Source organism: Pseudomonas parafulva (assembly GCF_000800255.1).
In the GTDB taxonomy this organism is placed as follows: domain Bacteria; phylum Pseudomonadota; class Gammaproteobacteria; order Pseudomonadales; family Pseudomonadaceae; genus Aquipseudomonas; species Aquipseudomonas boreofloridensis.
In genome coordinates, this window is the sequence record NZ_CP009747.1 from 1538356 (window position 1) to 1593755 (window position 55400).

The 55400-nt window shown below is 64.9% G+C and carries 53 protein-coding genes and 2 pseudogenes (2 of these 55 only partly in view); 23 read left to right on the plus strand and 32 right to left on the minus strand.

What is annotated here, in order from left to right; genetic code table 11:
• Together madL and madM are read left to right on the plus strand one after the other, a co-directional pair.
• Nucleotides 1-47, plus strand: partial view of a malonate transporter subunit MadL gene (gene madL / locus NJ69_RS06790; RefSeq protein ID WP_039577401.1) — the final stretch only. It extends 370 nt beyond the left edge of the window; only the last 47 of its 417 coding nucleotides appear in the window; its start codon lies off the left edge, out of view; it ends in the stop codon at nt 45-47.
• Between the two features lies 1 nt (nt 48).
• A pseudogene (gene madM, locus NJ69_RS06795) lies at nt 49-810 on the plus strand (malonate transporter subunit MadM); the annotation flags it as partial.
• 729 nt (nt 811-1539) lie between these two features.
• Here madM and lpxO read toward each other — a convergent pair.
• Together lpxO and NJ69_RS22865 are read right to left on the minus strand one after the other, a co-directional pair.
• A complete protein-coding gene (gene lpxO, locus NJ69_RS06800) occupies nt 1540-2439 on the minus strand; it encodes a lipid A hydroxylase LpxO (RefSeq protein WP_029614357.1) in 900 nt (299 codons plus the stop codon).
• A gap of 168 nt (nt 2440-2607) precedes the next feature.
• Nucleotides 2608-2793, minus strand: coding sequence for a hypothetical protein (locus NJ69_RS22865; RefSeq protein ID WP_240327032.1), 186 nt, complete (start codon nt 2791-2793; stop codon nt 2608-2610).
• On the opposite strand from NJ69_RS22865, the gene thpR reads away from it, so the two are divergent.
• Entirely contained in the window at nt 2704-3192 is a 489-nt protein-coding gene (gene thpR, locus NJ69_RS06805) for an RNA 2',3'-cyclic phosphodiesterase (RefSeq protein ID WP_240327007.1), read from the plus strand. The two genes, NJ69_RS22865 and thpR, sit on opposite strands and share 90 nt — an antisense overlap.
• On the opposite strand, the gene NJ69_RS06810 is transcribed toward thpR, so the two are convergent.
• The gene (locus NJ69_RS06810) at nt 3153-3779 is read right to left on the minus strand and encodes an NAD(P)H-dependent oxidoreductase (RefSeq protein WP_029614358.1); all 627 of its coding nucleotides are present in this window, start codon (nt 3777-3779) and stop codon (nt 3153-3155) included. The two genes, thpR and NJ69_RS06810, sit on opposite strands and share 40 nt — an antisense overlap.
• Nucleotides 3780-3867: 88 nt before the next feature.
• Between NJ69_RS06810 and NJ69_RS06815 the strand changes: the two genes are divergently transcribed.
• Nucleotides 3868-4467: a TetR/AcrR family transcriptional regulator gene (locus NJ69_RS06815; protein ID WP_039577405.1), complete on the plus strand. Its 600-nt coding sequence runs from the start codon at nt 3868-3870 to the stop codon at nt 4465-4467.
• 9 nt (nt 4468-4476) lie between these two features.
• On the opposite strand, the gene NJ69_RS06820 is transcribed toward NJ69_RS06815, so the two are convergent.
• Nucleotides 4477-5382, minus strand: a complete 906-nt coding sequence (locus NJ69_RS06820; RefSeq protein WP_039577408.1) for an AraC family transcriptional regulator — start codon at nt 5380-5382, stop codon at nt 4477-4479.
• Nucleotides 5383-5562: 180 nt separating this feature from the next.
• Between NJ69_RS06820 and NJ69_RS06825 the strand changes: the two genes are divergently transcribed.
• Both NJ69_RS06825 and NJ69_RS06830 read left to right on the plus strand, forming a co-directional pair.
• Complete coding sequence (locus NJ69_RS06825; RefSeq protein ID WP_039577411.1) at nt 5563-6615, plus strand: NAD(P)-dependent alcohol dehydrogenase; 1053 nt, start codon at nt 5563-5565, stop codon at nt 6613-6615.
• A gap of 202 nt (nt 6616-6817) precedes the next feature.
• Entirely contained in the window at nt 6818-8044 is a 1227-nt protein-coding gene (locus tag NJ69_RS06830; RefSeq protein WP_039577413.1) for a sugar transporter, read from the plus strand.
• Here the strand turns inward: NJ69_RS06830 and NJ69_RS06835 are convergent.
• The gene (locus NJ69_RS06835) at nt 8027-8617 is read right to left on the minus strand and encodes a LysE family translocator (RefSeq protein ID WP_039577416.1); all 591 of its coding nucleotides are present in this window, start codon (nt 8615-8617) and stop codon (nt 8027-8029) included. The genes NJ69_RS06830 and NJ69_RS06835 overlap by 18 nt on opposite strands.
• Nucleotides 8618-8665: 48 nt before the next feature.
• The gene (locus NJ69_RS06840) at nt 8666-9496 is read right to left on the minus strand and encodes an AraC family transcriptional regulator (RefSeq protein WP_039577419.1); all 831 of its coding nucleotides are present in this window, start codon (nt 9494-9496) and stop codon (nt 8666-8668) included.
• Between the two features lie 204 nt (nt 9497-9700).
• On the opposite strand from NJ69_RS06840, the gene NJ69_RS06845 reads away from it, so the two are divergent.
• Complete coding sequence (locus tag NJ69_RS06845; protein ID WP_080754726.1) at nt 9701-10501, plus strand: glycoside hydrolase family 16 protein; 801 nt, start codon at nt 9701-9703, stop codon at nt 10499-10501.
• On the opposite strand, the gene NJ69_RS06850 is transcribed toward NJ69_RS06845, so the two are convergent.
• Entirely contained in the window at nt 10483-11397 is a 915-nt protein-coding gene (locus NJ69_RS06850; RefSeq protein WP_039577423.1) for a LysR family transcriptional regulator, read from the minus strand. The genes NJ69_RS06845 and NJ69_RS06850 overlap by 19 nt on opposite strands.
• 102 nt (nt 11398-11499) lie before the next feature.
• Between NJ69_RS06850 and NJ69_RS06855 the strand changes: the two genes are divergently transcribed.
• On the plus strand, nt 11500-12150 hold the full coding sequence (locus NJ69_RS06855; RefSeq protein ID WP_039577426.1) for an oxygen-insensitive NAD(P)H-dependent nitroreductase NfsB: 651 nt from the start codon (nt 11500-11502) through the stop codon (nt 12148-12150).
• Between the two features lie 45 nt (nt 12151-12195).
• On the opposite strand, the gene NJ69_RS06860 is transcribed toward NJ69_RS06855, so the two are convergent.
• From NJ69_RS06860 to NJ69_RS06875, 4 genes are all read right to left on the minus strand, one after another.
• A complete protein-coding gene (locus tag NJ69_RS06860) occupies nt 12196-12741 on the minus strand; it encodes a cupin domain-containing protein (RefSeq protein ID WP_039577429.1) in 546 nt (181 codons plus the stop codon).
• Nucleotides 12742-12829: 88 nt separating this feature from the next.
• The gene (locus NJ69_RS06865) at nt 12830-14044 is read right to left on the minus strand and encodes an MFS transporter (protein ID WP_039577431.1); all 1215 of its coding nucleotides are present in this window, start codon (nt 14042-14044) and stop codon (nt 12830-12832) included.
• Between the two features lie 76 nt (nt 14045-14120).
• Nucleotides 14121-14654 carry a cytochrome b gene (locus tag NJ69_RS06870; protein ID WP_039577434.1) on the minus strand — a complete coding sequence of 178 codons (534 nt, stop codon included), beginning with the start codon at nt 14652-14654 and terminating at the stop codon, nt 14121-14123.
• The gene (locus NJ69_RS06875) at nt 14651-15697 is read right to left on the minus strand and encodes a catalase family peroxidase (protein WP_039577436.1); all 1047 of its coding nucleotides are present in this window, start codon (nt 15695-15697) and stop codon (nt 14651-14653) included. The genes NJ69_RS06870 and NJ69_RS06875 overlap by 4 nt, the downstream gene beginning before the upstream one ends.
• Nucleotides 15698-15826: 129 nt before the next feature.
• Between NJ69_RS06875 and NJ69_RS06880 the strand changes: the two genes are divergently transcribed.
• The 3 genes from NJ69_RS06880 to NJ69_RS06890 are packed head-to-tail and all read left to right on the plus strand — an operon-like array spanning nt 15827 to nt 17565.
• Nucleotides 15827-16348 (plus strand): sigma-70 family RNA polymerase sigma factor, encoded by a 522-nt coding sequence (locus NJ69_RS06880; protein ID WP_039577439.1) that lies wholly within the window; start codon nt 15827-15829, stop codon nt 16346-16348.
• Nucleotides 16345-17097: an anti-sigma factor family protein gene (locus NJ69_RS06885; RefSeq protein WP_039577441.1), complete on the plus strand. Its 753-nt coding sequence runs from the start codon at nt 16345-16347 to the stop codon at nt 17095-17097. Before NJ69_RS06880 ends, NJ69_RS06885 begins: the two co-directional genes overlap by 4 nt.
• A gap of 51 nt (nt 17098-17148) precedes the next feature.
• Nucleotides 17149-17565 carry a hypothetical protein gene (locus NJ69_RS06890; RefSeq protein ID WP_039583146.1) on the plus strand — a complete coding sequence of 139 codons (417 nt, stop codon included), beginning with the start codon at nt 17149-17151 and terminating at the stop codon, nt 17563-17565.
• Nucleotides 17566-17568: 3 nt separating this feature from the next.
• On the opposite strand, the gene NJ69_RS06895 is transcribed toward NJ69_RS06890, so the two are convergent.
• From NJ69_RS06895 to NJ69_RS06905, 3 genes are all read right to left on the minus strand, one after another.
• A complete protein-coding gene (locus NJ69_RS06895) occupies nt 17569-18837 on the minus strand; it encodes a carbohydrate porin (RefSeq protein ID WP_039577444.1) in 1269 nt (422 codons plus the stop codon).
• 107 nt (nt 18838-18944) lie between these two features.
• Nucleotides 18945-21362: a glucose/quinate/shikimate family membrane-bound PQQ-dependent dehydrogenase gene (locus NJ69_RS06900; RefSeq protein WP_039577447.1), complete on the minus strand. Its 2418-nt coding sequence runs from the start codon at nt 21360-21362 to the stop codon at nt 18945-18947.
• Nucleotides 21363-21580: 218 nt separating this feature from the next.
• Nucleotides 21581-22495 carry an AraC family transcriptional regulator gene (locus NJ69_RS06905; RefSeq protein ID WP_039577450.1) on the minus strand — a complete coding sequence of 305 codons (915 nt, stop codon included), beginning with the start codon at nt 22493-22495 and terminating at the stop codon, nt 21581-21583.
• Nucleotides 22496-22596: 101 nt separating this feature from the next.
• Here NJ69_RS06905 and NJ69_RS06910 point away from each other — a divergent pair, with 101 nt between their 5' ends.
• The 5 genes from NJ69_RS06910 to NJ69_RS06930 are packed head-to-tail and all read left to right on the plus strand — an operon-like array spanning nt 22597 to nt 27032.
• Entirely contained in the window at nt 22597-23157 is a 561-nt protein-coding gene (locus NJ69_RS06910) for a carboxymuconolactone decarboxylase family protein (protein ID WP_029614370.1), read from the plus strand.
• 45 nt (nt 23158-23202) lie between these two features.
• Complete coding sequence (locus NJ69_RS06915) at nt 23203-24267, plus strand: acyl-CoA dehydrogenase family protein (RefSeq protein ID WP_039577454.1); 1065 nt, start codon at nt 23203-23205, stop codon at nt 24265-24267.
• Nucleotides 24264-25085 carry an ABC transporter ATP-binding protein gene (locus NJ69_RS06920; RefSeq protein ID WP_029614372.1) on the plus strand — a complete coding sequence of 274 codons (822 nt, stop codon included), beginning with the start codon at nt 24264-24266 and terminating at the stop codon, nt 25083-25085. The genes NJ69_RS06915 and NJ69_RS06920 overlap by 4 nt, the downstream gene beginning before the upstream one ends.
• The gene (locus NJ69_RS06925; protein WP_039577456.1) at nt 25072-26277 is read left to right on the plus strand and encodes an ABC transporter substrate-binding protein; all 1206 of its coding nucleotides are present in this window, start codon (nt 25072-25074) and stop codon (nt 26275-26277) included. Before NJ69_RS06920 ends, NJ69_RS06925 begins: the two co-directional genes overlap by 14 nt.
• On the plus strand, nt 26277-27032 hold the full coding sequence (locus NJ69_RS06930) for an ABC transporter permease (protein ID WP_039577459.1): 756 nt from the start codon (nt 26277-26279) through the stop codon (nt 27030-27032). The genes NJ69_RS06925 and NJ69_RS06930 overlap by 1 nt, the downstream gene beginning before the upstream one ends.
• 3 nt (nt 27033-27035) lie before the next feature.
• Here the strand turns inward: NJ69_RS06930 and NJ69_RS06935 are convergent, their stop codons facing one another.
• Both NJ69_RS06935 and NJ69_RS06940 read right to left on the minus strand, forming a co-directional pair.
• On the minus strand, nt 27036-28301 hold the full coding sequence (locus tag NJ69_RS06935) for a D-amino acid dehydrogenase (RefSeq protein ID WP_039577462.1): 1266 nt from the start codon (nt 28299-28301) through the stop codon (nt 27036-27038).
• 47 nt (nt 28302-28348) lie between these two features.
• On the minus strand, nt 28349-29203 hold the full coding sequence (locus NJ69_RS06940; RefSeq protein WP_052192026.1) for an EcsC family protein: 855 nt from the start codon (nt 29201-29203) through the stop codon (nt 28349-28351).
• Between the two features lie 201 nt (nt 29204-29404).
• Between NJ69_RS06940 and NJ69_RS06945 the strand changes: the two genes are divergently transcribed.
• The 5 genes from NJ69_RS06945 (at nt 29405) to NJ69_RS06965 (ending at nt 39079) form a co-directional block, all read left to right on the plus strand.
• Entirely contained in the window at nt 29405-29626 is a 222-nt protein-coding gene (locus tag NJ69_RS06945; RefSeq protein ID WP_029614377.1) for an MbtH family protein, read from the plus strand.
• A gap of 3 nt (nt 29627-29629) precedes the next feature.
• Nucleotides 29630-30349, plus strand: coding sequence for a thioesterase II family protein (locus NJ69_RS06950; protein ID WP_039577466.1), 720 nt, complete (start codon nt 29630-29632; stop codon nt 30347-30349).
• A gap of 60 nt (nt 30350-30409) precedes the next feature.
• Nucleotides 30410-30961, plus strand: a complete 552-nt coding sequence (locus NJ69_RS06955; protein WP_039577469.1) for a hydrolase — start codon at nt 30410-30412, stop codon at nt 30959-30961.
• Nucleotides 30958-32040 carry a DUF1615 domain-containing protein gene (locus tag NJ69_RS06960; protein WP_304485145.1) on the plus strand — a complete coding sequence of 361 codons (1083 nt, stop codon included), beginning with the start codon at nt 30958-30960 and terminating at the stop codon, nt 32038-32040. The genes NJ69_RS06955 and NJ69_RS06960 overlap by 4 nt, the downstream gene beginning before the upstream one ends.
• 412 nt (nt 32041-32452) lie before the next feature.
• Nucleotides 32453-39079 carry a DUF3320 domain-containing protein gene (locus NJ69_RS06965; RefSeq protein WP_039577471.1) on the plus strand — a complete coding sequence of 2209 codons (6627 nt, stop codon included), beginning with the start codon at nt 32453-32455 and terminating at the stop codon, nt 39077-39079.
• A 144-nt stretch (nt 39080-39223) separates the two neighbouring features.
• Here NJ69_RS06965 and NJ69_RS06970 read toward each other — a convergent pair whose 3' ends face one another.
• The 15 genes and pseudogenes from NJ69_RS06970 to NJ69_RS23130 form a co-directional block, all read right to left on the minus strand.
• Nucleotides 39224-40738 (minus strand): DHA2 family efflux MFS transporter permease subunit, encoded by a 1515-nt coding sequence (locus NJ69_RS06970; RefSeq protein ID WP_039577472.1) that lies wholly within the window; start codon nt 40736-40738, stop codon nt 39224-39226.
• On the minus strand, nt 40728-41870 hold the full coding sequence (locus NJ69_RS06975) for an HlyD family secretion protein (RefSeq protein ID WP_039577474.1): 1143 nt from the start codon (nt 41868-41870) through the stop codon (nt 40728-40730). The genes NJ69_RS06970 and NJ69_RS06975 overlap by 11 nt, the downstream gene beginning before the upstream one ends.
• Nucleotides 41867-43312 (minus strand): efflux transporter outer membrane subunit, encoded by a 1446-nt coding sequence (locus NJ69_RS06980; RefSeq protein WP_080754727.1) that lies wholly within the window; start codon nt 43310-43312, stop codon nt 41867-41869. Before NJ69_RS06980 ends, NJ69_RS06975 begins: the two co-directional genes overlap by 4 nt.
• Before the next feature lie 104 nt (nt 43313-43416).
• Nucleotides 43417-44142 (minus strand): AraC family transcriptional regulator, encoded by a 726-nt coding sequence (locus tag NJ69_RS06985; protein ID WP_039577476.1) that lies wholly within the window; start codon nt 44140-44142, stop codon nt 43417-43419.
• Nucleotides 44143-44287: 145 nt separating this feature from the next.
• Entirely contained in the window at nt 44288-45514 is a 1227-nt protein-coding gene (locus tag NJ69_RS06990; RefSeq protein WP_039577478.1) for an MFS transporter, read from the minus strand.
• Nucleotides 45515-45719: 205 nt separating this feature from the next.
• Nucleotides 45720-47021, minus strand: coding sequence for a transporter (locus NJ69_RS06995; RefSeq protein WP_039577480.1), 1302 nt, complete (start codon nt 47019-47021; stop codon nt 45720-45722).
• A gap of 46 nt (nt 47022-47067) precedes the next feature.
• The gene (locus tag NJ69_RS07000; RefSeq protein ID WP_039577482.1) at nt 47068-47814 is read right to left on the minus strand and encodes a hypothetical protein; all 747 of its coding nucleotides are present in this window, start codon (nt 47812-47814) and stop codon (nt 47068-47070) included.
• 38 nt (nt 47815-47852) lie between these two features.
• The gene (locus NJ69_RS07005) at nt 47853-48533 is read right to left on the minus strand and encodes a C39 family peptidase (RefSeq protein WP_029614381.1); all 681 of its coding nucleotides are present in this window, start codon (nt 48531-48533) and stop codon (nt 47853-47855) included.
• A gap of 60 nt (nt 48534-48593) precedes the next feature.
• Nucleotides 48594-49529, minus strand: a complete 936-nt coding sequence (locus NJ69_RS07010; protein WP_029614382.1) for a hypothetical protein — start codon at nt 49527-49529, stop codon at nt 48594-48596.
• Nucleotides 49530-49580: 51 nt separating this feature from the next.
• A complete protein-coding gene (locus NJ69_RS07015) occupies nt 49581-50162 on the minus strand; it encodes a hypothetical protein (protein WP_039577484.1) in 582 nt (193 codons plus the stop codon).
• A 1-nt stretch (nt 50163) separates the two neighbouring features.
• Entirely contained in the window at nt 50164-50613 is a 450-nt protein-coding gene (locus NJ69_RS07020) for a hypothetical protein (RefSeq protein WP_155290523.1), read from the minus strand.
• Between the two features lie 295 nt (nt 50614-50908).
• Entirely contained in the window at nt 50909-51433 is a 525-nt protein-coding gene (locus NJ69_RS07025; protein WP_039577486.1) for an AAA family ATPase, read from the minus strand.
• Nucleotides 51430-51996: a nicotinamide riboside transporter PnuC gene (gene pnuC / locus NJ69_RS07030; protein WP_039577487.1), complete on the minus strand. Its 567-nt coding sequence runs from the start codon at nt 51994-51996 to the stop codon at nt 51430-51432. Before pnuC ends, NJ69_RS07025 begins: the two co-directional genes overlap by 4 nt.
• Before the next feature lie 160 nt (nt 51997-52156).
• Nucleotides 52157-52891, minus strand: a complete 735-nt coding sequence (locus NJ69_RS23125; protein ID WP_369811563.1) for a methyl-accepting chemotaxis protein — start codon at nt 52889-52891, stop codon at nt 52157-52159.
• 138 nt (nt 52892-53029) lie between these two features.
• Nucleotides 53030-54079, minus strand: a pseudogene (locus tag NJ69_RS23130) (cache domain-containing protein); the annotation flags it as partial.
• Nucleotides 54080-54091: 12 nt separating this feature from the next.
• Between NJ69_RS23130 and NJ69_RS07040 the strand changes: the two are divergent.
• Both NJ69_RS07040 and NJ69_RS07045 read left to right on the plus strand, forming a co-directional pair.
• Nucleotides 54092-54925 carry an undecaprenyl-diphosphate phosphatase gene (locus NJ69_RS07040; RefSeq protein WP_039577491.1) on the plus strand — a complete coding sequence of 278 codons (834 nt, stop codon included), beginning with the start codon at nt 54092-54094 and terminating at the stop codon, nt 54923-54925.
• On the plus strand, nt 54922-55347 hold the full coding sequence (locus NJ69_RS07045) for a DUF1294 domain-containing protein (RefSeq protein ID WP_052192028.1): 426 nt from the start codon (nt 54922-54924) through the stop codon (nt 55345-55347). The genes NJ69_RS07040 and NJ69_RS07045 overlap by 4 nt, the downstream gene beginning before the upstream one ends.
• A gap of 25 nt (nt 55348-55372) precedes the next feature.
• On the opposite strand, the gene NJ69_RS07050 is transcribed toward NJ69_RS07045, so the two are convergent.
• Nucleotides 55373-55400, minus strand: partial view of an MmcQ/YjbR family DNA-binding protein gene (locus tag NJ69_RS07050; RefSeq protein ID WP_039577494.1) — the final stretch only. It continues 335 nt past the right edge of the window; only the last 28 of its 363 coding nucleotides appear in the window; the start codon falls outside the window, past its right edge — the gene reads right to left on this strand; it ends in the stop codon at nt 55373-55375.

Here is a 55400-nt window from a genome sequence, read left to right on the forward strand (position 1 = left end):
TCGAAGCGCCAGTACCTGCGCAGACGGCTGTGGCGGGAGGGCGCTGAGATGTGGTCGATCATTGAGAAAGCGTTGGCGCACAACGACCTGATCACGGCGTTTGCCGTGGTCGGGGCGGTGATGTGGGTGTCGGTCATGCTCTCCAAGTACCTGACGTTTGGCCGGGTGCACGGGTCGGCGATCGCCATCGTCATCGGCCTGGTCCTGGCTTGGGTGGGTGGCACCTTGACCGGCGGGCAGAAGGGCCTGGCCGATCTGACCTTGTTCTCGGGCATTGGCTTGATGGGTGGGGCGATGCTGCGCGATTTCGCCATCGTCGCGACGGCATTCGAGGTCCAGGCGACCGAAGCGCGCAAGGCCGGGGTGATCGGCGCGGTGGCCTTGCTGCTGGGAACGGTGCTGCCGTTCATCGTCGGGGTGGTCGTGGCCTGGAGTTTTGGTTATCGCGACGCCGTGAGCTTGACGACCATTGGCGCGGGGGCGGTGACCTATATCGTCGGGCCGGTGACGGGGGCGGCGTTGGGGGCCAGTTCCGAGGTGATGGCGTTGTCGATTGCCACTGGGTTGATCAAGGCGATTCTGGTCATGGTGTTCACGCCGGTTTCGGCGCGGGTGCTGGCCTTGGATAACCCGCGTTCGGCGATGGTGTTTGGGGGGCTGGCGGGGACGGTTTCGGGGGTGACGGCGGGGTTGGCGGCGACTGATCGGCGGTTGGTGCCCTATGGGGCTTTGACGGCGACCTTTCATACGGGGTTGGGGTGTTTGATGGGGCCTTCGGTTTTGTATTTTTGTGTGCGGGGGTTGTGGGGTGAGGGGTGGGTTTTGGGGTTTTGGGGAGATGTGATTATCCGGATTTTGGGGTGCGGCTGATTCACCTTTTCGCCCTTACGGCGACCCCCTTTTTTTCTTGGAAAAAAGGGGGGCAAAAACCGCTTGCTCCCGCATCCGGCCCCTTCGCTGCGCTGCGGGGTTCCCTCGCGCCGGTGGCACTCCGGGGGTACCGCGCTTAGGGGCCATCCATGGCCCCAAGCGCTTGACGGGCATCCATGCCCGTCAACCCCCTCCATGCCACCTCTGCTCGGCCTCCTGAGGTCGCGATGGGCGGCGTCTGAACTGGCGCGCGCTTAGAAGCAGAGCGGTGGGGCAGATGTTCGGGAGCGCTGCGCGCTCAAATCGCCGTTGCCGTTGCCGTTGCCGTTGCCGTTGCCGTTGCTTTTGATCTTAGTGCGCGGTAGCTCAGCCACCGCCAACCGCGACCTCAGGAGGCCGAGCAGAGGCGTTGCGCAGGGAGGTGACGGGCATGGATGCCCGTCAAGCGCTTGGGGCCAGGACGGCCCCTAAGCGCGGTCCTCCCGGAGCGACGCCGGCGCGAGGGAACCCCTGCGCGCAGCGCAGGGGCCGTATGCGGGAGCAAGCGGTTTTTGCCCCTCTTTTTTCCAAGAAAAAAAGAGGGTCGCCGTAAGGGCGAAAAGGTGACTAAGCATCACCCCAAAATCCGGATAATCACCCAATCACCCAATCACCCAATCCCCCAACAAGTCAAATATAAATAAACACCAAAACCAACCCAGCCACCACCGCCCACTTCTCCAGGTAATACCTCGTCCGATTCCGCTTCTTCAGCGCCTTCCCCCGCTCCCGAATCCTGTAAATCCGAGTAAAGAGCCGGTTGATCCCCCCAGTCTTGTCATTCGCATCATTAGGCGCCGCCGCCGCCGCCATGACATTACGACTGAACCACCGGTTGAACGCTCCTGCCCAGCGATACTTCAGAGGCCGCTCCACATCACAGAACAGAATGATCCGATTCTGTTCGGTGGTATTGGCCGCATAGTGGATATAGGTCTCGTCGAACACCACCGCCTCACCATCGCGCCAGGAATACTTCTCCCCGTCGACGTCGATGTAACAGCCATCGTCGTTAGGCGTTTGCAGCCCCAGGTGATAACGGTACGACCCCGCATAAGGATCGCGATGACGCACCAGCTTGGCCCCAGGGGGCAGGGTGGCGAACATCGCTGCCTTCACCGTGCCGATGCCTTGCAGCAACTCGGTAGTACGCGGGCACAGACTCATCGCCGACGGATGACTTTCGCCATACCACTTCAAGTAAAAGCGCTTCCAGCCCGTCTTGAAGAACGAATTGAAGCCAACATCGTCATAGTTATCGGACTTCTTGATCTCCCCCGCCTGCAGCAGTTGCACCGCCTCTTCACGGATTTCCTGCCAGTGGTCCTTCAACGGTTGCAGTTCCGGGAACGACTCGACCGGCAAATAGGGCTTGGCTGGTAGCTTGGAGAACAGGTAGAGGAAGCTGTTCACCGGCGCCAGGAAGCTGGAGTGATCGCCCAACTGACGGGTCAGCTTGTGACGGACCCGGCCGCGCAAGTGAACATAGGCGATCGAGAGGACGAAGATCAGTACGAGAGCAATTTTCATGGACGGTTACTTGTCGAATAAAAATGGCCATGCGCCATGGCCGTAGCCTGCCAGCATAAACAATCGTGCAGACGGTTTGTACCTATTGTTGCTGCGTGACGTGGCTGCCTGGCACGATTCGCCACTGTCAGCGCAAACGATTCAACCTCGCGCGTTTCTCCCTGTTAGTCAGCCGAAGCGCTTCGAGCCAGGAGGCCAGTTCCAATGATTCAGGATGTCCGGTCGGGGGGCGAGCCCTTCAAACGACTGTTTTTCGCATTCTCCTTGGCTGAGCCGCAACGCCGTGCCATAGCCCAATGGCGGCGTGCGCTCGGACTGCGGGCCGGTAAACCGGTGCCCGTTGAGAACTTCCATGTCACGCTGCTGTTTTTGGGCGATGTACCGGCCGCCCAGGTGCCGGCGCTGTGCGCGGTGGTCGACGGTCTGAAACGCCCGGCAGCGCCTGTGCGTCTACTGCTCGACCGCCTCCACACCTGGCGACGCCCAAGCGTGCTGGTACTCGAGCCGAGTGACACGCCCGTTGCACTGCGCCAATGGGTCTACGCCCTGCACCAGGCATTGCTGCCGCTGGGCATCGCCGACCAAGCCCGCGATTACCGTGCGCACCTGACCCTTTCCCGCGACTACCCAGGCGAGCCGCCCGAAGCAGGCGTCGCGCCCGACTTCCACCTCAATGTCCGCCAGTTCGGCTTGTACGAGTCGCGCAAAGGGCGCTATCTGCCACTGGCCGAATGGCCGCTGAGCGGCGCTTGAGCCCCGAGGTCGAACAGCGAGCGACCCAACTGATGGGCCTGCTGCTGATGCCGCGCGGCCTCGGGGCCTTCACTGTCATCGAGCAGCAGCGAAGTCGAGACCTGCGCGCCGCACCAGTCGAAGATGCCGTGCTCGATTTGCGTGCGCATGGCGCGGTCATAGCCGTGCCGCGCGAACAGGCCCTGATCGGCGCCACCGAGGGCGAGCAGATGCACGTTGAGGTGCCCGAGTCGCTTGGTGGTTCTGCCCTCGGCATCGTAGTCGAAGGCCCAGCCGTTGCTGAACACACGGTCGATCCAGCCCTTGAGCAAGGCCGGAAACGACCACCAGTAGACCGGGTACACCAGTACCAAGGCGTCCGCGCCTTCGATGCGCCGTTGCTCGGCGACCACTGCAGCGCTGGGTGGGCCCAGGCGACGATGTACGGCCAGGTCGGCGGGGGTGAAACGAGGATCGAAGCGTTCGGCGGCGAGATCGGCGATCTCGCTGCTGTGACCTGCGTAGGTCAGGCCCTCGGCGACCTGTCGGGCGAGGGTGTGGGTCAGCGCGTCGGGTTCTGGATGAGCGACGACGATCAGAGCGTGCATGGCAGTATTCCTGAACGGATGAAGAACGAGGGCGAGTGCGGTACACTCGGTAAGTTACGATTGGTAAGTTACTTTTGGTAGGTAATCGATGTCAAGCGAAGAACAGGCTCGCCCACGCAAGCGATTGAGCCGCTCCGAACGCCGACGCCAACTGATAGCCGTGGCGTGGCAGATGGTTCGAGAGGAAGGTACCGACGCCCTGAGTCTGGGGCGACTGGCTGAACTGGCGGGCGTTACGAAACCGGTGGTGTACGACCACTTCGATACCCGAAACGGCTTGCTGGTCGCGCTCTACGAGGAGTACGACACGCGTCAGAGTGCGCTGCTCGACAGGCTGCTGGCCGACTGTGAAGCGACGCTCCAAGCGCGTGCGGCAGTGATTGCCGCCGCTTACGTCGATTGTGTGATGACCCAGGGCCAGGAGATGCCCGGGGTGGTGGCGGCACTCGCCGGCTCACCCGAGCTGGAGGCGCTCAAGCGCGGCTATGAAGATCCTTTTCTGGACAAGTGCCGCCAGGCGTTGGCGCCGTTCGCGCCGACTGGCGATATTGGCGTTGCGGGCCTGCGCCTGCTGGTCGGAGCCGGCGATGCCTTGGCTCAGGCAGCGGCCAGCGCAGAGGTCGAGCCGGGGCTGGCGAAGGAGGAACTGAGTGCGGCGATCAGCGCGATGGTGCTTCGCCAGAAATGACCAGGGTCGTTACACCGGCAGACTCTGATAAGGCAGTTCATCGCCCGGGCTGCGGGCGAACTGGCGCTTGTACTCGCGGCTGAACTGCGAGGTGCTCTGGTAGCCCACCCGATGCGCCACCTGGGCCACGCCCAGGCGCTCGCCGATCAGCATCTGCTGCGCCTTGAGCAGGCGCAGGCGCTTGAGGTACTGCATCGGTGCAAGCTCCGTGCAGCGCTTGAAGTGGTCGTGGAAGGTCGACACGCTCATGTTGGCGCGGCTGGCCAGCGCCTCCACGCTCAAGGGCTCGGCATAATGTTCACGCAGGTAGGCCAGCGCCGAGCCGATGCGGGCGAAATGGCCCTGCTGTTCCACCAGCGCCCTCAGCACGCCCGCCTGGGGACCGCGCAGGGCGGTATAGAGCACTTCGCGCACCCGGGTCGGGCCCAGCACCTTGGCATCCATCGGGTCTTGCAGGCATTCGAGCAGGCGCTCCACGCTGGCGCGCATGGCCGCGTCCAACGCCGCCGAGCTCATCGACTGTGGCGTCTGCACCTGCACTGCCGGATCCGGCGGCAGCGCCATGCTTTGCACCAGTTCGCCAAGCACCGCGCGGTCGATGTCCACCGCCACGCCGAGCATCGGCGCCTGCGCGGTGGCGAAGGTCTCGCACATGAACGGCACCGACAGCGCCTGGATCAGGTAATGCCCTGCGCCGTATTCCAGCGTGCGCGGGCCCAGGCGCGCCAGCTTGCTGCCCTGGGCGAGGATGATCAGGCTTGGCTCGTAGATCTGCGGGCTGCTGGCCACGTAATGGTCCCAGGACAGGACCTGCACCTGCGGCAAGTGGGTGGCAACGAAGCCGGGGCGCGAGGCGAGGGCGCGAATCAGTGCGCACAGGGGCGCATTGGCATCAACGTGGTGGGTCAGGTGCATGGCAAACCGCAGGCAGAGGATCAGACAGTTGGATGATCGCAGATTGACAGTCTAGCGCCAGATCGCGGTGAGCAGGTTCGGAGAATCAGGCACGAATCCCGGAGGATCGACCGTGGTCCGCGCGCTCTGAGGTGCGCAAAATGGCACGCCTGAATCGTTTCAATCTGCGAGGTCCAGAGCATGTACACCGCCATCGGCTACGCCGCCCAATCCTCCACTGCGCCCTTGGCGCCCATGACCTTCCAACGCCGCGCCCTGCGCGCCGACGACGTCGCCATCGACATCCTTTACTGCGGCGTGTGTCACTCCGACCTGCACCAGGCCCGCAACGAGTGGGGTATCGCTGTGTATCCGCTGATGCCGGGTCATGAAATCGTCGGCCGCGTTACGGCGGTGGGCGACAAAGTGGGCAACTACCAAGTCGGCGATCTGGTCGGCGTCGGTTGCATGGTCGACTCCTGCCGTCAGTGCGAAGCGTGCCACAAGGATCTGGAACAGTATTGCCTTGAAGGCCCGACCATGACCTACGCCACGCCCGACCGCGTGGACGGCAGCAACACCATGGGCGGCTACTCCAGCAGCATCGTGGTCAGCGAGCACTTCGTCCTGCGCATGCCACAGGGCCTCGACCTGCCGAGCGCAGCACCGATCCTCTGCGCTGGCATCACCACCTATTCGCCGCTCAAGCACCACGGCGTCGGCCCTGGCCACAAAGTGGGCGTGCTGGGCATGGGCGGTCTGGGCCACATGGGCATCAAGTTCGCCAAGGCCCTGGGCGCTGAAGTCACCGTGTTCACCCGTTCCCAGGCCAAGGCCGAAGAAGCGCGTCGTCAGGGTGCCGACCAGGTGATCGTGTCCACCGACGAGGCGCAGATGCGCGCGGCAGCCGGGCGTTTCGACTTCCTGCTCGACACCATTCCGGTGCAGCATGACCTCAACCCCTACCTGGAAACCCTGAAGTTCGACGGCGTGCACATCCTGGTCGGGCTGATCGAGCCGATCGACCCGCCGGTGCACGCGGCCAACCTGGTGCTCAAGCGCCGCGTGGTCGCAGGTTCCTTGATCGGCGGCATCGCCGAAACCCAGGAAGTGCTGGATTTCTGCGCCGAGCACGGCATTACCTGCGACATCGAGATGCTCGACATCCGCAACATCAACGAAGCCTTCGAGCGCATGCACAAGGGTGACGTGAAGTACCGCTTCGTGATCGACATGGCCACGTTGCACGCCTGATCCGGGCTGTCCGACCGGCCTTCGGCGCTACGCCACTGCCCTGTGTGGCGCCGCAGCAGACTCCTGCGGTTGTGGCGCCTGGCCACGCCGCGTACCATGGCCGTCATTCCCCCTAACAAGAAAAACCGTGCAGCCGCCGCCCTGAACCTCGGGCGGCGCTGTGCGTCCTATCGCTTTGCCTGCGGAGAATGCAGTGGCCTCCATGAATGCACCCCTACCCGAATCCCTACCTGCGCCGGCAGGCGGCGGCAGCTGGCTGAGCGTGATCGCGCTGGCGTTGGCGGCCTTCATCTTCAACACCACCGAGTTCGTTCCGGTGGCACTGCTCAGTGACATCGGCCGTAGCTTCGACATGACCACCGCGCAGGTCGGCTTGATGCTGACCATCTATGCCTGGGTGGTGGCCCTGGCCTCGTTGCCGCTGATGCTGCTCACCCGCAACATCGAACGGCGGCGCCTGCTGCTGCTGGTGTTCCTGGTGTTCATCGTCAGCCACTTGATGTCATGGCTGGCGCAGAGTTTTGCCATGCTGTTGCTGAGCCGCATCGGCATTGCCCTGTCGCATGCCGTGTTCTGGGCCATCACCGCCTCGCTGGCGGTGCGTGTGGCGCCGGCCGGCAAGCAGGCCAAGGCGCTCGGGCTGCTGGCGACCGGTACGACCTTGGCCATGGTGCTGGGCATCCCGCTTGGACGGGTGGTGGGCGAAGCACTGGGGTGGCGCGTGACCTTCCTCAGCATCGCTGGCGTGGCCCTGGCCACCATGCTGTGCCTGATGAAGTCGCTGCCGCTGCTGCCGAGCCAGAACTCCGGCTCGTTGCGCAGCCTACCTGTCCTGTTCCGGCGTCCGGCACTGGTCATCACCTACCTGCTGGTCACCTTGGTGGTCACCGCGCAGTTCACCGCCTACAGCTACATCGAGCCGTTCGCCCTGCACGTGGCGCAGATCAGTGGCGACCACACCACGCTGGTCCTGCTGCTGTTCGGCGGCGCCGGTGTGTTCGGCTCGGTGCTGTTCAGCCGCTACAGCGATCGCTTCCCCCAGGGCTTCCTGCTGGGGTCGATCGGCTGCCTGGCGCTGTGCTTGCTGTTGTTGCTGCCGCTGGCCGGCAGCTTCACGGCGTTCGCCGTGCTCAGCATGTTCTGGGGTGTGGCGATTCTCAGTTTCAGTCTGGCGCTGCAATCGAAGACGCTGAAACTGGCGTCCGATGCCACCGATGTGGCCATGGCGCTGTTCTCCGGGATCTACAACATCGGTATCGGCGGCGGCGCACTGCTGGGCAGCATCGTCAGCAGCCAAGTGGGCGTGGCCTATATCGGCCTGACCGGCGGCGCGGTGGCGTTGATCGGCCTGGTGATCGCGGTGACCAGCGCCCAGCGGTTTCGCCAGGCCTTGGCGGCGCCTACGGCGGCGTCAGGCTCCGCTCAGTAGTGCCGACCACGCCGACACCAGCAGCACGAGCGCCAGCAGCTGGTTGAACCGCCGCCATTGCGGCGCTGCACCCAGCCAGCGGGCGCTGCCAACGCCGAGCAGCGCCCAGGCGCCCATGCAGGGCAGGGCGACCAGCAGAAACACCAGCGCCAATTGCCATACCGGCCACTGCGGTGCGGCGAACACCCCGATCACCGCCACCGCCATCAGCCAGACCTTGGGATTGACCAGTTGCAGCGATGCCGCGCTGCCCGCGCCGAAGCGCCGGGTAGTCGAAGCCCGAACCGGCTCGCCGGCAGCGCGAAACAGCTGCCAGGCCAGCAGACTCAGCCACAGCGCACCGGCCCAACTCATCACCTGCTGCGCCAGTGGATGACGCAGCAGCACCTCACCCAAGCCCAGCCCGACCAGCCAGACGATACCGGCCGCCGCCGCACAGGCCGCGAAGATCGGTGCCAGGCTGGCGCGCAGGCCATGTTGCGCGCCGTGGGCGAGGATCAACAGGTTGGTCGGGCCAGGGCTGATGCTGGCGACCAGGGCGAAGAGCATGAAAGGCAGCAACGAGGGCGACATGAGCGAACTCCAGAAAGACCAGTCGCCAGGGTGCAGGGTGAGGGCGGTTCAGTCTGGAAGGTTTGAGCAGCGTCGGCGGTAGTCGGCCGGGGTCAGCCGGTAGGCGCGGCGGAACCAGCGCCCCAGGTGGCTCTGGTCGGCGAAGCCCAGGGCCATGGCCACGTCGCTGGGCGTGTCGCCTCGGGCCAGCAGGTGCCGGGCGCGGGTCAGGCGCAACTGGATCAGGTAAGCATGCGGGGCCAGGCCGAACGCCGCCTTGAACGCGCGCGTCAGGCGGAAGCGGTCGACACCACAGGCCTGCGCCAGGTCGCTCAGGCCGATGTCGCTGTCCATATGAGCGTGCAGGTAGTCCCGCGCGCGCTGGGCGCTCAGCGGCAACCGTGGGTCGGGGTTGAGCCGCTTGCGCCAGTGCAGGTGGCGCGTCAGGCAGGCCAGTAGATCGTCCAGGGCAGTCTGGCGCACGATGCGCAGTTCCCCGCCGTGCAGCGCCTGAAAGGCGCGGCTGGTCGCCCCGGCCAGGCGCGGGTCGGTGCACAGAGTGTCGGCAAACGAGGGCAGGCACCCGGCCGGTGTGCTGTCGAACAGCGCCTGCACCTGGTTTTCCAGCCAATGGCTGTCCAGGTACAAGGTGCAGTAGGTGAACCCCTCGTGCGTGGGCGCCTCGCCGTCATGCAGATCGCCGGGTTCGAGCAGGAACACCTGTCCCGGTGTGCTGCAGTGGCGCACCCGGCGGCAGTTGAACTGTTGCACGCCCTGTTCGGTGACGCCCACCAGAAAACTGTCGTGCCAGTGCGGGTCGTAGGCATGGCCGGTGAAATGCGCGCGGACCGACTCGATGCCCGTGTCGGTGTCCTGCTTGAGGTCGATCCAGTTGCTCATGGCTGCGGCTGTCCAGAGGCGTGGTGAACGAGCGTAACTCAGCGCCGAGGGTTGTGCTTAGAACGCCTGTGCACTGCCGACCTGTGGGCCTTTGCAGATTTTGTACGGGCTGTCATCTGGTAATTCTGTCAGTTTTCAACGCCTCGGTCCGGTACATAGATTTCCGCTACGGCCTTGCATCTTCAAGGCAGTCAGGGGAATCGCATGAAAAAGCTCGTTTCGCTAGGCGTTGGTGCAGCCTTCGTCCTGCATCTGCACGTTGGATCGGCCCAGGATTATTTCGTCCCACCGGGCGTGTCGCCGACACCGATCTTCGTCGAGGACTTCGAGGGTGTCGAACTGGACGCGCAGCGTTGGAGTCAGCGCGTGCCAGGCCAAAAAGACCAGTGCATCAACGAGCCTTCGGCGGTGACCGTGGACAGCGGCTACTTGACCATCCGCACCTATTCGCTGACACACGCCGACGACGAGGTCCGACACCACTGCGGCATGATCAGCACCCAAGACGAATTCATGGCCACTTACGGCTACTGGGAGGCAGCGGTGAGGTTCAAGCACGCCCCGGGCGTGAGGGTGGCGTTCTCGGTGCAATCGCCAACGATGGGCAGCGTGATCGGTGATGCCGAGAAATCCGGCGTAGAGATGGGTGTCTTCGAGCATCTTTCCGACGTCGAGCAGAGTCAGTACGCGCATGCGCTGCAGTGGGATGGCTACGGCGCCGAACATAAGGCCTGGTCGCACCTCGACCAACTCCCGACCCTGGCAGACGGTGAGTTTCACACCTTCGGCCTGTTGTGGGCCCCGGACCGCTATGAGTTCTACGTCGACGGTCAACTGAGCCAGCGCGTTTCCGCCAACGTGCCTATTTCACGCACCCCGCAGGCTATCAGGTTGAGTTCGGACATTGCGCGAGCCGATGCCCCGCAAGCCGGCTACGGCGACCGGCACACCGCACAGACCGACTTCGACGTCGACTACGTCCGGGTCTATCCGTTGCTGCGCTGATCTGCGTTGCACGGGCGCATCTGCGCGAACCTGTCATAGAGCCACTGGTGCAGCCTCGTCACGGCCGCAGACAACTGCTTGCGGTGGGGGCAGACCAGCACCAGCGGCCGCAGATCCCCCGGAAAGTCCGGCATCAGCACGTCGAGTTCGCCAGCCGCCACATTGGCACTGACATCCAGCCAGGACTTGAAGGCGATGCCTTCGCCGGCCACCGCCCAGCGCCGGACCACGTCGGCATCGTCACAGAACAGCGGCCCACTGACCTGCACGGTCTGCTCGCCCAACTGCCACCGATCGAACACCCGCGACTGCTGCAGGTACAGCAGGCAGTCGTGGCGCTTGAGGTCCTCCGGGGTGTGCGGGCGGCCGCGCCGCGCCAGGTAGGCTGGCGAGGCCACCACGACCCGGCGATTCCACGGTACCAGCGGCAGGGCGATGTAGTTGGCGTCTTCCTCGACGCCGTAGCGGATACCGACATCCACCGGGTCGCGGAAAAAGTCGGCCAGTTCATCGGAGAGAAAGAAGCGCAGGTTCAGGGCTGGGTGCTCGCGGCGAAAGGCGCTGAGCCAGGGCAGCAGCAGGTTGCGCCCGACGTCCGAGGGCGCCGACACCTGCAGCACCCCGCGCAGTTCGCTGTGGTCGCCATGCAGGCTTTCGCGGCCCTGGCGCAGGGTTTCCAGCACGCTGTGCGCGGTCGGCAGGTACAGCTCGCCCTCGGCAGTCAGGCGCAGGCTGCGGGTGGTGCGGGCGAACAGACGCACGTCCAGTTCGCGCTCCAGGCGCTTGATCGCCGCCGCCACCTGGCCAGGCAGCACACCCGCCTCCTGGGCGGCTGCGGTGAAACTGCCGAGCACGCTGGAGCGAATGAACAGATGGAGGTCGTCGAGGCGCAGCATTTTCACTCCAGTGATGAAAGTGTTGCTGCATTCTGCCGGTTTTTCTGGCTGACAGAAAAGATAAGATACACACCATCACTCTCCCAGACTGGAGCCGTACCGATGGATACCGTCACCCTGGCCAAGCGCCGCTACACCACCAAGGCCTATGACGCCAGCCGCATCATCCCCCAGGCCACCCTCGATGCCTTGCTCGAACAACTGCGCCATAGCCCGTCTTCGGTCAACTCACAACCCTGGCACTTCATCGTCGCCGGCAGCGCCGAAGGCAAGACGCGCCTGGCCAAGGCCACTGAGGCGTTTGGCTACAACACCGGGAAGATTCTCAACGCCTCGCACGTGATCGTGTTCGCCACCCGCACCTCGATGAGCGAAGCGCATCTGAACGCCGTGCTGGACCAAGAGGCTGCCGATGGTCGTTTCCGCGATGACCAGGCGCGTGTCGGTCAGGACCAGACCCGCCGTGGCTACGTGAACCTGCACCGCTACGACCTCAAGGACGAGCAGCACTGGATGGAGAAGCAAACCTATCTGGCCCTGGGCACCGCCTTGCTCGGCGCTGCGGCCCATGGTCTGGATGCCACGCCGATCGAGGGCTTCGACAGCAAGGCGCTGGATGCCGAGCTGGGCCTGCGCGAACAAGGCTTCACCAGCGTGGTGCTGCTGGCGCTGGGTTATCACAGCGAAGACGACTTCAACGCCGGCCTGAGCAAGTCGCGCCTGCCGGCCGAGACCGTGTTCACGTACCTCTGATCGACCGCGCCGGGCCCTGTGTGCCAGGGCCCGGCGCCGCGTCGATCAGAAGTTGGCCGGGGTATTGGCGCTGATGATTTCCGCCTCGTCCGGGCCGATGTTCTTGAAGCTGTGGGGCAGGGTGGTGGGAATGTAGTACCCATCGCCGGCGTTGAGCACACTGACCTGGCCATCGACCCACAGCTCGACCGTCCCGCGCGTCACCAACCCGCATTCCTCGCCTTCGGCGTGCACGATCGGTTCGCCCGAATCGGCGCCCGGTGCGTACAGCTCGCGCAACATGCGCATCTGCCGGCCTTCGACGCTGGCGCCCACCAATAGCATGCGCAGACCATTGCGGCCCAGATCGGGCTGTTCACTGCCGCGAAATACATAGCGTTCTTCGCGCGCCGGCTCATCGAAGCTGAAAAACTCGGCGAGGCTCATGGGGATGCCTTCGAGGAGTTTTTTCAGGGAACTGACCGAAGGACTGACGCGGTTCTGTTCGATCTGCGAGATCGTCGAGTTGGTCAGGCCACTGCGGCGGGCCAGCTCGCGCTGGGAGAGGTTGTTGCGTTCACGCACCAGTTTGAGTCGTGTCCCCGTGTCCATAGCCGCCTTGTGAAGTGAGTGATCGGAGGTGTCAAAAATAATGGGCAGCGCATTAGAACACACTCTGATCCGCCGCGCGCTTGGCGCGTCAATCGCTGCGCGCAGCGGGTGCTGGCCAGAGCCCGACCAACAGCAACAACGCCGCCACGGCCAGGAACGGCAGGCGCGGATCGAGGGCGTAGACCAGCGTGCCGGCCAGCGGGCCGATCACCGCGCCCATGCCTTGCGCGGCGCTGATCGAGCCTGCCGTGGCGCCTTGCTCGCTCGGCCCCATGGCGTTGGCTGCTAACGCTGAGAACGCTGGGAAAACGAAGCCCATGCCGCCTGCGGCGATGAAGAAGCAGGCCCACAAGGCTGGCGCGCTGTAGGCCAAGGCGGCTGCCGCAAAGCCCAGGGCGCTGACGCTGGCGCCGACACGAATCATGCGCAGCGGCGGCCACTGCAAACGACGCAGCAGCAATTGCGCGCCGATCAGCGCCACGCCGACCATCGTCAGCGCGATACCGGCGGCCTGGGCGGCATCGGTGCTGTTCAGTTGCAGGCGGTCGAGGGCGAAGAACCCTACGGTGATCTGCGACACGGTCACGCTCAGCATCGCGCTGAAGGCCACCAGCAAGGGGCGACGCAAGCGTGGATCGCCCAGGCGCACCGCACTGGACACGTGGTTGTGCGGCAGCGGCCGAGGCTTGAGCTTGAGCAGCAGGACCACGAAGGCGCAGGCTGGCAGCAGCGACAGGGCGAAGAACGGCAGGCTCAGACTGTAGCGGGCGAGCAGGGCGGCGAGCGCTGGGCCGAGCACCAGGCCGACTGCGTTGGCAGCGCCCAGCAGGGCCATGGCCCGAGCCCGCTGCTGCGGCTCGACATGGTCGGCGATCAAGGCATTGCCGCCCACCGGCAAGGCGGCGTAGAAGGCGCCGATCAAGCCCCGGGCGAGCATCAGCCCGATGAACGCCAGGGTCGCGCCGGGCAGCAGGCGCAGGGCGCTGTCGATGAATAGGCACAGCAACCAGTAGGCCACCGTGAAACCGGCACTGCCCAGCAACAGGATGCGCCGTCGGCCCAGGCGGTCGGCTGCCCGGCCCCAGGGGCGGGCGAGCAGCACCCAGACCACGCCGGACACGGTGACCGCCGCGCCGGCCTGCCAGGTGGCCATGCCCAGCAGGCGGGCAATGGGGCCGATCAGCACGACGAAGGCCATCATCGCCATGGTGCAACCCATGTTCGCCAGCAGCAGCGGTCGAAGGTCGAGCGAGTCCCGTGCGCTGTGCGGTGAAGCGGAGGCGGTATCCTGTGCAGTTGTCATCGGTACAGTCCATTGGCAAGTGAAAAAGTCGGCAATGGTAGTAAGAACGAATTAGCCACGCCGACCGTCACATGCGTCAGTCGCCGCGACGCAAAGGCCCCGGCCACATGCTGCGCATCACCCCGTCGCGGCGCACCAGCGCGTGCATCAGCGCTGCAGCGATATGCACCAGGACGGTGGCGAACAGCAGATAACCGGCCCAGCCATGGGCCTGGCGCAATACGGCATACAGTTGCAGGTCATGCGGTGCGATGGCCGGCAGTTGCAGTGGCCGGGGATAGCCGCCCGCCGAGAGCATCGCCCAGCCCAGCAGCGGCATGGCCAGCATCAGGCCGTACAGCGCCAGGTGCGAGGCCGCCGCAGCGAAACGCTGAAGCGGCGGCAGATCCGCCGGTAAGGGTGGGTGCGGCAGGCTCAGGCGCAGGGCAATACGCAGCACCACCAGCACCAACAGCGCCAGGCCGGTGGCCTTGTGCAGTTCGATCAGCAGCGGGTGGCGGGTGGACAGGTCGCCGACCATGCTCACACCGATGAACAGCATGGCCAGGATCAGCACGGCCATGAGCCAGTGCAACGTGCGCGCCAAGGGGTGAAAGGCAGCGGGTTTCATGGGCGGGCTCCTGCGCCGAGGGTTTCCCGGCTGCGACGGTTGAACGATTCCGAGTAGGCGGCCGAGCGTGCGGCCAGGATCGGGTCGGCGGAGGGCTGAATGCCGTCGGGCAGGATCAGCGGGTCGAAATTCAGGTCGCGGCAGGCACCCTGTTCGGGCGCATCGACCTGGTCGATCACCAAGGTGCCAGCGTCCACGCTGCGCCGTGTCTGCGGCCACTGACTGGCCGGGTCGTCCACCGCATCGCCGGGCTCGGCAAGGGTCAGGCGCAAGGTCCAGCGCAGCGGTGCCTGGCTCAGACGGTGTTGCAGGTCGTGCTGCAGGTAGAGGTTGTCCTCGACCTTTGCCGGCAGTGGGCTGAAGGGCGTCTGCGCGACCATGCGCCAGCGTACGGCCTGGCGCTTGCCCTGAGCATCGACCAGGTAGAACGCGTTGAGGCTGTTGTAGTCGGTGTTGGCGAAGCTGTCGCTCGGTTTGGCGCTGCCGGCCCATTGGCGGAATGCCGCGCTTTCCGGGTGGGCGGCAAAGAACGCCTGGAGCTTGGCCGGGTCCGGCTTACCGGTGCCGGGTGCCGGACCACTGGCCAGCACCAGGTCGTAGAACCCCTGTGGATCGCTGACCGCCAGCACCGGCGGGTTGTTCATGCCGGTTCGCCACACCTGGCCATCATCGCTGCTGAACTGCACCGCCAGGCTGCGCGTCGGCACGCCGGCGTCGGGGCTGTAGGGGTTGGCGCCGCCGATGGCGAAGCGCCCGATCACCGGCACCCGCGCCTGGCTGAACACCCGTGCCGTGGACAGTGCCTGGGCCTGACCGCTGCTTTCGAACCAGCCGCTGACGCACAGGCCTTTGGCGTGGTTCTTGCGATAGCCGGGGTGATGACCGGCTTGGGCTTCAAAGGTGTCGATGATGCGCTGTGGCGTCAGGCCTGGGCGGCCGATCCAGCCGGCGGCATAGGCGAAACCTGCGCCCAGCGCGGCCACCGTGGCGGCGATGGCCGCCAGGCGCAGGGCCTTGGCCGAACCTTGCAGGGGAGTGTTCATGGTGACGTTCCGGGTCAGTGAATGAGCCGGTATGACGCAGGGCGCGAAAATTTATTCCCGCGACGGGAATAGATGCGTTCCAGGCCCGTCTGATCCTTACACTGACAGCCCGCGGGCCCGGAATCCGTTATGCACGACTTGGACGAACGACAATGGCGCGATCTGCTGCAGCGTTTGCGGCGCTTCGCCCTGTGGTTGACCCGCGACAGCGCGGCGGCCGACGATCTGGTCCAGGCCACCGTCGAGCGCGCCCTGGCCCGCAGCGGGCAGCGGCGCGCGGATGAAAACCGCCGGGCCTGGCTGTTCACCATCCTCTATCGGCTGTTTCTCGACGGCAAACGTCGCGAACGTCTGCACGCGCGCTGGCTGGGTTGGTTCGGCCGTGGCGCCCAGGCTGACGAGCCGCTGGGCTACGACACCGAAAGCATCGTACTGGCCCAGGCCGACCTGCAGGCCTTCGCGCGGCTGCCCAGCGAGCAGCGCGCGCTGTTGCTGCTGGTCAGCGTGGAGGGCCTGAGTTACAAGGAAGTCGCCCAGGCCCTGGCCATCCCCATCGGCACGGTGATGTCGCGCCTGTCGCGCGCCCGCGCCGCGTTGCGCGAACTGACCGAGGGCACGCCTGCATCCCCGGCCTTGCGGAGACTCAAATGACCGACCTGATTCCCACCGAGCACGAGTTGCACGCCTATGTCGATGATCGTCTGACACCTGCACGGCGGGTCGAGGTCGAGGCGTGGCTGACGGCCCACCCGGACCAGGCGGCACGCATCGAAGCCTGGCGCCAGGACGCCCGGCGCTTGCGTGCGGCCTTGGCAGGCTTCAGCGACCTGCCGCCCAACCCGCACCTGGAGCTGGCGCCCTTGCGCCAACGCCTGGCTCGGCGCCGCCGTCAGCGTCTGGCCTCGGCGGCGGTGCTGGTGCTGGCGTTGGGGCTGGGTGGGTTCGGCGGATGGCAAGCCCGTGAGTCGACCTTGTTCGCCGGCCTGCTGCCGATGGCTGATGCGGTCCAGGCGCACAAATTGTTCGCCCAGACCGCGCAGTTGGATATCGCCGCCAAGGACCCGGCGCAGTTGCAAGCCTGGCTGGGTCGCCATTTCGCCCGCGTCGGTCAACTGCCGGACCTGAGCAGCTACGGCTTGCAGCCAGTGGGGGCACGGCTGCTGGCCAACGAGGACGGTCCGGCGGCATTGCTGGTGTTCCAGGATGCCGGTGGGCAGCGCATCAGCCTGTTCCTGCGCTCGCCGGGCGCGCACTACGGGCAGATGCCCAGTGGGCAGCGCGTGGATGGCCAGCTCGAAGCGCGGTACTGGTCCCATGGCGCCTACAACTTTGCCTTGGTCAGCGCCGCCGACGACAGTCGCGGCGAGCCTGTGCGTCAGGCGCTCGGCCTGAGCCTTTGAATGCGCGTAGGGGTGGGTGACGCCAGCGCTGAAAGCGCTATGCTTGCCGGCATGTCCAGCACACCACCCCTGCGTCAGCCCTGTCCTCCCGGCGCCTGCGATTGCGGCCGCGAGCAACTGCACGGGCAATCGCCCAAGGCCCAGCGCATCCTCTTGCTGACGCGGCAGGAGGAAAAGCGCCTGCTCGAACGCCTGGAGAATCTCAAGAGTCTCGAAGACCTGCAGCGCTTGCAGACCAAGCTGTACGAGCAGTTGGGCATTCGTGTGCAGGTGGCGCCAGGCTACAACGAAGTGCGCACCATGCGCGGCTTCGTCATCGAGCTGCAGGACCAGCCGGGCCTGTGTCGCAAGACCCGGCAGGCGATTCCCGCCGCTATTCGCCGGGGCCTGGAGCGCAACCCGCAGGTGGCTTACCGCCTGCTCGATGCCCATGACTTGCTCGGCGGTGGCGGGGACAGTCCGGTCTGAGCCTCAGAAGCTCGCCTTGACCTGCAAGCCGACGATCAGCGCGTTATCGATTGCTTTGCCGGAGAAGGCGCCCGGCTCGATGATGTATTGCACATCGGGGCGCAGGTTCAGCCAGGGCGTGGCCTGGTAGCCATAGCTCAACTCGATCAACTGCTCGGCGCTGTCCAGGTCCGGGAAGTCGCGACCGGCCTCGAACGCCGAGGCTTCCAGCACCTCACGGCTGCGCGGGTTGGGCACGGCGCGGCCGTAGCCCAGCGCCAAGGTGTCGCGTGGGCGACCCTCGAAGGGCTTGTACAGCACCACGCCCGCGCCGTACCAGCGGGTGAAGGGCGAGGCCGCCTTGCTCGACGCCGAATACTGCCCGAAGGCATGCAGGCTGCGCCCGGCCGAGGTTGAATCGTTCCACAGAGCCTGGTCGATCAACAGGTAATGGCCACCGCGCCCGGCCACTTCGCGGTCGCTGCCGATGCGCCGCACATTCGAGCTGTCGTAGTAGTAGCCCAGTTTGTATTCGCCCGGCAGTTCGCCCTGGAGCTTGTACACCAGTTCCACCGGTAGCACGGTACCGGTGGTGTGCTTGGGCCCCAGGTGCCAGGCGCGGCTGGAATTGCCATTGCTCTGCGGGTCGACGTTGAACGCGGCCACGCGCAGTTGCCAGGACGGCGAGAAGTCGTACTTCAGGCGTGCCCCCAAGTGCGCGTTGGGGTAGTTGGTCCAGCCGCTGCCGCCGGACATGTTCAGCGGGTGACCGCAGAAACCGGCGTTCATGAAGTTGCACAGGATGCCGCTGTCCAGGCCGCCCAGGTCGTTGCCCATGGCCATGTAGCCGAGTTTCACGTTCAGTGCCGGGGTGAACAGGCTGCGTTCGTAGCTCAGTTCGGTCAGGCGGGTGTACAGGCCACCGTAGTTTTCCTGGATCGGCAGGCGGTTGCCCACCAGGTCCGCGGAGGCGCTGTTGCCGCGACGGTCATTGATCGTCAGTTGGACCTTGCCGCCATTGTCCAGGCCGTACAGCTTCGACAGGTCGAACTGCACGCCGAGCTTGACGTTTTGCGAGTAACGCGCCGAGCGGCGCAGGCCGCCATGGGCGTTGTAGGCGGTTTCGCCGCTGTAGTCGCCCGTGAAGCGGATGCCGTCGGCTTCGAGCTGGGAGCGCAGGCCGCCCCAGTCGCCGCTCAGGGTGGTGCGCTGCATCAGGTCGCCGTCGGCCAGGACGGCAGTGCTGGCCAGGGCCAGTAGCAGGGTAGGGGTCATGCGGGTTGCGGATGGCATTGCGGGGTCTCGGGTAGTCTTTCAGGGCCTGTCTGCGGATAAACCCACACCTACAGCAGTTGCGCGACTGCAGGTGCGGGTTGACCCGCGAAACAGGCGACGCGGTCTCAAGGCAAGGCGTAGGAAATCACATAGTCGCCACGGTCAGTGGACTGCCGCGCCCCACCGGCGGTGATCACCACGTACTGCTTGCCGGTCTTGGGCGACACGTAGGTCATCGGCCCGCCCTGGCTGCCGACCGGCAGACGCGCCTTCCAGATTTCCGCGCCGTTGCTGCTGTCGTAGGCGCGCAGGTAGAAGTCCTGGGTGCCGGCGATGAACACCAGCCCGCCCTGGGTGGACAGGGTGCCGCCCAGGGTCGGCAGGCCGATCTTGATCGGCAGGTGCATGCGGATACCCAGGGGACCGGTGTCCTCGACGGTGCCCACCGGCACCTGCCAGGCGATCTTCTGGGTCTTCATGTCGATGGCGGTGAGGGTGCCGTAGGGCGGAGCCTGGCACGGAATGCCGGCCACCGACAGGAAGCGGTTCTTGTTCACCGCATACGGCGTGCCCTTGAGCGGCACCGCGCCCATGCCGGTGTTCAGTGCTTCGCCGCCGGAGGTGGCCTGGCCTTTGTTCTGCGACGGGATCATCTGAATCCACAGGCCCAGGCGCATGTCGTTGACGAAAATGAAACCGTGCACCGGGTCGGTGGACAGGCTGCCCCAGTTCATGCCGCCCAGCGAGCCGGGGAAGCTCAGCGACAGGTCGGTGCCTGGCGCGGTGTACAGGCCGTCGTAGCGCATCTTCTTGAAGTCGATGCGGCACAGCAGTTGGTCATACGGGGTGGCCCCCCACATGTCCGACTCGGTGAGGGTCTGCGCGCCGATCTGCGGCATGCCGACCGATTTGGGCTGGGTCGGCGAGTACGGCTCGTTGGGGATGTTGCTCGGCTTGACCGGTACTTCGTCGACCTGGGTCAGCGGTTTGCCGGTGGCGCGGTCGAGCACGTAGATCTGCCCGGCCTTGGTGCCGATCACCACGGCGGGTACGGTGCTGCCGTCGGGCTTGGTGAAGTCTATCAGGCTGGGCTGCATCGGCAGGTCGAAGTCCCAGAGGTCGTTGTGCACGGTCTGGTACACCCACTTCTCGTTGCCCGTGGTGGCGTCCAGGGCCAGCACCGAGGCGCCGTAGGTGTGGTCGAGCTTGCTGCGTTCGACGCCGTAGATGTCGGTGGACGAGGAACCCATCGGCAGGAACACGGTGTTCATCGCCGGGTCGTAGGACATCGGCGCCCAGCTGTTGGGTGTGCTGCGCACGTAGGTGCTGCCGTCGGCCGGGGCCTGGCGGTCTTGTGGATTGCCCGGGTCGAAGGCCCAGCGCATCTGCCCGCTGATCACGTCGAAGCCACGGATCACGCCGCCGGGCATGTCGGTCTGGACGTTGTCGGCCACTCGGCCGCCGACCACCACGGTGGTGCCGGCCATCAGGGGCGCCGAAGAGAGCTGATAGTAGGAGTCCGGCACGTCGCCCAGGCCGGCCTTGAGGTCCACTTGGCCGTTGTTGCCGAAGCCCTGGCAGAAGGCGCCGGTGTCGGCATCCACCGCGATCAGGCGGCCGTCGATGGTGTTGGTCAGCAGGCGGCGCTGGCAGTTGGCGCCCGCCGGTACGCTGGCGACAGTGACCGGCGTGCTGTTGGGCTGGCTCGGCTGGGCGGTCGGCACGGTGGCGTCGAAGTAGGCCATGCCACGGCAACGCTGCCAGACTTTGGACTGGGCGTTGATTTCGTTCTTCCACAGCTGTTTGCCGGTGTCGGCATCCAGGGCGATCAGGTTGTTGTGCGGGGTGCAGATGAACACCTTGTCACCGACCTGCAGCGGGGTGAGCTGGTCTTCGGCGCCGTTGCCGTCGCTCACGGCCACGTCACCGGTGTGATAGGTCCAGGCGACCTTGAGCTGGTCGACGTTGCTGCGGTTGATCTGGTCCAGCGCTGCGAAGCGGCTGCCGCCTTCGGTGTTGCCATAGTGCGCCCAGTCTTTCTGCTCGGTGCCTGGCTTGACGGCGGTCAGGCCCGGACCGTTACCGGTGGGGGCGACACTGGGGTGAGCGACGAACATGTTGCCGGCAGCGATGACCACCGCCACCGCCAGCACCGCCGCCACGCCGAACGCGCCACGGCCGGCGCGGGCGCCAGCGGCGCTCACCAGCAGCGGGTAGATCAGCGCCACCACGACGCCGATCACGGCGAACATGAACAGACGCGAGAACAGCGGCCAGAACACCAGGCCGACGTCAGCCAGCGCCCAGATCAGGGTGCCGATCAGGAACGCCGCGTACAGCCAGGCGCCCGCGGTCTTGCGGCGGGCGATCAGCAGCCCGGACAGGGTCATGGCCGCGCCGCCGATCAGGAAGTACCAGGAACCGCCCAGGCCGGCCAGCTTGATGCCGCCGGCGGCCAGCAACAGGCCGAGCAGGGCGATGATCACGCCCAGTCCTAGAAGGATGAAGGTTGAGGCGCCGGAGGCGCGGGGTGAGTTGTTCATGCCAGGGATCTCGCAGGTGGAATGTGCGAAGTCTAAGCCCTTAGCAAGCTAATTAACAAGTTGGTACATTTTGTTTTGTGACGGATTGTCGCAGGGCTAGCAGGCGTCATTTGAGAGAGTGTGTCGACATCGAGTCGCTAAAAGAGGTGAAACACGGGTAAACGCCTCAGCAGCAGGATTCGACCAAAGTCGAGGCGCAGATCCCTCTCTGCGGCTATTCAACCTTTGAGTTCATGCTGCTTTCGATAGGCACCCGGTTGCACCCCGACCGCCTTGGCGAAGGCTCGGGTAAAGGCCGCCACCGACTGATAACCGGCCTGCGCGCCGACCTGTTCCACGGTATTGCCCGCGCGCAGCAACTGGCAGGCATGGCGCATGCGCAGCGCCAGCAGCACTTGGCCTGGCGACTGTCCGGCCAGTTCGTTGAAACGCTTGAAAAAGGCCGAGCGCGACAGACCGGCGCAGGCCGCCATGCTTTCCAGGGTCCAGGGCTGGCCCGGCGCATCGATCAGGCGTTCGAGCAGTCCGGCGAAGGCCGGCTGGCGGGCGAGGGCGATCAGGCCGCCCAGCGAGTCTGCACCTTGGCCATGCTGGCGCAGCACGTAGAGGAACAACAGGTGAGTGAGGCGTTCGAGCAAGGTCTGCGACGGCGCGGGCAGCCGTCGGCACTCTTGCAGGATCAACTCGAACAGCGCCCGCGCAGCGCTTCCGGCAGGGTCTTCGGCGCGCAGCACGATCCAGTCGGCCAGCCCCTCGACGATCAGCGACGACAGCCCGGACTGGAACTGGAAGAAGCCGCACACCAGACCCACACCGTCGCCGGCCTCCAGGTCCAGGGGCTGCATGCTGCGTCGCGGCTGGGCGCAGGCGTCGTGCGCATCGGCGTCGCTGGACAGCCGGTAGGGCAAGTCGCGCAGCAGGAACACCGCATCGCCGCTGTCCAGGCGCAGCGGCTCGGGCTGGCCGTCCAGGTGCAGCCAGCAATGCCCCTGGACCACCAGGTGGAAGCTGGCGCGGCCCATCCCCTGCGTGCTGGCGTGCCAGCCGCCGCAGTAACGGCCTACGTGGAACAGGCTGGCATCGAACTCCAGACCCTCTAATAACCAATCGACGAGATGGCAAGACGAAATCATCTAATGCAAAGACTCAGGAGCAAGGAAAGGCGACTGATGAATATGGATGCGGCTTCTTATAACCAACAGACTGTAGGGACACTGTCAAAGGAGACCCCTCCATGTCCTCGCGCATTACTCTACACACTCTGCAGAGCGCCCCGGAAGCGGCGCGCCCGTTCCTCGAGAGCGCGCAGAAGAATTCCGGCTTCATCCCCAACCTGCTGGGCATCCTGGCCAACGCCCCGGCGGCGCTGGAAACCTATGTGACCGTGTCGGCACTCAATGGCAAGTCCGAGCTGACCCTGGCCGAGCGTGAAGTGGTGCAGTTGATCGCCGCGACCAATCACGGCTGCGATTTCTGCGTGGCCGGCCATACCGCCGTGGCCCTGAACAAGGCCAAGCTGCCGCCCGCCGTGGTCGATGCCTTGCGCGCCCGTGGCGAACTGCCCGATGCGCGCTACGAAACCCTGGCCGCATTCACCCGTGAAGTGATCGCCACCCGTGGCAACGTCAGCGACGCCACCTACCAGGCCCTGCGCGACGCCGGCTTCACCGAGGGCAACGCGCTGGAAGTCATCTTGGGCGTGAGCCTGGCGACGCTGTGCAACTTTGCTAATGTGTTCGCCCAAACGCCGCTCAACGACCAACTGAGCCAATACCGCTGGCAGCCCGAGGCGTAATCCGCGCCCGTTGCCGGCACCCGGCGTGATCAAAGGAGTAGGGACATGCTTGATACTGCATTTCGTCACTGGCTGGATGCCAATGCCGAGGCAATCGACCAAGGCCAGTGCGACCCGCACCGGGTCCTGGCGCACATCGCCGAATCGCAGGTGCTGCGTGTCGGCATCGCGCCGGCGCTGGGCGGCAGCGGTGGCGATGTCACTGATGCGGTGGAGGCCATCGCCGCCATCGCCAGCCGTTCGCTGGCCTCGGCGTTCGTCTGCTGGGGGCAGCGCGCCTTCATCGAATACCTGTTGCACAGCCCCAACGAGGCGCTGCGCGAGCGTCTGCTGGCCGACCTGCTGAGCGGTGAATTGGCCGGTGCCACCGGCTTGTCCAACGCCATGAAGTTCCTCTCGGGCATCGAGGCCCTGCAAGTGCAGGCGCGTGCCCAGGCCGATGGCTGGACGCTCGAGGGCCGCCTGCACTGGGTCACCAACCTGCGCCAGAGCGGTTTCGTGGTGGCCGCCGCGATCGAGGCCGAGCAGGGCCAGGCACCCTTCGTCATGGCCATTCCCTCCGCCAGCCTGGGCCTGGAGCGCTCCGACGACCTGCAACTGATGGGCCTGCAATCGAGCAGCACGGCTGCGCTGGCGTTCCATCAAGTGCAACTGGACCGCAGTTGGCTGCTGCACGACAACGCCCGCGAGTTCCTGCCGCGCGTGCGCCCGGCGTTCCTGGCGCTGCAATGCGGCATGTCCATCGGCCTGGCGCGACGTGCTCTGGATGAGGTGCGCGAGCACCTGCAGGGGCGTGGCTCGTTCCTCGCCGAGGCCGAGCAGGTGCTGCGCGAGCGCCTGGAAAACACCGTCGGCGAGCTCAAGCAAGGCCTGCTCGATGGGCGTTTCCTGGCCCAGCCCGCGGCGCTGTTCAAACTGCGCATCACCTTGGCCGAAAGCGCCGCCGATGCTGTGCAGATGGAGCTGCAGGCCAGCGGCGGCAAGGCTTACCTGACTGCCTATGGCGAAGGCTTCGCCCGCCGCTGGCGCGAGTCGGCGTTCGTGCCGATCGTCACCCCGAGCCTGGTGCAACTGCGCGCCGAGCTGCAGCGCCAGGCGGCCAGTGTATGACCGACGTGCTGCTCGAAGCCCGCGCCATCAGCCTGGGCTACCCGCGCGACGGCGGCTGGCAGGCGGTGCTGGAACATTTCGACCTGCGCCTGGCGCCTGGCGAGGTGGTGACTATCCTGGGGCCAAGCGGCGTTGGCAAATCCAGTCTGTTGCGGGTGCTGGCGGGGCTGCAGCAGCCTGGCGGCGGCAGCGTGTCGCTGCATGGCCAGCCGCTGCAAGGACCGCACCCGCGCCTGGCCGTGGCCTTTCAGGACCCGAGCCTGCTGCCCTGGCTGAGCTTGGAGAAGAACGTCGCCTTTGGCCTGGATTTCGCCCGCCAACCGAAGCTGGCCGCTGATCAGCGCCGGGCGCGGATCGACCATGCCATCGAGGCGGTGGGCCTGAGCCATGCGCGCAACCAGTACCCGGCGCAACTCTCCGGCGGCATGGCCCAGCGCACTGCGTTGGCCCGCTGCCTGGCGCGTCAGCCCGAAGTGCTGCTGCTCGACGAACCCTTCGGGGCGCTCGACGAAGTCACCCGCGCCGACATGCAGCAACTGCTGCTGCAATTGATCGCCACGCACAATACCGCGGCGGTGCTGATCACCCACGACATCGACGAAGCGCTGCTGCTGTCGGACCGCGTGCTGCTACTGGGCAATCACCCGGCGCGCACCTTGGGCCAATGGCACATCGACCTGCCGCAGCCGCGTGCACAGCGGGTCGAGGAACTGGGCGCGCTGCGCATCGACATACTGAAAACCCTACGGCAGGCGAGCCGCCCCACCTCACATCCTTCCTCACCCCTGTCGTCGGAGTCCGTTCATGTGCATGGATGATTGCTGCTCTTCCTCTTCGCGTCGCGATTTCATCAAGCTCAGCGCCATGCTCACTGCCGCCGGCGCACTGCCGATGCTGGCGAGCCTGCAGGCGCGCGCCGCCGCCGAGCCGGATGCGCCGGTGCGCATCGGCTATTTGCCGATCACCGACGCCACGCCGCTATTGGTGGCACACAACAACGGCCTGTTCGAGGCCGAAGGCATCAAGGCCGAGCGTCCGGTGTTGCTGCGCAGTTGGGCGCAGGTGATCGAGGCGTTCATCTCCGGGCAGGTCAACGTGATTCACCTGCTGTCGCCGATGACCGTGTGGGCGCGCTACGGCAGCAAGGTGCCGGCCAAGGTGGTGGCCTGGAACCATGTCGGCGGCTCGGGCCTGACCGTGGCACCGGACATCACCGACATGAAGCAACTGGGCGGCAAGACCGTGGCGATTCCGTTCTGGTACTCGATCCACAATGTCGTGCTGCAGCAAATGCTCGCCGACAGCGGCCTTACCGCGGTCTCCAAGCCGGCCACTGCGGCGTTGGCGGCCAACGAAGTGAACCTGCTGGTGCTGCCGCCGTCGGACATGCCACCGGCCCTGGCGAGCAAGCGCATCGCCGGCTACATCGTTGCCGAACCGTTCAACGCCCTGGCCGAGAACCTCAAGGTCGGGCGCGTGCAGCGCTTCACCGGCGATGTCTGGCGCAACCATGCCTGCTGCGTGGTGTTCATGCACGAGCACGACCTGAACAACCGTCCCGAGTGGTCGCAGAAAGTGGTCAACGCCATCGTCAAGGCCCAGCAGTGGACCCGCGAGCACCGCGCCGAGGCGGCTGCGCTGCTGTCCAAGGCCGGCCCGAACAAGTACACCCCGCACGAACCGGCCGTGCTGACCAAGGTCCTGGCACCCTCGGCAGAGGACCGCGCCGCCTACCTGGCCAGCGGCGCCATTCGCCATGCGCAGTGGGATGAACGGCGCATCGACTTCCAGCCGTACCCGTTCCCCAGCTACACCGAGGAACTGGTCAAGCGCCTGAAAAACACCCTGATCGAGGGCCAGAGCGATTTCCTCGCAGGGCTCGATCCTGCGCAGACGGCCCGTGACCTGGTCGACGACCGTTTCGTGCGCAACGCCATCGCCGCAGTGGGCGGGCCCTCGGTGTTCGGCATCGCCGACAGCTTCGAGCGCAGCGAGGAGTTCGCGGACTGATGCGCAAGCCTGTGATCCATGCTGCCCTGGGCCTGGCCGGACTGGTGGCGTTGTTGCTGTTGTGGTGGGCCGGGGTGCGGGTGTTCGGCGAGGCCGATGGTTTGTCGGCGCGTTTCTCACCCCAGGCCACCTTGGCCAGCCTTGCCGAGTTGCTGACGCACGGGGAGGTCTACGGGCACATCTGGGTGAGCCTCAAGCGCATCCTCATCGGCCTGCTGCTGGCGTTGCTGATCGGCGTGCCGCTGGGGCTGCTGGTGGGCAGCTACCGGCACCTGGAGGCGGCGACCACGCCGGCGTTCCAGTTCCTGCGCATGATCTCGCCGCTGTCGTGGATGCCGGTGGTGGTGATGCTGATGGGCGTGGGCGATCAACCGATCTACTTCCTGCTGGCCTTCGCTGCGCTGTGGCCGATCCTGCTCAACACGGCGGCGGGGGTGCGTCAGCTCGACCCGCGTTGGCTGCAACTGTCGCGCAGCCTCAGCGCCACGCGCTGGGAAACCCTGTGCAAGGTGATCGTCCCCGGCGTGATCGGCCATGTGCTGACGGGCGTGCGCTTGGCCATCGGCATCCTGTGGATCGTGCTGGTGCCGTGCGAGATGCTTGGCGTCAGCGCCGGGCTGGGCTATTTCATCCTCGACACCCGCGACCGCCTGGCCTATTCGGAACTGATGGCGATGGTGCTGTTGATCGGTGCGCTGGGCTTTTTGCTCGACGCCCTGGCGCGTGGGCTGCATCGGCGCTGGGTGCATGCCTGAGCGTCAGTTGCCCGCGCCATGGGCTGCCAGGCTGAAGGGCGCCAGGTCCACTGGCGGCTGCGTCTGGACGATCAGTCGAGCGAGGCCCTCGCCGCTGGCGCAGGCCAGGGTGAAACCCAGTGGGCCGTGACCGACATTGAGCCACAGGTTGTCCAGGCCCGGCGCCCGGTCGATGATCGGCTTGCCCAGCGCAGTGGCCGGGCGCAGGCCCGCCCAGGCTTGGATCTGGCGCAAGTCCAGGGCGGGAAACACTTCGCCGACCTGCCGCTTGAGCAGGGCGATGCGGCGCTCGGGGGCGTGCGCTGTGCGTGCGCCCAGATCCACCATCGCAGCGATGCGCAACGACTCCCCAAGCGGCGCGTAGAGGATCTTGCGGCTGGCATCGGTGATGCTGATTTTCGGCAGGCTGAGGTTCTCGTTCGGCTGCACGCTCAGGGTGTAACCGCGCAGGGGGTAGAGCGGCAGGTCGATGCCCAACGGCTTGACCAACGGGACGCTGGCGATACCGCAGGCGATCACGAAACCATCGGCCGGCAGGCGATCCTCGCCCAACCTCAATGCGGCAAGCCGCGAACCGCGCCGCTCGAAGCCGCTGACCGCTTCACCCAAGTGCAAACGCACGTTGCGCATCCCCTGTAATTGCCGTTTCACACCCTCGCAGAACAGACGGCAGTTGCCGACCGCATCCCCTGGCGTGAAGATCCCGCCCGCCAGACGTTCAGCCACCGCGGCCAATGCCGGCTCCAGTACGGTGCACTCACTCGCGCTGAGCACCTGGTGACGGGCGCCGGCTGCCTGCTGACGTTCGAGCAGTCTCGCGGCAGCGCTCAATGAGGCGGCGCTGCGATGGATGATCAGCTTGCCGCTGTGGCGCAGGTCGAAGTCGATGGGGGTGTGCTGCAGCAGCTCGGTCATCAGCGTCTGGCTGCGCAACGACAGGCTGAGCATTTCGCCGAAGGTCTGCTCGACCCGCGATGCCCGGCACGCTCGCAGGAACGCCAGGCACCAACGCCACTGCCGAGGGTCCAGGCGCGGGCGCAGGTGCAGGGGGGCTTCGCGCGACAACAGCCAGCGGGGCAGGTGGCCCAGCACCGATGGGTCGGCCAGGGGCGCGACGTTGTTGTAGCTCAACTGCCCGCCATTGGCGAAGCTGGTTTCCAGCGCCACGTCCTGGTTACGCTCGACCAGCGTGACCTCGAGCCCGGCCCGCGCCAGGTACAGCGCGCTCGACAGGCCAATGACGCCTGCGCCCACTACCACGACGTGCATGCCATGCCCCCTGATCCGTGATCCGCTCCCAAGTATGGCCGGGAATCTCAATGGGTGCGTGGTCGGCTCTGACTCAACGCGGTATACGCCGCCCTGACCTCATCGAACCCGTACCGCGCCTCCAGCCGCTTGACGATGAAATGGCCGCGCGCCATGTCCTGGTAGAAACGGGTGAACAGGGTATTGATCGTTGCCCCGGTCACCGCGCCGATGACCGGCACGGCCTGGGCGGCGAACTTGCTGGAAATGGTCACCCCGAAGCGCGTGGCGACTTTCTCGATCAGCAGCGCCAGCCACTTGCCGGCCTGCGCCGGATTGAGGTTCTTGACCGCTGAGGCGCCCTGGCGGGCGGCGATTTCAGCCAACTCTCGGGACACATGCTGCAAGGTGCGGCTGGTGAAACTGCGGGTCAGGTAGTAGCCGGTTTCGGCGGCGTCGTCGCTGTCGCTGGGACCGCCCAAGGCGAACACTTCGATGCACGCCTGCTTGGTGCTCAGCTCGCTCAGGTCGAAGCCTTCGCTGCGCGCCACGTCCGCGACGGCGCGCATCATCAAGGTGGTGGACACCGGCAGTTCGACGAACAGCGCCGGGGCACCGAAAGCGCCGCCGAGCGCGCCGCAGGTGGCGGCGTAGAATTTATGCAGGCGCGTCGAGGCGGCCGTGTGCGGACGGTTGTCCAGGCTCCACAGCGCCGCCTCGGCCGACGTGTGCAGCGCGGCCTTGACCGCGCCGTTGATGCGCTTGGCCACCGGGCCGGGCAGGGCCTTGACCGCGCCTTCGATGGGCGAGCCGATCAAGGCCGAGAGCTTGGCGGTGAGCGAAGGCGACTCGAGCAGGGCGACGGCGCGCTTGAGGTCGTTGTAGTCTTCGGGGTGGTCTTGGATAGGCACCAGAGTCTCCAGGGCGTGTCGGGCATTAGGTCGGCGGGATAATCTTCTGACCTTCGCGTGGCGCTTATTTCACCCGCAGCGGACAGATGGATTATTTTTGCCGCAGACCGTGGCGGTCAACACGGCATAATTTTCTGCGCGCGGCTTTCGTTACCCTCAAAGCTGCCCTGGGTCCAGAAGGACCGGGCCACCATCATCCCAAGGAGATTGCCAATGACTTCCGTATTCGACCGCGACGACATCGTGTTCCAGGTTGTGATGAACCACGAGGAGCAGTACTCGATCTGGCCGGACTACAAGGCGATTCCCGCCGGCTGGCACGCCGTGGGCAAGAGCGGGCTGAAAAAAGAGTGCCTGGCCTACATCGACGAGGTGTGGACCGACATGCGTCCGCTGAGCCTGCGCCAGAAGATGGCCGAAGCGGCGGCGCAATAAGCGGTGAGCGCACTCAACCTGCTGTGCCTGCCGTACTCCGGTGCCAGCGCCATGGTCTACAGCCGCTGGCGGCGCAAGCTGCCGGCCTGGCTGCAGGTGCGTCCGGTCGAGCTGCCAGGGCGCGGTGCGCGACTGGCCGAGCCTTTGCACACCGACATGCAGGGCCTGGCCCGGCAACTGGCCAACGAGCAGCGCCTGGCCGCCAGCACGCCCTACGCGTTGCTCGGCCATAGCCTCGGTGCGCTGCTGGCCTTCGAGCTGGCCCATGAGCTGCAAGCCCTGGGCTGTCCGCCACCGGTGGCGCTGTTCGCCTGCGGCACGGCCGCGCCCACGCGCCGCGAAGGCTATGACGGTGCCAACTGGCGCGAGCCCAGAAGCGACGCCGAGCTGATTGACGAACTGCGTGAGCTGCAAGGCACGCCCGAAGACGTGCTGGCCAACCAGGAGCTGATGAGCCTGACCTTGCCGGTGCTCAGGGCCGATTTCCTGCTGTGCGGACGCTACGCCTACCGCCAGCGCGCGCCGCTGCGTTGCCCGCTGCACGTGCTCGGCGGCACGGACGATCGCGCCACCGAGGAGCAACTGCTGGCCTGGAGCCGGGAAAGCCTGGGCGAGTTCTCGCTGGAGCGATTCCCCGGTGGGCACTTCTTCATCCATGAGCATGAGGACCGCGTGCTGGCCACGCTGACCGCAGCCTTGGAGCCCCATCGCCTGACAGCGTGATTGACCCGGCCCTTGTCCTGCGGGAGGCTGGGCGCTTTCTTCAGGACAAGGGCCGTCCCCATGCTCATCGATCCCCGCCAGGCCACGCTGCTCGTGGTCGATATCCAGGAACGCCTGATCGGCGCCATGAGCGACCCGCAGGGCATGCGCGAGCGCGCCCGCTGGCTGCTGGCTGCCAGCGCCGAGCTCGATGTGCCGACGGTCATCTCCGAGCAGTACCCCAAGGGCCTTGGCCCGACCCTGAGTGAGCTCAAGGCCGCCACCCCCCAGGCCGAGGTGGTGCAGAAGCTGCATTTCTCGTGCGTGGCTGCCGACTGCCTGCCGCCCAGCCTGCTGGCGCGCGAGCAGGTGATCGTCTGTGGCATGGAAACCCATGTCTGCGTTCTGCAGACCGTCTTGGGCCTGCTGGCGCTGGGCAAGCAGGTGTTCGTGGTCGAGGATGTCTGCGACAGCCGCACGCCGGCGAGCAAGGCGGCGGGTCTGGCGCGCATGCGCGATGCTGGGGCGCAGATCGTCACCGGCGAGATGGTGCTGTTCGAGCTGCTGGGCAGTGCCAGCCATCCGCTGTTCCGCCATATCAGCAAAACCTACCTGGTGGGAGAGCGCTCCTGAACCGCGTGTGGTTGGCCAGCGCGGTACTGCTGCTGGCCGTGCTCCAGGGCTGCGCCGGGCGTCGGGAGCAGGCGCCGAGCGCCGACCCGGCCCAGGTGCGGGCCGAGCTTCTGCGTTTGTTGCCCACCACGCTCAAGGATCGCCAGGGCTGGGCCGAGGATATTCAGGTGGCTTTCGCCGCCCAGCGCCTGGAGCCCAGCCGCAGCAACCTGTGCGCGGTGCTGGCGGTGACCGAGCAGGAGTCGACATTCAGCGCCGATCCGCAGGTGCCGAACCTGGGGCGCATTGCCCGTGAGGAAATCGACCGCCGCGCCGCACGCTTGCACATTCCCGGTCTGCTGGTCGACGGTGCGCTCAATACCCGTTCCGCCAATGGCCAGACGTACCAGCAACGCTTGCAGGCAGTGCGCAGCGAAGGGCAGCTCAGCGCCCTGTTCGACGACTTCCTCGCCGGCCTGCCGTTGGGCGAGTCGCTGCTCGGCGGTTTCAACCCGGTGCGCACCGGCGGGCCGATGCAGGTCAGCGTCGATTTCGCCCAACGTCATGCCCAGGACTATCCCTATGCGCACGAGGGCAGCCTGCGTCAGGAGGTGTTCACCCGCCGTGGCGGCCTGTACTTCGGCATCGCCCACCTGCTGGGCTACCCGGCCCATTACGAGCGGCCGCTGTATCGCTTCGCCGACTACAACGCCGGCTGGTACGCCAGCCGCAACGCGGCGTTTCAGGCGGCGCTGAGCCGGGTGACGGGCACTGCGCTGGCGCTGGACGGCGACTTGATCGCCCCGGGCGCGTTGCTGCCGGGCACCACGGAGCGCGCCGCACGCCGCCTCGGCACGAAGCTGGGGCTGCGCAACCCGCAGATCCGCAGCCAGTTGGCGCTGGAAAACAGCCTGGCGCTGGAAGACAGCGCGCTGTACCGCGGCGTGTTCGCCCTGGCCGATGCCCAGGCCGGTAAGCCGCTGCCGCGCGCGGTGTTGCCTGGGATCGTGCTGCAGAGCCCGAAAATCACCCGCACGCTGACCACCGCATGGTTCGCCGAACGGGTGGATGGGCGCTACCAGCGCTGTTTGCAGCGCTGAGGGGCAGGGGCGGACTTGGCTCGGGGCGTACACTTCGTTTATTGCGGGTTGCCTTGATTTGTGAGCGCAGTTCGAGCTTTGGTGGGGGAGCGTTGATTTGGGGCGTGCCCCAGCACTGGTGGGCGGCCTTGTGTCGTGATCAGGCGCGTAGCGGTCCTAACTCATGGTGCTGCTGTGGGTCAGACGCGCTTCGCATCGCTTGGTTCGCGGCCTCCTCGCGACCGATTGCGACGCAAGGTTACTTGAATTCGACCACTACGGCGGTTGGCTAGAGAGTATTGCGATGAGCACGACCAAAGGCTGATCACGACTGACATAGGAAACGCTATCATCTCGCTATCAGCTCAAGAGGAGTTCCTCTTAGTCGGTAATTCCGGCGCTCCCTTGGGTATCACGACAAGGAAAGTTGCGCATGGACGACATCGTTCAGCCCCTCGCTGCTCAAGAAGAAATTCCGCCTAAAGAAGTCAAGATCCAGGCCACCTTGGTCGCGAAGCTGAACCTTGCAGACTTCCAGAACGCCGTTCCTGTTATTCGCGAGCTCCGTATCGCGAACGAAACTGAAGACCGCTTCGATAATGCGACTCTGACGCTGATCTCAGAGCCTGAGGTGTTCAAGGCCAAGATCTGGCGGATAGACGAGATTGCGGCAGATAGCTTCCGGACCATTCCTGGGCTCGATCTAGTTCTGGACGGCCCGCTGCTTAGCCGTCTGACCGAGGCAGAACTGTCTACGTTTACATTTGTCCTTGAGGCTGATGCCAAAGAAGCCGAGAGCGGCAGAAAGGAGTTCGCCCGTCTTGAGCAAGTCGTAGACCTTCTGCCCCGAAATCAGTGGGGTGGTTTGCGGCATATTCCTGACATGACAGCTGCCTTCGTCCAGCCGAATGATCCGGCAGTTGAACGCCTTTTGAAACAGACGGCTGAGCTGCTTCGGCAAAGTGAACTGCCCTCATCGTTAGATGGATATGAGGGTGGCGCGAAGCGAGCTTGGCAGCTGGCGTCTGCGGTCTGGAGTGCAGTTGCACGAATGAAGCTCGACTATGCATTGCCGCCGGCAAGTTTTGAACAGTTAGGTCAAAAGGTCCGAAGCCCAAGCCAGATTGCCGATACTGGCTTGGCCACCTGCATGGATCTTACCTTACTGTTCTGCGCTGCCTTGGAGCAAATCGGGCTCAACCCGGTCATCGTGTTCACTCGCGGTCACGCCTTCGCGGGGCTTTGGATGAAGCCTGAGGAATTCACTACCGTCCTTGTCGATGATGTAACGGCGGTGCGCAAGCGTGTGAAGCTGCGGGAGTTGGTTCTGTTTGAAACGACGCTCAGTACCCAGACCCTTGTCCCTGCCTTCTCCTATGCAGTCGAGAGAGGTGAAAAGCAGATCACCGAAGACGCGGATAGCGAATTTGAAATGCTGCTCGACATCCGGCGAGCTCGATTGCAGCGGATCAAGCCGCTCGCAAGTGCAGAAGCTCAGATCGCTCGGATTGCCGATGAGGTGTCGGACGATTCCCCAGCCCTCCTGGTTGAGGATGGGGCGGGCATCCCAGATGAAATCCACGCGGTGGTAGTCGAAGACCTTTGGAAGATTGACCCCGCGGATCGGCTTGGCCGGTGGCAGCGTAAGCTCTTGGATCTCTCGCTTCGAAATAACCTATTGAACTTCAAAATGGGCAAGCGAGCGCTGAAGCTTGAGTCACCCGACCCGGGTGCGCTCGAGGATATTTTGGCAAGCGGGCAGTCGCTGAGGCTGCTGACACGACCTGATCTTATGGACGGTGCCGATCCCCGCGAGCGCGCCTTGTATGAACAGCGTGAGCAAGAGGATGTTCGTCGACGCCATGCCGAGGACGCACTTAAGCGAAGAGAGGTGTTCGTCGCGCTGACGTCGCATGAGATGGACGTTCGACTCATTGAACTCTATCGAGGTGCTCGCACAGCCCTCCAGGAGGGTGGTTCCAACACGCTGTTCTTGGCCATTGGCTTCTTGAGTTGGACACGTGAGGACAGGGCAGGGCAAAAGTATAGAGCTCCCCTTGTGCTGGTTCCGGTCACGCTTGAGCGCAAGAGCGCTCGCTCAGGTTTCACCATGGTGCTCCACGATGACGAGCCACGCTTCAACCCAACCCTGATCGAAATGCTTCGGCAGGATTTCGAGCTGGGCTTGGGCTCGTTGGAGCATGAGCTTCCTCGAGACGATTCTGGTCTGGATATAGCCGGCATTTGGAACAAGGTCGGCCATGCCATTAAAGACATCCCAGGTTGGGAGGTGAGCGAAGACGTTGTGCTGTCGATGTTCTCGTTTGCCAAATATCTCATGTGGAAGGATCTGGCCGAGAACGCTGAGCACCTACGACAGAGCCCAGTGGTTCAGCACCTCCTTGATACCCCTCGTGATTCGTTCGTTTCGGATACACCGTTCCCAGATGCGCAATCGCTGGATCGTGATTACGGGCCGACCGATGTTTTTTGTCCGCTGCCGTCTGACTCATCCCAACTGGCTGCAGTGATGGCTGCGGCCAAAGGCAAAGACTTTGTACTCATCGGCCCACCAGGTACCGGCAAGAGTCAGACCATCTCCAACATGATCGCTCAGTCGATTGCCCAGGGCCGTCGCGTGCTGTTTGTTTCGGAAAAGATTGCCGCGCTGGATGTGGTGTATCGGCGTCTCCGTGAGATTGGTCTGGGTGAGTTCTGCCTGGAGCTCCACTCGAGCAAGGCTCGTAAAACTGATGTGCTGGCCCAGCTGCAGTCCGCTTGGGAAGCGAAAGGGCAGGTCGATTCAGATGCATGGGAGGTTGAGGCTCAGCGTCTCGCAACGCTGCGCGACAGCCTGAACGTTTACGTCGAGCGACTACACCGGCGTCATCGCAACGGTTACACCATCTACGATGCGATCGGCACGGTCACTTCGGGTGGCGATGAAGCTGTTGCGCCTGTTGGTTGGGCTTCACCTGACACGCATGATCAGAAAGCCATGTCTGAGCTTCGTGAGCTGGGCGATCGCCTCGAAGTAAACGCTCAAGCTGTGGGCTATAGCCAGCTTGCGGGCAATGCGTTGTCTGCGGTTGGGCAAGCAGAGTGGTCACCTCATTGGCAGCAGCAGTTCGTGCAGGCGGCTCGTGATGTGTTGCCTGCCGTGCTGAATGTTCAGCGGGCGGCTGATCGGTTCGTTGAATTGGCTGGCCTGCCAGTTACGGAGTACGCCCCGAGTGCATTGGAGGGTCTGTCAGTCCTTTCCCAGGCGCTGCCCGCTGCTGCGGGACAAGATTGGCGCTTCGCGCTGCGGCCTGATGCCCGCTCCATTTCTCAACGGTTGAGTGATGGCTGTGCGTGGGTTGAACAACACCGAGAACTCAACGCTAAGCTTTCGCCGCTCTGGACTTCTCGCGTAATAGCCGATGCGAAGCAAGGTATCGAGCTACTACAGCAACGTCGCATCACTTCCGTTGAGCTTAGCCCCGCTTGGCCGGAGAACATCACCGGTGTGCTTGCTCAGGCGGTGGCACAGCTTGGTCAAATAGCAGAGCTGAAGCAGCAACTCAGTGCGACCTATGACGAAATGATCGAATCGCTCGACATTGATCTGTTGTTGCGAGAGTGGAAGGAGGCTGAGGAGTCGTTCTGGCCAAAATCCTGGTTCGGAAAGCGGCGTATCGCGGGTTTGCTAGCCCCGACTCAAACCGCTGCTGGCGAGGCTGATCACGGCAGAGACTTAGCCATCTGGGCAGAAATCCGCGCCGTGCGCCGCGCTATTGATGAACTTGAACCTGGGCATGAGTGCGTTGCCGTTTGGCAAGGTTCAAAGTCTGTAGCTGCACAGCTTTCGGCGTCGATCAAGCTTCAAGAGGCCATTCGCCTTCAGCAAGCAGACTCGGACTGGATCGATGATGGATTCCAGTTGGTCGAGCAAGGCCAGCTGGGAAATGCATTGAGGGAAGAGCTCCAGCGGCTTCGCGAGTTGACTCGCCTTGATCGCGACATGGCCGACTTGTCCGACCTTGGCTCGAGCACTCAGCAGCTCTGGTGCGGTAAAGACACAAACATTGATCTCCTTACTGCAGCACTGCGCTTTCAGGTTGAGCGTCGGGATATCGACGAGCGCGGTCGCCTGGTTGATGATCACCCCGAAGTGCAAGAGGGACGCTGTGGACAGTGGCTGAAAGGTGACTTCGACCTGTTGAGGCAGCGGGCAGCGGTCGAGCGTGATCTGTCCGACTTGGCTGACCTGCGAGAGTTGGTACCTGTCTGGAGTGATTTGAAGACCAAGCTGGATGTTGCTCGTCAGGCAGTAGTATTCCAAGGCCAGATAGCAACTGCTATTGCGAAGCTTGCGTTGAACCCGGAGCAGATTGCAGCTTACAAGGCCCCCCTTCAAACGCTCTTGGGCGATGGCAACGCGCTGCTGGAGCCGGAAGGCGCGATTGCACTTGCTGGTGTAGCTCTACGTGAAAAACTTGAGGTGCTGCAGGAGCGTTCATCGCATCTGACTTCGACCGGTCACTTCACCGAGGCCGGTGCTGATGAGACCGCACACCTTTCGTTGAATGACCTCAAGAAAAATTGCGAGATCGTAGTGTCCTCCGAAGCGCGACTCAAAGCATGGTGTGCCTGGAGGAAGGTGCGCGATGAGGCCTTCGCCGTTGGCCTCGCCCCAATTGTTCAGGCTATTGAAAGCGGAGCGATTACCTCCGGAAAAGTCCGCCGCGTCTTCGAGGTGAATTACGCTCGCTGGTGGCTGAATACCACTGTAGACAACGAGGAGATCATTCGGAAGTTTGTCAGCGCAGAGCACGAACAGCGTATTCGTGATTTCCGCGCCCTGGATGACAAGTTCACCGACCTGACAAAGGATTGGCTTCGCGCTCGTCTATGTGCAGACCTACCAAGTCAGGAAAGCGTGAGCCGCTCTTCTGAGTGGGGGCTCCTGCGCCATGAAATGAGCAAGAAGACCAAGCATATCCCCTTGCGCGAGCTGATGACGCGAGCACCAGAAGCCCTCACCAAGCTGACGCCCTGCTTGCTGATGAGTCCGCTGTCGATCGCCCAGTACTTACCTCCCGCTTCGACTCCGTTCGATCTGGTCATCTTCGATGAGGCCTCTCAGATTCCGGTGTGGGATGCGATCGGTGCAATGGCAAGAGGAAAGCAGGTTGTGATGGTGGGCGACCCAAAACAGCTCCCGCCGACCTCGTTCTTTGACCGTGCCGAGTCCACGGCTGATGATGAAGATGTCGAAGCCGATCTCGAGAGCATCCTCGACGAATGCATCAGCGCGAACCTGCCGATGCGCAATCTGAACTGGCACTACCGAAGCCGTCATGAGAGCCTGATCGCCTTCTCGAACCAGCGTTATTACGGTTCAAAGCTGGTGACCTTCCCATCACCGTTCACGTCTGACAAGGCCGTAAGGTTGTGTCCAGTGGCAGGTGTTTATGACAAGGGCGGTTCACGTACCAACCTGATTGAGGCTAGAGCCCTGGTCGCTGACCTCGTCGCTCGCCTTCAGTCGCCGGCTTTCCGTGAAAGTCGTCGCACCGTGGGTGTCGTCACCTTTAATGGTGAACAGCAGAAACTGATCATGGATATGCTGGATGAGGCGTGCCGCAAAGATCCGTCGCTCGACTCCTATTTCGCTGAGTCCGAGCTTGAGCCGGTATTCGTGAAGAACTTAGAAAGTGTTCAGGGCGATGAGCGCGACATCATCTATTTCTCGACCACTTACGGGAAGGACGCCGCGGGCGTGATGTCGATGAACTTCGGCCCAATGAACCGTCCTGGTGGCGAGCGTCGACTCAACGTTGCGATTACGCGAGCTCGCCAGGAACTGGTGCTGTTCTCGACCCTGCGGCCAGAGTACATTGACCTTGCCCGCACGCAAGCCGTTGGGGTACGTGATCTGAAGCACTTCCTTGAGTTTGCTGAGCGTGGACCGCGGGCCTTGGCGGAAGCTAACTTCGGCAGCGTGGGCGGATTCGACAGCCCGTTCGAAGAGGCGGTCGCAGCTGCCTTGGCCAAGAAGGGTTGGCAGATCCATACCCAGATTGGTGTCTCGTCGTTCCGAGTTGATTTGGGTGTTGTTCATCCCGATGCATCTGGTCGGTTCCTGGCCGGCGTGGAGTGCGACGGGGCTACCTATCACCGCAGTGCAACTGCGCGTGACCGCGACAAGCTGCGTGAGTTTGTCCTGCGTGGACTCGGCTGGGAGATCGTCAGGATCTGGTCGACTGACTGGTGGGTTGATGCCGTAGGGACTGCGGAAAGGGTTCATCAGCAGCTGATAGAGCTGCTCGCTGAGTCGAGAGCCAAGCAAGCCGTTATCGATGCTGCGCATGAGGCGGAGCGCCTGAAAGCCGATGCTGTGATGGCTGAAGTCATTGAGGTGGTTGAACAGTTTTCTGCTATAGCGTCTCCATCTGTTGTAGAAGCCAACGATCCGTCTGGCGCATTGCCTGAGTTGAAGTACGCTAGAGCAGCCACGGCTCAAACAGTAGAAGAGGCCGTGACTCCTTACGTGCTCGTGGAGCACTTGGTCTACAAGGAAGCAGACCCTGCCAAGGCTGTGGAAGTGGTTGATGCAGACCGATTCTTCGACGCAAGTTACACGGATACGTTGGAGCTCATGATTGCCTACGTGGTGGCAGAAGAAGGGCCCGTGCTCGACACAGCGCTTGCACGGCGTATCGCGCGTGCCCATGGCTGGATCAGAACCGGCTCACGCATTCGCGATCGGGTGGATCAAATAGCGCGTGCACGATTCCGTTCTCATGAAGAGGAACAGATAGGAACGTTCTACTGGCCTGCCCATCTTGCCTCTGATGCGGAGGTTATCTTCCGCAGACCTTCTGATGATGACGCTACTCGCACAGTAACTGAAATATGCTTGCCTGAGCTTGCTGCGTTAGGTAACGAGATGCTTGAACGAGGTCATGTTGGTGAGGGGCTGATCTATGCGGTTGCGAAGGAGGCGGGGGTCAACAAGCTTGCCCATGCTGGTCGTCAACGCATTGAGAAAGCGTTAGGGCGAATCGTCGAATAGAAACCGAGAGGGCGCATCAATGTGCGCCCTTTTTTCGTGGGTGAGCTTTACGCTGGGCCTATGACGGGCCTCAATAAAGTTTTCTGCTTTAAGCGCTCGGTTCACGATTAGGGAGGAGTAGCCCCTGCAACTGATCGCAACCTTTCAGGCGCCCCCAGCCCGTCTACCGCGCAGCAGCAGCGAAGCCAGCGCGCAGCCGGTGAGCGCCAGGCACGCCAGGAAGAACGCGTCGCTGTAGGCCATCAGGTAGGCCTCGCGACGGACCGTCGTCGCCAGCATTTCAAGCATCTGCTGCGGATGGGCCAGCCAGGTCTGCTGGCCGATCCGCTCTTGTACGCCTGCGGAAAACACCGTCACGTGCTCATGAATACGCTCGCTGTGCACCCGCTCGCGGGTGGCGACGATCTGCGTCAGCACCGCCGTGCCAATGGCGCCGCCGAGGTTGCGCAGCATGGAGAACACCGCCGAAGCCGAGCCCGCCTCGCGTTTGTCCAGCCCGGCGACCGCCAGCACCGACAGCGCGACCATGATGAACGGCTGGCCAATGCCGCGCACCACGGTCGAGGGGATGATCACGTTGTCGGCGCTGTCGGCCGTGAGGCTCGCACCCAGCCAGCAGCCCAGCGCCATGATCAGAAACCCGCTGGCGACCATGAACTTGGCGCTGGTCCACTGCATCAGCCTGGGCATCAGCGGCGCCAGCAGCAGTTGCACCAGGCCGTAGGCGATCAGCGCCACGCCCACGTCGCGGGCGCTGAAACCCTGCAACTGCGACAGGTAGTTGGGCACCAGGAACACCAGCCCGAAGGTGGCCGCGCCGAAGATGAACATCGCCACGCTGGCCACGCCGAAGTTGTAATGCCCCAGCAGCCGCAGGTTGATGAAGGCGCGCGTGCCCAGTAGCTGGCTGAGCACGAACACCACCAGGGCGATACCCGCCATCAGGCTCATGCCGAGGATGTAGGAGGAACTGAACCAGTCCAGACGGCCACCTTCCTCCAGCACGATCTGCAGCCCGCCCAGGCCCAGCACCATCGCCGCGATGCCCAGCCAGTCGCCCTTGCGCAGCAGTTCCAGGCGCAGCGCACGGGCGTCGATGGACCAGGCGATGGCTGCCAGCAGCGCCACCCCGGGAATCAGTTGCAGGTAGAAGATCCAGCGCCACGAGTAGGCGTCCGTCAGCCAGCCGCCCAGCGACGGGCCGGCGGCCTGGGCCACGCTGTTGGCCAGGCTGAACAGCGCCATGCCCATGGGCATGCGGCTGGGCGGCAGCTCGGTGATGATCAACTGGAACGACAGCGGAATCAGCACCGCCCCCGCGGCGCCCTGGATCACGCGCAGGAGGATCATCGCCTCCAGGTTCGGCGCCCAGGAGCAGGCCACCGAGGCCAGCAGGAAAATGAACGAGCCGGTCCACATCACCCGGCGCAGGGCGAACACCTCCACCAGCCAGGCGGTCAGCGGGATCATGACGATTTCCGCCACCAGGTAGGCCGTGGAGATCCACGAGCCTTCCTCGAAGCTGGCGCCCAGCGAGCCGCGGATTTCCGGCAGCGCCGCGCTGGTGACGTGCACGTTCATCCCGGCCATGAAGCAGCCCAGCAGCCCGCCCAGCACCGCCACCCAGGCGCGCAGCGAGACCGTGCGTTCAGTGCTCATCGCCAGGCTCCGCGCGGGTATCGACGCTGGTCAGCACCGACATGCCGGGCAGCAGGGTGATGCCCTCGGCGGGGTTGTCGAGCAGGATACGCACGGGAAAGCGCTGGACGATCTTGGTGAAGTTGCCGGTGGCGTTGTCCGACGGCAGCAGGGCGAAGACATTGCCCGAGGCCGGCGAGAAGCTGGCGACCCGGCCATGCAGGCGCGCCTCGGAAAAGCTGTCGACGCGGATCTGCACCGGTTGTCCGGGGCGCATACGCGCCAATTGGGTTTCCTTGTAGTTGGCCACCACGTAGGCCTGCTGCACCGGCACCACTGCCAGCAGCGGTTGGCCCGGCACCACGTATTGACCGGCACGCACGCGGCGCTGGCCGACCACCCCGGCGATGGGCGCGCGGATCAGCGTGTCCTGCGCGTCCTGCTCGGCCAGCGTCTGCCGCGCCTGGGCCTGGACCAGCGCCGCCTGCTGCTGCTCGAACACTGCGCCCGCCTCGGTGGCGCGCGCCTGGACCATGGCCAGGGTCGAGCGCGCCTCGCGCCACGCCGCCTGCGCGCCTTGCCAGCTGGCCTCGGCCTGGTCCGCACTGGCACGGGCGCTTTCCAGACGCTGGGCGGTCGCGGCGTGGTCGCGCACCAGGCCTCGATAGCGCGTGAGGTCCAGCGCACTGCGGCGACGTTCGGCGGCGGCACTGCGTTGCGTGGCCTCGGCCTTGAGGATCGCCTCGCGCTGCTGATGGATGCCCTCGGCGGCGATCTGCTGTCTGGCCTTGGCGACGTTCAGCGCGGCCTGCGCTTGCGTCACCGCCGCCTGCGCCTGGTCGAGACGGGCGCGGTAATCGTCGCTGCGCAGCTTGACCAGCACGTCGCCGGCGTGCACCGGCTGGTCGTCTTCGACCATGACCTCGGCCACATAGCCGGCCACCCGTGGGCTCAGGGCCACCCAGTCGGCGCGCACGTAGGCATCGTCGGTGGTTTCCAGATAGCGCCCGGTGCTCCACCAGTGGCCACCGTAGGCCAGCACGGCGAGGCCCGCCAGGCCGGCCGCGCCGGCCCAGAACAGGCGGCGACGGGCGGCCTGACGCTTGGCATGGGCGGTGGCAAGCGCATCGTCAGGGGCTACGGCAGTGTTCATGGTCGCACGTCCATTTCGGTGGTTTGCCAGCGCCCGCCAAGGGCGCGGAACAGGTTGACCTGGGCCTGGGCCAGGCGACCGCGCGCCAGCACTTGCGTGGCGCGCAGGGTGATCAGCTCGCGTTCGCTGTCGAGCAGGGCGAGGCCGTCCAGGCTGCCGGCGCGGTAACCGGCGTCAGCCAGGGCGTAGCCGCGCTGGCTGTGCTGCAGCGCCGCCTCCAGGCCCTGCACGTGGCGTCGTTCGCCGTCGTAGCGAGCCAGCGCCTCACGCACCTCCTTGAGGGCGGCCAACGCCACGCTGCGGTAGTGCGCCACTTGGCCGTCGGCCAGCGCCCGGGCCTTGTCGAGGCGGGCGCGGTTGGCCTTGAGGTTGGGAAACTGCCAGCTGATCAGCGGGCCGATGGCGAAGGTCATGGCGCGGCTGCTGCCGAGCCGATGCAGGTGTGAGTCGGCGGCGGTGAATGCGGCGCCGAAGCTCACCTGCGGATACAGGTCGGCCTGGGCGATGTCGATCTGCAGCCTGGCAGCGCGCAGTTCGCGCTCGGCCTGACGCACGTCGGGGCGACGTTGCAGCAGGTGCCAGCCATCGCCCACGGGCAAGGGCGCGGACAGCGTGGGAATGACCGTGCAGCGATCGAGCGGGCGGGCATCGGCCTGGCCGCTGAGCAAGGCCAGCTCGAAGCGGGCGATCTGCTGCCGGGCTTCGAGCATCGGCATGTGCGCGCGTACCTGCTCGCGCAGGCCCAGCAGCCGCTCGCTGTCCAGTTGGGTGGTCACGCCGGCCTGCACTTGGCGCTCGCTCAGGCGCACGCTGCGTTCGAGCGAGTCCAGGGACTGCCGGGCCTGGACCAGGCTGGCGCTGGCCACGCAGTGGTCGAGGTAGGCGCGGGTCGTCTGGGTGGCCACTTGCAAGCGCACCTGTTCGAGGGCGGCGCGGCCGGCCTGGGCCTGGGCGCGTGCCCGTTGCAGGCTGGCCTGCACTTGGCCCCACAGGTCGAGCTGGTAAGCCAGTTCGATGCCGGGGCTGAACTGCCACTGGCTCGGCGCGTGGCGGTCGTTGACCTCGGCCAGGGTCTGCTCGTCGCTGCGCTTGCCGTAGGTGGCGCCCAGGGTCAGCTCGGTCGACGGCCAGCGTCTTGAGTCGATTTCGCCAATGCCGGCCAGCAGGGCCTGGACGTTGGCTTCGGCCTGGGCCAGGTCCTGGTTGTGCGCCAGGGCCTGCTCGACCCAGCGGTTGAGCTGCGCATCGTCGAACAGCGCCCACCAGCGTTCGGGCAACGGGCGTTGCTCGAGACCGGCTGGCAGATCACGCCATGGCCCGTCCGGTATCACGGCAGGCGGGTCTTGCGGCGCAGGTGGCCCGGCGCAGGCGGCGAGCAGGACGAGCGCGCCAAATGTAAGCCCACAGCGGGCAGGGTGGCGCAAGGGAAAAGGTGGAAACATCGCATCGGTCGCTTGAAAGGTCGTGCTGCAAGCTTAAGGAGCCCGACCCCCAGGGTGCTGTCGCCAACGGGACAAGTCCGCGCGCGCTAAGGACAACCTGAGGCTCAGCGATCCTGCGCCTGCGCACCGCCCAGCACGCCAAGCTGCCAGTCGCTGGGTGCATGCCCGAGAATGCGTTTGAACATGGCGGCAAAGGCGCTGGCGCTCTGATAGCCATGCTCCAGCGCCACGGCCAGGATCGGCCTGCCAGCGGCCAGGTGCTGCTGACTGAGCATCACCCGCGCCCGCGCGCGCCATTCGCCGCAGGACATGCCCAACTCGCGCTGAAACAGCCGCGCCACGTTACGGGCGCTCATGTTCAACTGCGCACCACAAGCCTTGAGGCTCAGTTCCTGGGAAGGCTCTTCGAGGAAGCGCTCGCACCAGGCGCGCAGACGGGCATGCTCGGGCATCGCCACGAACCCTTCGACGCGCCGGGCATGGGCCAGTTCACGGCGGATCAGCGCCCGCACATGTTCGCCTTCCTGCGCGCCGAGCATGCGCGAAGCAGCGAGGATCAGCTCGCGCAGCAGCCCCGATACCACGATCAGTTGGCAGCGCTCGGCCTGGCCGTCGAGCAGCAGCGTGCGCAGGCATACCGCGCCTTGCATGTGCAGGGCGTGGCTGACCCCGGCCGGCACCCACAAGGCGTGTCCGCCGGGAATCACCCAGTTGCCGCGTTCACTGCTCACGCGCATCACGCCGCAGGCGGCGTAGAGCAGTTGATCTTCGGCGTGACAGTGGCTGGCGATGTGTTCGCCAGATCGGTAGTCCATCTCCAAGGCTTGCATGCGCGGGGCTCCAATTGATTGGATCCAATCATACGTGGGCGTAGCGCGCATGGCTTGCTAAGAGTGGTGTGGATTTGAGATCAATCGCCTCTGTGTGCCGTCCCTAGCGCTCATGAGGGTGAATTATTGCGTGATCAAGGCAAGTTCAAGCAGGTTGTGTGGCATCGCTGTTGCTCACGTGGCGCCCAAGCACCAGCACGGTGACGAAGCCGCAGCCGACCAGTGCCGTGGCCAGGCTCAACAGCATCGGGCTGCCGAACTGATCGACGATGCGCCCACCGAAGAACGAACCCAGGGCGATGATGACCTGGAACATCGCCACGAACAGCGGCATGCCGCGCTCCACGTCCTTGGGCGCGACCACGAACATCCAGATGTTGGCGCAGGCTGGAAACGCGCCGAAGGCGAACCCCCACAGGGCAATCAGCATCAGCGCACCGGTCAGGCTGGTGGCAAATGTGGGGAACAGCGCGGTACTGGTGCCGATCAGCAGGGCCACCAGCAGCAGGGTGTAGCGCACGCTGCGGCTGGCGGCATAGCCGGCGAACAGGTTGCCGATCACCCCGGCCACGCCATAGAGCAGCAGCAGGGAGCCGATGGTCGGCCCGTCGAAGCCGGCGCGTTCCTTGAAGAACGGCGCGACGTAGGTGTAGGCGGCGAAATGCGCCAGGCCGATCAGCAGCACGGCGATCAGGCCCACCCGCGCCAAAGGATTGAGGAACAGGGCCGGCAGGTCGCTGACCCGAATGGCCTTTTCCGGGGTCAGCCGTGGCAGCAGGAATACCTGGGCCAGCAGCACCGGCACGCCCACCAGCGCCGTGACCAGGAAGGTCATGCGCCAGCCCATGAGGCCGCTGAGCCAGGTGCCCACCGGCACCCCCAGCACGGTGGCGAGGGTCACGCCGGCCATGATGATCGAGTTCGCCTGGCCGACGCCGACGCCCCGTGGCGCCAGGCGCCCGCTCAAGGCGATGGCGGTGGCCCAGAAGCCGCCGATGCTGATGCCCAGCAGCACGCGGCCGAGCAGCAGCAGATTGAAATCGCTGGCGTAGGCCACCACGGCGTTGGCCACGATCATGTTGAACGTCAGGCCTACCAGCAGGTAGCGGCGATCCAGCGCGCCGATGCTCACCGACAGCAACGGCGCAGCGAGGGCAGCCATGATGCCGGGCAGGGTCACCATCAGCCCGGCGTGACCGGCGCTGATACCCAGGTCGGCGGCGACATCGTTGAGCACACCGACCGGGAGGAATTCGCTGGTCACCAGGGCAAAGGCGCCGACGGCCACCGAGAGGATCGCCAGCCATTGCTGGAGCAGGCTTTGTTGCGCATGTTCGGGACGGCCCTGATGGGCCGGGTTCGGGCTTGGCATGATGCAGATTCCAAGAAGAGGTCGCCTGGGGCAGGCGAGTGAGGCGGGGAAAATGAAAGGCGATTATAGGAGGGCCTGCGGCCTGCTCCATAAGCAGGCCGTTCGATAGTGATCATCAGTCAGATCGATGGATCGCGCTGCGCGACGATGCTCACCATCGTCGCCAGCAACAAGCCGAAGTCTTTACCGACGCAAGACGACAGCATCAGAAGTAGTACGGGAATTTCAGGCTGAAGGTGAAGTCCGGCGCGTCCTCGGTGAGGCCGATCGACAGGTTGGGCACGATGGTCAGGTGATCGCTGGCCGCCAGGGTCATGCCGACGTTGAAGTAGGTCGCGTTGGCGTCGCTGCTCTTGACGTCGGCCCAACTGTCGCCGGTTTCCGCGGATTTGATCCGCGAGCGCTTGGTGATCAGGTCCGAGACCGAGAACGACATCGACATCTTCTCGTTCAGCGCAAAGGCCACACCGGCCCCGACCTGGAAACTGTCGCCGATCTTCACCTTGCCCGGCACTTTCTGGTTGAGTGTGGAACTGACGTCGCCGAACGATTCCTCGAAGGTATGGGTATACGACAGGCTGCCGAACAGCACCGCCGGGTCGAAGGTCTTGACCAGCGAAATGCCTGGGCTGATCGACCACACGCCGTTGCCAGTGGGCAGGTCTTCGGGGTAGCTGAGGCTGTCGTTGGCAGTGTCGCGGCGCAGCTTGATGCCGAACGGGTCTTTGCCGGTCGGCGCCTTGACGCGCAGGCTGAACACCGCATCCGGGGTGTTCTCGGACTCGTCGAGGAACTTGTAGGCGACCCCGAAGTTGACGTCGCCCAGGGTCGGGTCGCGGGTCACGCTGCGTTCGGAAATGCCTTGGGCGTTGTTGCCGACGCCGCCGGACTGGTAGGTCGATTCGCGGTAGATGATCGGGGCGTTGACGTCGAACTGCCAACGGTTGTCCAGGTTGTAGCGGGCGGTGAGGTCCAAGGTCCAGTTGTCGGCCTTGATCCGGTCCAGGTTGATGTTGCCGAGGAAGATCGAGTCCAGCGCCAGGAAGCCGTTGAGGATCAGTTGGCGGGTGTCGTAGCGGGCATAGCTGATGCCGGTTTCGACGCTGAAGCGGCCGCCGCCGAAGAATCCGCTGGCTTCGTCGTACAGGTTGGAGACGCTTTGCGCCGGCGCCGAATCGTCCTTGAGCGATTCGCCATAGGACGCGCCACTGGCGCTGCCGGTGCTGCCGGTGCTGCCTGCAGCGGCGATCGCCTGGTTGTTGCGCGGCGCTGAAGCCGGTGAGCGGGTCAGGCGCTTGGGAGGCGGCGCTGCCGGTTGCTCCTCGACCTGGCGCACGCGCTGCTCCAACACCATCAGCGCTTGTTGCTGCGCGTCGTAACGCTGCTTGAGCGCGGCCAATTCAGCCTTGAGCGCTTCCACCTGGGGATCGTTCGCTGCATACAGCAGCGACACCGGCAGCAAGGTTCCCAGGCACACAACTGCCCCCAACGACAACGATCGATGCATATGTCAGCCGTCCCTTCCAACCCCGTTGATTGAAGCGAAGCGTAGATCAGTATCCGGTGACTCGAAGGCCTTTGAGTTGGTCGAGATTGCAGTTCAAAGCGCCCGAGGACGGCAGGTTGTCGCGCAGCACCACATTGAGCTGGGTCAGGTTGCTGACGGCGTTGTTGCCACCGAGCAAGGTGGTGGCCTGGAGCATGCCGCCATTGGCCAGGCGTTGCAGGCTCTGGCCCTGGTTGTCATTGGCCTGGATGGCCATCTGGATGCCGTTGCCGCTGTTGGAGACGCTGAGCGTGCCGGCCGCATTGCTGTTGCTCAGCGTGGTGCCGGCAGGCAGCGGCTGGCCTTGGGGCAGGGCGGCGTCGCCCACCTGGCTGGCTTCGCGGACAGTGATCGCCACGTCGTTGTAGGCACTGTTGTTGTCCCCGGCGGCGCGCACCGACTGGATCACGCCCTGGGTGCCGTTGAGCACCCCGGCGCCACCTTCCACTACACCGTTGCCGTGGGTGGGCAACTGCCCGGTGCCTTTCTCGCCGGTCATGGACACGTAGAACTGCGGCTTGATCACGTTTTGCTGCACCTGCAGGCGGGTGGTCGCGCTGATGCGGTCGCCCGCGGCGTTCTGCCAGGTGCTGCTCATGACGATGCCGAAGCTGATGATGCGCCCCGGCATCACGTATTTGCCCCGCAACTGCGCCAGTTCCTGGTCCTTGACCTCGACGGGCTTGAACACCTGTGCGTGGACGGGAAGGCTGGTCGCCAGGCAGGCGGCGACCAGCCAGTTGATCGTCTTCATCGCTGCTCCCGGGGACTTGGCGCCCCTTGTGTTGATGGTCAGAAGAAATCGCTCTGGATGAAACCGAACTCCATCAGTTGCGCGTCCTCGACCGGGTAGAAACCGTCGATGCGCCGCTTGGCGGTCAACGGCGCCGGAGGGTCGAGCAGGGCATTGGCCTTGTCGTAGCCGGGGCCGATCACGGCGAAGATGATGCCGTTCCAGCCTTTGCGGAAATCCTCGAGGGTGTAGCGCTTGTGGCCCAGCACCGGATCGCCGATGTAGACCCAGCCCCTGTCGATGCGCTGTAGCACCACGAAGTGCTTGTAGCCGCGAATGTCCATCAGCACGATCACCGGGATACTGAGTTTATCCAGGGTGTCGGCTTCGATTCGGTAGCCACGGGCGCGCATGCCGATGCTTTCGACGTAGCGCTTCATGTCGAGCATGGAAAAGCCCTGGACCTTGACCGTGTCCTGGTCGGAGTGGGCAAGCATGCCCTCGATCACCTGGTGTTCATCGACATCGAGCCAGTAGGCCTGCTTGAGCACCGTGGCCAGGGCGGCGGCGCCGCAACTGAAGTCGGTCTTCTGCTGCACCAGGTCGGCGAAGCGGCGTTCGCGCAGGCTCTGCACCGGCTTGTAGACCAGCGTGCCGCCGGGCAGGGCGGCGATGGGCATCTGCGTCGCTTCGGCGTGGCCGGCAAGCAACAGCAGTGTGGCAATCAGCACAACGCGCATGACGTTCTCCACCGCATCCACACACGCAAAGGGGCCCCGCAGGGCCCCGTACCACAGGCGTTACATGCAGGCTTTGCACCCTGCGGCGATGGACAGCGAGTTGGTCTGCTGGTTGCCGACACCCGCCGAGACGTTGGCGCCGACGTTGCCCGAGACGTTGTTCAGCGAGTTGTTCAGGTTGGCGTTGTTGGTGACCGGGTTGCGCCAGCCGGTGGGGGTCAGCACTTGGTAGGAGGCGACGCCGGCCAGGTCGAACGTGCCTTCTTCGTGGAGTTTGACCGGGCTCTTCTCGACGCGGGTGTTGCCATACCAGTCGCGGCTGCTCTGCTCCACATAGCCGGAACCGGTGCCTTTGTAGGTGCCGGTGGATGAGTAGCTGGAGTTGAGGGTTTCGGTGCTGTAGGTACGGTCGGCCTTGTTGTCGACGCTCAGGCCGCCGACGCTCTGGTTGGCTGCGCCGGTGGCGGCGGCGACACGACCGCCGGACACGGCGATGGCCAGGTTGTTCTTCTGCTGGTTGAAGTCGCCGGCACTGACGTTGACGCCGATGTTGCCGGAGCTGCCGTTGGCCGAACCGTAGAGGTTGGCGTTGTTGGTCGCGGAAAGGTTCTTGACGGTATTGCCGGTGTTGCTCTGGGTGGCCTGGGACATGGCCACGGCGCTGCCGAAGATGAACTTCTCATCGGCGGTGGCGATGGCGGCGACGTTGTCCTGCTGGTTGCCGGTACCGGCCGCGACGTTGGCACCCAGGTTGCCTTGGGAGCCGTTGGCCGAGTTGTCCATGCGCGCGTCGTTGCGAGTGCCCTGATTGAGCGACCGGTTGCCGGCGTTGCTCTGGGTGTCGAGCACGGTGGCGGCAGAACCGGCATTGGTCAGCAGTGAGCGCAGGCTTTCCTGGCCGGCGTTGCCAGTCGCGCTTTCGTCCGCCTGCGCCGCCACTGCCATGACCGCAGCGAGGGCGAATACCAGAGGCTTGAGTGCCATTTTAGGTTTCATGGTGTTTCTCCGCTTGTCGTTTGGTTGTCGAGTGTTGGGCTGTATCGAGGGTCAATCCGCGACCCGGACGCTCAGGGTGTTGGCCATTCGGTTGCCCACCCCGGCGCTCTGATTCAACTGGACCACGCCACGGCTGCCGGTGAAGGCCTGATCACTGGTCGTGACCAGGCGACTGCCGGGTGTGCGATCCGTTGCCTCGGAGCTGTTGGCCAGCGCGACGTTCTGCTGGCTGAGAATGCTGTCGTCGATGCCTTGCGGTGCGGCGCTGATGCTGATGCGCACGGCGTTGGCCTGTTGCGTGGCGGCGCCGGCCGCCTGGTTGATGCCGAGCATGCCGTTGCCTTGGCTGAAGGCAGCGCCGTCGATCCGTACTTGGGCATCGTGGCTGGCATCGGCGCGCGCATTGCTGCGCTGGTCGATCTGCGTGCGCGCCTGGCCCTGGGTGCCGATGGCGATGGCTTTCACCGTGGCCTGCTGCAGGGCATGTCCGGCGGCCTGGTTGATGTCGAGGTTGCCCTGGTAAGCGCGCCCGCTGCTGTCGAGGGTGGCGTTGTCGATCACCGGCGCGGCGGCCAGCGCAGCGCCGCTCACGGCCAAGCCGAGACACACAAGGCACAAGCTGATGCTGCGCATGTCATTGGCCTCGGGTCAGGATTTGCAGGGGCGCCAGGCCACGCTGGACGTTCTGGTTCACCGTGCCGGCCAGGCTGCCGGTCGCCGATGCGCCGGCACTGGAGCCGCCGGCCATGCCCGGCAAGGGCGATGAATGGCCACCCAGGCCACGTAGGTTGTTGCCATTGTCGGGCAGCAGTTCGCGGCTGACGCGGGTGCCACTGGCCACCTGGGCGAAGTCGCCGTCGGACAGCTCGTTGGTCTGCGCTTGTATGCGCGCCGAGGGGTTGGTATTGACGGTGGTCGGGTAGGGGTCTGGGGTGCCGGTGCGGCGGTCCGCCTGGCGGGGCTGGACATCGCGAGTCAGCACCACCACGCCGTTGCCCGCCGCGAAGGCGGGGAGCGTACAGGGGATGGCCAGGAGTCCGGCCAGCGCGAGCAGTGCAGGTATTGTTGTGTGCTTGATCCCCACGGCATCACTCCTTTGCTGTGCGCTGGCCTTTGGGCGTTGCGCGAACAGAGGGAGCGAAAGCCGTGCCGCTTTTGGCTTTACCCGCGAAATCAGGTACTTGAGCGGTGCGTTCGATGACAGGGCGGTGACGCTGTCTCACGGTCGAGACAGCGAGGGCGGCAGCAGAGCTGGTAACGCGCTCAGCAGCGCCAGGTGGCCGGGTGCTGCGTGTGTATCACCACTGATACAACTGCCGTGGGCGCGTCGAAAGGCCTTGAACGGTGCGGATTTGCGAGGAGGGAGCTGTATCGCCGACTTAACAGTCGAGCAGTGCCGCAACCGCCGTGAAGGCTTCCTCGCGGCGGTGCGACCAGTCGCCGCCGATCACTTTGAAGGGCTGGTTGTGCGAGCGCAGCCAGAGCAGGCTGTCGTCGAAGAACGCCAGGCGCTCTTCGAGCCGCGGTTGGCAGCGCTGACCGTCGGCGATCCACTCCACGCCTTCGGGGCTCAGTAGCAGGTGCAGGTCGTAGTGGCGTTGCAGCAACGCCTGCTCCAGCCAAGTCGGGCAGTCACCGAACAGCGCGCGGCTCCAGAGCAGGTTGCTCAGCAGGTGGGTATCGAGGATCAGCAGCCGCGGGGCCTGGGCGCGCGCCTGATCTTCCCAGGCCAATTGCCCCTGGGCGATGGGCGCAATATCGGCGTAGCAGGTGTCGCGCTGCTCGACATCGATGAAATGGCGCACGTACTCGCCCACCGTCACGCCGCCGAAGCGTCGTTGGATCTCGCCGCTCAGCCAGCTCTTGCCGCTGGACTCCGGGCCGCACAACACCAGAACCTTCATATGCTCGCCAGCGCCGGGTCGCGCCGCCACGCCATCCAGCCGCGCACGGCGATCACGGTGAACAGGGCATAGAGTGCCGCCGTCAGGTACAGGCCCTTGTACAGGAACAGGCCGACGAAGATCACATCGACCACGAACCACAGCGCCCAGCACTGCAAACGCTTCTGCGCCATCCACACTTGCGCCACCAGGCTGAAGCCGGTGAGCGCCGCATCCAGCCAGGGTTGCGCGGCATCGGTCCAGTGCGCCATGGCGGCGCCCAGGGCGATGCTGGCCAGCAGTCCCACGCCCAGGCCGCGCATGAGTGTCGGTGTATCCAGGCGCGAGACCTGACGCGCCTCTTCGACTCGATCAGGGCGTGTCCACTGCCACCAGCCGTACAGGTTGAGCACGGCGTAGACCAGTTGCAGGAGCATGTCCGAGTACAGCTTCACGTCGTAGAAGATCCAGCTATAGAGCACCACCATCACCAGGCCGATCGGCCAGCACCAGATGTTCTGCCGGACGGTGAGCCAGACAGCAATGACGCCGAGCACGGCGGCGAACAGTTCGAGGCCGGACATCGGCGCTCCTTGGGGAGGGGAAAGGGCGCGATTGTAACCTGCAAATGCGTAGCCGGTAACGGGCGCGTCGGGCCTGGCAATAAGGAGGCGTTCACCCGGTTGGCGGCTGCAAGTGAGTCAGGCGAGGCGTGACCCACTCCCTGCTTTGGCTGAAGGCGATTCAGACCCTGAACTGGCGCAGCAATTGTTCGAGCTCCTCACTCAGGCGGGCCAGTGCCGTACCGGCGTCGCTGGACTGGCGCGCGGCCTCGGCGGTCTGCTGGGACAGGCCGGCGGTGTCGAGCACGTTGCGGTTGATCTCCTCGACCACATGGGTCTGCTGCAAGGTGGCGCTGGCAATCGAGGTGTTGAGCGTGGCCAGGGTGTGCAGCGCCTGCTCGATGGCGGTCAGCCGGCTGCCGGCCTCGCGGGCCTGGGCGACGGTCTGGCGCGAGGCCTCGCTGCTGGTGTCGATGGCCTTGACCGCCGCGTCCGACTGACCTTGCAGGTGCTCGATCATGGTCTGGATCTCGGCCGTGGACTGAGCCGTGCGCTGGGCCAGCAGGCGCACCTCGTCGGCCACCACGGCAAAGCCGCGACCCTGTTCGCCCGCCCGTGCGGCTTCGATGGCGGCGTTCAAGGCGAGCAGGTTGGTCTGCTCGGCGATCGAGCGGATCACTTCCAGTACGCCGCCGATGCGCGTGCTGTGCCCGGCCAGGTCGCGAATCACGCCCTGCGCCTGGTCGATGGTCGCCGACAACCGGTCGATCTGCTGCAGGCTGCCTTGAATCGCCTGCTGGCCCTGGTCCACTTGTTCCTGGGCGGTGCGCATCTCGCTGGCGGCCTGTTCGGCATTCTTGGCCACGTCCTGCACCGCGTAGGTCACTTCATTGACCGCAGTGGCCACCTGGTCCATCTGCAGCGATTGGCTGGCGCTGTGCTGCTGGGCGCTGCCGGCGTTGTCGCCGACCTGCCCGGCAGTCTGGGCCAGGGCATGGGCGGTGCCTTGCAACTGTCCGATCACGCCCTGCAGCTTGCCGTTGAAGCGGTTGAAGTACTCGCCCAGGTGGGTGATCTCGTCGCGGCCGTGGGTGTCCAGGCGCCGGGTCAGGTCGCTTTCGCCGCTGGCGATGTTACCCATGGCCTGCACCGCTTCCTGTAACGGACGGGCGATGCTGCGGGCGATCAGCCACACCAGCAGGCCCATCAGCGCGGCGATCGCCAGCCCCAGCAGCGAGGCGTCGCGCACCTGGCGGGCGAACTCGGCCTGGACGTCGTCTACGTAGACCCCCGAGCCGATGATCCAGCCCCAGGGTTTGAACAACTCGATGTACGAGGTCTTGGCCACCGGCTCACTGGCGCCGGGCTTGGGCCAGTGGTAGTTGACAGGCCCCGCGCCTTTGGCTTTGGCCAGGCTCACCATTTCGTTGAACACGGCGAAGCCGTTCGGGTCGCGGATCGCCGAGAGGTCCTGGCCGTCGAGCTTGGCATTGACCGGGTGCATGATCATCTTTGGCTGCAGGTCGTTGATCCAAAAATAGTCGTCCTTGTCGTAGCGCAGCCCGCGCACCACTTGCAGCGCCTGCTGCTGGGCGCTTTGCCGATCGAGCGTGCCGGCGGCTTCCAGGCCTTGGTAATAGGCCAGTACGCCCACGGCGGTCTCCACCACGTGGCGGGTCTTTTCCGCCTTGGCCTGGTACAGGTCGCCGTGGATCTGGCGCAGCAACAGCAGCCCGAGCACCAGCAGCATGGCCAGGGACACCAGCAGGATCAGCCATAGACGCCGGCTGATCGACATCGATCTCAGTGTGTTCATCGAAAGCTCACTCCATTGCGTTGTTCTTTTTATACGAGCGACATCCAACCACGGTTGGCGTCCGGCAACCCAGTCGACCAACGTCGGGCGACCTTCCCTGTTGCATCCCGCACGCGCCTGCGCACGGGTCTCTGTTAGGATCTCGGCCGCGCAAGATGAAACCTTTAGTCTGCGCGAACTTTTTCGCTGGCGTCCGGACCAACAGACGCTGTAAAACAGCGACGCCGCGCGGGCGGTGCACATCTGTAATGGAAAAAAACTAGGATGCCGCCAACGAGCGGTATTCATTTGGGGGAGTTGATGGATTTTTGGAGTGCCTTTCAGGCAATCATTCTGGGTGTCGTCGAGGGCCTGACGGAGTTTCTACCGATTTCCAGTACCGGTCACCAGATCATCGTGGCCGACCTGATCGATTTCGGCGGCGAGCGCGCAATGGCGTTCAACATCATCATCCAGCTCGGCGCCATTCTTGCCGTGGTGTGGGAGTTTCGCAGCAAGATCTTCCAGGTCGTGCAGGGCCTGCCGACGCAGCCCAAGGCCCGGCGTTTCACCGCCAACCTGCTGATCGCCTTCATGCCGGCGGTGGTGCTCGGCGTGCTGTTCGCCGATCTCATCCATGAATACCTGTTCAACCCGATCACCGTGGCCGTGGCGCTGGTGGTGGGCGGTGTGATCATGCTCTGGGCCGAGCAGCGCGATCACCGCATCGCGGTGGAGCATGTCGATGACATGCGCTGGAGACACGCCCTGAAAGTCGGCCTGGTGCAGTGCCTGGCGATGATTCCGGGCACCTCGCGCTCGGGCTCGACCATCATCGGCGGCCTACTGTTCGGCCTGTCGCGCCAGGCGGCCACCGAGTTCTCGTTCTTCCTGGCGATGCCGACCATGGTCGGGGCCGCGGTGTACTCGGGCTACAAGTACCGTGACCTGTTCCAGCCGGCCGATCTGCCAGTCTTCGCCATCGGCTTCGTGGTGTCGTTCATCTTCGCCATGATCGCGGTGCGCGCCCTGCTCAAGTTCATCGCGCATCACAGCTATGCGGTGTTCGCCTGGTACCGCATCGCCTTCGGCCTGCTGATCCTGGCGACCTGGCAGTTCGGCTGGGTCGACTGGGCGACGGCGCACGCCGGATGAAACGTGATCCAGCCGCCCCCCGGCCTGGCCCTGGTCGGGCTGGGGAGGGCGCTGTGCGCTACCTGCGCCTGAAATTGTTGGTGTTGCTCGGCCTGTGCCTGCTGCCAGGTGCAGGTATCGCACGCATGGCCTGGAGCGGGCAGTCCTGGCTGCCGTTGGCGCTGTACCCCCTGGCCAGCCTGGTGTGCCTGGCACTGTACTGGCAGGACAAACGCCAGGCCCGCCAGTTGGGTCGACGCATCCCGGAAAAGGTGTTGCACGCCAGCGAACTGCTGGGCGGCTGGCCGGGGGCATTGGTGGCCCAGCAACTGTTTCGCCACAAGACACGCAAGGTGTCTTACCAGGTGGTGTTCTGGGGCATCGTGGTGGTGCACCAGGCAGTGTGGGCGGATTATCTGTGGCTGGGGTGGCTGGGGCGTTGAGGGGGGCTGACCAACTGCTCTGTACTCACTCGATCACCAACCCCACCTGCAAC

Excerpts from the sequence above, each read along its gene's own strand:
- lpxO (WP_029614357.1), bottom strand. The coding sequence starts at position 2,439 with ATGAAAATTGCTCTCGTACTGATCTTCGTCCTCTCGATCGCCTATGTT.
- NJ69_RS22865 (WP_240327032.1), bottom strand. The coding sequence starts at position 2,793 with ATGGAAGTTCTCAACGGGCACCGGTTTACCGGCCCGCAGTCCGAGCGC.
- NJ69_RS06810 (WP_029614358.1), bottom strand. The coding sequence starts at position 3,779 with ATGCACGCTCTGATCGTCGTCGCTCATCCAGAACCCGACGCGCTGACC.
- NJ69_RS06815 (WP_039577405.1), top strand. The coding sequence starts at position 3,868 with ATGTCAAGCGAAGAACAGGCTCGCCCACGCAAGCGATTGAGCCGCTCC.
- NJ69_RS06820 (WP_039577408.1), bottom strand. The coding sequence starts at position 5,382 with ATGCACCTGACCCACCACGTTGATGCCAATGCGCCCCTGTGCGCACTG.
- NJ69_RS06825 (WP_039577411.1), top strand. The coding sequence starts at position 5,563 with ATGTACACCGCCATCGGCTACGCCGCCCAATCCTCCACTGCGCCCTTG.
- NJ69_RS06830 (WP_039577413.1), top strand. The coding sequence starts at position 6,818 with ATGAATGCACCCCTACCCGAATCCCTACCTGCGCCGGCAGGCGGCGGC.
- NJ69_RS06835 (WP_039577416.1), bottom strand. The coding sequence starts at position 8,617 with ATGTCGCCCTCGTTGCTGCCTTTCATGCTCTTCGCCCTGGTCGCCAGC.
- NJ69_RS06840 (WP_039577419.1), bottom strand. The coding sequence starts at position 9,496 with ATGAGCAACTGGATCGACCTCAAGCAGGACACCGACACGGGCATCGAG.
- NJ69_RS06845 (WP_080754726.1), top strand. The coding sequence starts at position 9,701 with ATGAAAAAGCTCGTTTCGCTAGGCGTTGGTGCAGCCTTCGTCCTGCAT.
- NJ69_RS06850 (WP_039577423.1), bottom strand. The coding sequence starts at position 11,397 with ATGCTGCGCCTCGACGACCTCCATCTGTTCATTCGCTCCAGCGTGCTC.
- NJ69_RS06855 (WP_039577426.1), top strand. The coding sequence starts at position 11,500 with ATGGATACCGTCACCCTGGCCAAGCGCCGCTACACCACCAAGGCCTAT.
- NJ69_RS06860 (WP_039577429.1), bottom strand. The coding sequence starts at position 12,741 with ATGGACACGGGGACACGACTCAAACTGGTGCGTGAACGCAACAACCTC.
- NJ69_RS06865 (WP_039577431.1), bottom strand. The coding sequence starts at position 14,044 with ATGACAACTGCACAGGATACCGCCTCCGCTTCACCGCACAGCGCACGG.
- NJ69_RS06870 (WP_039577434.1), bottom strand. The coding sequence starts at position 14,654 with ATGAAACCCGCTGCCTTTCACCCCTTGGCGCGCACGTTGCACTGGCTC.
- NJ69_RS06875 (WP_039577436.1), bottom strand. The coding sequence starts at position 15,697 with ATGAACACTCCCCTGCAAGGTTCGGCCAAGGCCCTGCGCCTGGCGGCC.
- NJ69_RS06880 (WP_039577439.1), top strand. The coding sequence starts at position 15,827 with ATGCACGACTTGGACGAACGACAATGGCGCGATCTGCTGCAGCGTTTG.
- NJ69_RS06885 (WP_039577441.1), top strand. The coding sequence starts at position 16,345 with ATGACCGACCTGATTCCCACCGAGCACGAGTTGCACGCCTATGTCGAT.
- NJ69_RS06890 (WP_039583146.1), top strand. The coding sequence starts at position 17,149 with ATGTCCAGCACACCACCCCTGCGTCAGCCCTGTCCTCCCGGCGCCTGC.
- NJ69_RS06895 (WP_039577444.1), bottom strand. The coding sequence starts at position 18,837 with ATGCCATCCGCAACCCGCATGACCCCTACCCTGCTACTGGCCCTGGCC.
- NJ69_RS06900 (WP_039577447.1), bottom strand. The coding sequence starts at position 21,362 with ATGAACAACTCACCCCGCGCCTCCGGCGCCTCAACCTTCATCCTTCTA.
- NJ69_RS06905 (WP_039577450.1), bottom strand. The coding sequence starts at position 22,495 with ATGATTTCGTCTTGCCATCTCGTCGATTGGTTATTAGAGGGTCTGGAG.
- NJ69_RS06910 (WP_029614370.1), top strand. The coding sequence starts at position 22,597 with ATGTCCTCGCGCATTACTCTACACACTCTGCAGAGCGCCCCGGAAGCG.
- NJ69_RS06915 (WP_039577454.1), top strand. The coding sequence starts at position 23,203 with ATGCTTGATACTGCATTTCGTCACTGGCTGGATGCCAATGCCGAGGCA.
- NJ69_RS06920 (WP_029614372.1), top strand. The coding sequence starts at position 24,264 with ATGACCGACGTGCTGCTCGAAGCCCGCGCCATCAGCCTGGGCTACCCG.
- NJ69_RS06925 (WP_039577456.1), top strand. The coding sequence starts at position 25,072 with ATGTGCATGGATGATTGCTGCTCTTCCTCTTCGCGTCGCGATTTCATC.
- NJ69_RS06930 (WP_039577459.1), top strand. The coding sequence starts at position 26,277 with ATGCGCAAGCCTGTGATCCATGCTGCCCTGGGCCTGGCCGGACTGGTG.
- NJ69_RS06935 (WP_039577462.1), bottom strand. The coding sequence starts at position 28,301 with ATGCACGTCGTGGTAGTGGGCGCAGGCGTCATTGGCCTGTCGAGCGCG.
- NJ69_RS06945 (WP_029614377.1), top strand. The coding sequence starts at position 29,405 with ATGACTTCCGTATTCGACCGCGACGACATCGTGTTCCAGGTTGTGATG.
- NJ69_RS06955 (WP_039577469.1), top strand. The coding sequence starts at position 30,410 with ATGCTCATCGATCCCCGCCAGGCCACGCTGCTCGTGGTCGATATCCAG.
- NJ69_RS06965 (WP_039577471.1), top strand. The coding sequence starts at position 32,453 with ATGGACGACATCGTTCAGCCCCTCGCTGCTCAAGAAGAAATTCCGCCT.
- NJ69_RS06970 (WP_039577472.1), bottom strand. The coding sequence starts at position 40,738 with ATGAGCACTGAACGCACGGTCTCGCTGCGCGCCTGGGTGGCGGTGCTG.
- NJ69_RS06975 (WP_039577474.1), bottom strand. The coding sequence starts at position 41,870 with ATGAACACTGCCGTAGCCCCTGACGATGCGCTTGCCACCGCCCATGCC.
- NJ69_RS06980 (WP_080754727.1), bottom strand. The coding sequence starts at position 43,312 with ATGTTTCCACCTTTTCCCTTGCGCCACCCTGCCCGCTGTGGGCTTACA.
- NJ69_RS06985 (WP_039577476.1), bottom strand. The coding sequence starts at position 44,142 with ATGCAAGCCTTGGAGATGGACTACCGATCTGGCGAACACATCGCCAGC.
- NJ69_RS06990 (WP_039577478.1), bottom strand. The coding sequence starts at position 45,514 with ATGCCAAGCCCGAACCCGGCCCATCAGGGCCGTCCCGAACATGCGCAA.
- NJ69_RS06995 (WP_039577480.1), bottom strand. The coding sequence starts at position 47,021 with ATGCATCGATCGTTGTCGTTGGGGGCAGTTGTGTGCCTGGGAACCTTG.
- NJ69_RS07000 (WP_039577482.1), bottom strand. The coding sequence starts at position 47,814 with ATGAAGACGATCAACTGGCTGGTCGCCGCCTGCCTGGCGACCAGCCTT.
- NJ69_RS07005 (WP_029614381.1), bottom strand. The coding sequence starts at position 48,533 with ATGCGCGTTGTGCTGATTGCCACACTGCTGTTGCTTGCCGGCCACGCC.
- NJ69_RS07010 (WP_029614382.1), bottom strand. The coding sequence starts at position 49,529 with ATGAAACCTAAAATGGCACTCAAGCCTCTGGTATTCGCCCTCGCTGCG.
- NJ69_RS07015 (WP_039577484.1), bottom strand. The coding sequence starts at position 50,162 with ATGCGCAGCATCAGCTTGTGCCTTGTGTGTCTCGGCTTGGCCGTGAGC.
- NJ69_RS07025 (WP_039577486.1), bottom strand. The coding sequence starts at position 51,433 with ATGAAGGTTCTGGTGTTGTGCGGCCCGGAGTCCAGCGGCAAGAGCTGG.
- pnuC (WP_039577487.1), bottom strand. The coding sequence starts at position 51,996 with ATGTCCGGCCTCGAACTGTTCGCCGCCGTGCTCGGCGTCATTGCTGTC.
- NJ69_RS23125 (WP_369811563.1), bottom strand. The coding sequence starts at position 52,891 with ATGGACCAGGTGGCCACTGCGGTCAATGAAGTGACCTACGCGGTGCAG.
- NJ69_RS07040 (WP_039577491.1), top strand. The coding sequence starts at position 54,092 with ATGGATTTTTGGAGTGCCTTTCAGGCAATCATTCTGGGTGTCGTCGAG.
- NJ69_RS07045 (WP_052192028.1), top strand. The coding sequence starts at position 54,922 with ATGAAACGTGATCCAGCCGCCCCCCGGCCTGGCCCTGGTCGGGCTGGG.